The sequence below is a fragment of the Clostridium sp. CM028 genome (assembly GCF_030585565.1).
GTDB lineage: Bacteria > Bacillota > Clostridia > Clostridiales > Clostridiaceae > Clostridium_AD > Clostridium_AD estertheticum_B.
The window spans coordinates 3,194,216-3,251,886 of record NZ_CP077766.1; the positions used below are offsets into that span (position 1 = coordinate 3,194,216).

At 31.4% G+C, this 57,671-nt stretch carries 56 protein-coding genes and 1 riboswitch (1 of these 57 cut by a window edge); of the genes, 45 read left to right on the plus strand and 11 right to left on the minus strand.

All coding sequences use genetic code 11. The features are described from left to right. The 13 genes from KTC94_RS15075 to KTC94_RS15135 form a co-directional block, all read left to right on the plus strand. On the plus strand, window positions 1-398 hold the 3' end of the coding sequence (locus KTC94_RS15075) for a BMP family ABC transporter substrate-binding protein (protein WP_220319607.1). 709 nt of this gene lie to the left of the window's left edge; the window shows 398 of its 1,107 coding nt (coding positions 710-1,107); its start codon lies off the left edge, out of view; it ends in the stop codon at window positions 396-398. A gap of 35 nt (window positions 399-433) precedes the next feature. Next, on the plus strand, window positions 434-1,954 hold the full coding sequence (locus tag KTC94_RS15080) for an ABC transporter ATP-binding protein (RefSeq protein WP_220319608.1): 1,521 nt from the start codon (window positions 434-436) through the stop codon (window positions 1,952-1,954). Continuing rightward, window positions 1,955-3,034: an ABC transporter permease gene (locus KTC94_RS15085; RefSeq protein ID WP_220286062.1), complete on the plus strand. Its 1,080-nt coding sequence runs from the start codon at window positions 1,955-1,957 to the stop codon at window positions 3,032-3,034. Continuing rightward, window positions 3,027-3,965: an ABC transporter permease gene (locus KTC94_RS15090; RefSeq protein ID WP_216301951.1), complete on the plus strand. Its 939-nt coding sequence runs from the start codon at window positions 3,027-3,029 to the stop codon at window positions 3,963-3,965. The genes KTC94_RS15085 and KTC94_RS15090 overlap by 8 nt, the downstream gene beginning before the upstream one ends. A gap of 141 nt (window positions 3,966-4,106) precedes the next feature. Further along, complete coding sequence (gene cbiG / locus KTC94_RS15095; RefSeq protein ID WP_220286200.1) at window positions 4,107-5,096, plus strand: cobalt-precorrin 5A hydrolase; 990 nt, start codon at window positions 4,107-4,109, stop codon at window positions 5,094-5,096. Between the two features lie 55 nt (window positions 5,097-5,151). Continuing rightward, window positions 5,152-6,159 (plus strand): 30S ribosomal protein S1, encoded by a 1,008-nt coding sequence (rpsA, locus tag KTC94_RS15100; protein WP_220319609.1) that lies wholly within the window; start codon window positions 5,152-5,154, stop codon window positions 6,157-6,159. Window positions 6,160-6,388: 229 nt separating this feature from the next. Then, a complete protein-coding gene (pepF, locus tag KTC94_RS15105; RefSeq protein WP_220319610.1) occupies window positions 6,389-8,188 on the plus strand; it encodes an oligoendopeptidase F in 1,800 nt (599 codons plus the stop codon). Window positions 8,189-8,271: 83 nt separating this feature from the next. After that, window positions 8,272-8,601, plus strand: a complete 330-nt coding sequence (locus KTC94_RS15110) for a DUF3784 domain-containing protein (protein ID WP_220319611.1) — start codon at window positions 8,272-8,274, stop codon at window positions 8,599-8,601. 113 nt (window positions 8,602-8,714) lie between these two features. Beyond that, a complete protein-coding gene (locus tag KTC94_RS15115; protein ID WP_220319612.1) occupies window positions 8,715-9,332 on the plus strand; it encodes a class I SAM-dependent methyltransferase in 618 nt (205 codons plus the stop codon). 44 nt (window positions 9,333-9,376) lie between these two features. Continuing rightward, window positions 9,377-10,183, plus strand: a complete 807-nt coding sequence (locus KTC94_RS15120; RefSeq protein ID WP_220319613.1) for an MBL fold metallo-hydrolase — start codon at window positions 9,377-9,379, stop codon at window positions 10,181-10,183. Between the two features lie 57 nt (window positions 10,184-10,240). Further along, window positions 10,241-10,435, plus strand: a complete 195-nt coding sequence (locus tag KTC94_RS15125; protein ID WP_220319614.1) for a DUF2975 domain-containing protein — start codon at window positions 10,241-10,243, stop codon at window positions 10,433-10,435. A gap of 171 nt (window positions 10,436-10,606) precedes the next feature. Further along, window positions 10,607-10,837: a hypothetical protein gene (locus KTC94_RS15130; protein WP_220319615.1), complete on the plus strand. Its 231-nt coding sequence runs from the start codon at window positions 10,607-10,609 to the stop codon at window positions 10,835-10,837. Between the two features lie 204 nt (window positions 10,838-11,041). After that, the gene (locus KTC94_RS15135; RefSeq protein ID WP_258876390.1) at window positions 11,042-11,293 is read left to right on the plus strand and encodes a hypothetical protein; all 252 of its coding nucleotides are present in this window, start codon (window positions 11,042-11,044) and stop codon (window positions 11,291-11,293) included. Window positions 11,294-11,804: 511 nt separating this feature from the next. Here KTC94_RS15135 and KTC94_RS15140 read toward each other — a convergent pair. Next, window positions 11,805-13,142, minus strand: coding sequence for an APC family permease (locus KTC94_RS15140; RefSeq protein ID WP_220319662.1), 1,338 nt, complete (start codon window positions 13,140-13,142; stop codon window positions 11,805-11,807). A gap of 288 nt (window positions 13,143-13,430) precedes the next feature. Continuing rightward, window positions 13,431-14,411 (minus strand): lipoate--protein ligase, encoded by a 981-nt coding sequence (locus KTC94_RS15145; protein ID WP_220286055.1) that lies wholly within the window; start codon window positions 14,409-14,411, stop codon window positions 13,431-13,433. A gap of 170 nt (window positions 14,412-14,581) precedes the next feature. Here KTC94_RS15145 and gcvT point away from each other — a divergent pair, with 170 nt between their 5' ends. The 9 genes from gcvT (at window position 14,582) to KTC94_RS15190 (ending at window position 26,089) form a co-directional block, all read left to right on the plus strand. Beyond that, a complete protein-coding gene (gcvT, locus tag KTC94_RS15150; RefSeq protein ID WP_216301958.1) occupies window positions 14,582-15,688 on the plus strand; it encodes a glycine cleavage system aminomethyltransferase GcvT in 1,107 nt (368 codons plus the stop codon). An 18-nt stretch (window positions 15,689-15,706) separates the two neighbouring features. Then, complete coding sequence (gene gcvH / locus KTC94_RS15155) at window positions 15,707-16,090, plus strand: glycine cleavage system protein GcvH (RefSeq protein WP_216301959.1); 384 nt, start codon at window positions 15,707-15,709, stop codon at window positions 16,088-16,090. A 1-nt stretch (window position 16,091) separates the two neighbouring features. Next, a complete protein-coding gene (gcvPA, locus tag KTC94_RS15160; protein ID WP_220319616.1) occupies window positions 16,092-17,435 on the plus strand; it encodes an aminomethyl-transferring glycine dehydrogenase subunit GcvPA in 1,344 nt (447 codons plus the stop codon). Continuing rightward, window positions 17,432-18,886 carry an aminomethyl-transferring glycine dehydrogenase subunit GcvPB gene (gene gcvPB / locus KTC94_RS15165; RefSeq protein ID WP_216301961.1) on the plus strand — a complete coding sequence of 485 codons (1,455 nt, stop codon included), beginning with the start codon at window positions 17,432-17,434 and terminating at the stop codon, window positions 18,884-18,886. The genes gcvPA and gcvPB overlap by 4 nt, the downstream gene beginning before the upstream one ends. A 210-nt stretch (window positions 18,887-19,096) precedes the next feature. After that, entirely contained in the window at window positions 19,097-20,497 is a 1,401-nt protein-coding gene (gene lpdA, locus KTC94_RS15170; RefSeq protein WP_216301962.1) for a dihydrolipoyl dehydrogenase, read from the plus strand. A 209-nt stretch (window positions 20,498-20,706) separates the two neighbouring features. After that, a complete protein-coding gene (gene surE, locus KTC94_RS15175; protein ID WP_216301963.1) occupies window positions 20,707-21,471 on the plus strand; it encodes a 5'/3'-nucleotidase SurE in 765 nt (254 codons plus the stop codon). 83 nt (window positions 21,472-21,554) lie between these two features. Continuing rightward, a complete protein-coding gene (locus KTC94_RS15180; protein WP_220319617.1) occupies window positions 21,555-23,315 on the plus strand; it encodes a bifunctional homocysteine S-methyltransferase/methylenetetrahydrofolate reductase in 1,761 nt (586 codons plus the stop codon). Between the two features lie 175 nt (window positions 23,316-23,490). Next, window positions 23,491-23,853: a metalloregulator ArsR/SmtB family transcription factor gene (locus tag KTC94_RS15185; RefSeq protein ID WP_220319618.1), complete on the plus strand. Its 363-nt coding sequence runs from the start codon at window positions 23,491-23,493 to the stop codon at window positions 23,851-23,853. A 67-nt stretch (window positions 23,854-23,920) separates the two neighbouring features. Then, the gene (locus KTC94_RS15190; protein WP_220319619.1) at window positions 23,921-26,089 is read left to right on the plus strand and encodes a heavy metal translocating P-type ATPase; all 2,169 of its coding nucleotides are present in this window, start codon (window positions 23,921-23,923) and stop codon (window positions 26,087-26,089) included. A 61-nt stretch (window positions 26,090-26,150) separates the two neighbouring features. Here KTC94_RS15190 and nagE read toward each other — a convergent pair whose 3' ends face one another. After that, a complete protein-coding gene (nagE, locus tag KTC94_RS15195) occupies window positions 26,151-27,551 on the minus strand; it encodes an N-acetylglucosamine-specific PTS transporter subunit IIBC (protein WP_220319620.1) in 1,401 nt (466 codons plus the stop codon). A gap of 406 nt (window positions 27,552-27,957) precedes the next feature. Here nagE and KTC94_RS15200 point away from each other — a divergent pair, with 406 nt between their 5' ends. Genes KTC94_RS15200 through nagB form a run of 4 tightly spaced genes read left to right on the plus strand, consistent with a single transcriptional unit; the run spans window position 27,958 to window position 31,624 of the window. Continuing rightward, complete coding sequence (locus KTC94_RS15200) at window positions 27,958-28,737, plus strand: GntR family transcriptional regulator (protein WP_220319621.1); 780 nt, start codon at window positions 27,958-27,960, stop codon at window positions 28,735-28,737. Window positions 28,738-28,792: 55 nt separating this feature from the next. Further along, complete coding sequence (gene murQ, locus KTC94_RS15205; protein ID WP_220319622.1) at window positions 28,793-29,668, plus strand: N-acetylmuramic acid 6-phosphate etherase; 876 nt, start codon at window positions 28,793-28,795, stop codon at window positions 29,666-29,668. A gap of 34 nt (window positions 29,669-29,702) precedes the next feature. After that, complete coding sequence (gene nagA / locus KTC94_RS15210) at window positions 29,703-30,866, plus strand: N-acetylglucosamine-6-phosphate deacetylase (RefSeq protein WP_220319663.1); 1,164 nt, start codon at window positions 29,703-29,705, stop codon at window positions 30,864-30,866. 32 nt (window positions 30,867-30,898) lie between these two features. Next, window positions 30,899-31,624: a glucosamine-6-phosphate deaminase gene (nagB, locus tag KTC94_RS15215; RefSeq protein ID WP_220286052.1), complete on the plus strand. Its 726-nt coding sequence runs from the start codon at window positions 30,899-30,901 to the stop codon at window positions 31,622-31,624. Window positions 31,625-31,708: 84 nt separating this feature from the next. Here nagB and KTC94_RS15220 read toward each other — a convergent pair whose 3' ends face one another. Then, window positions 31,709-32,137: a CBS domain-containing protein gene (locus KTC94_RS15220; protein WP_165411673.1), complete on the minus strand. Its 429-nt coding sequence runs from the start codon at window positions 32,135-32,137 to the stop codon at window positions 31,709-31,711. A 225-nt stretch (window positions 32,138-32,362) separates the two neighbouring features. On the opposite strand from KTC94_RS15220, the gene KTC94_RS15225 reads away from it, so the two are divergent. Together KTC94_RS15225 and KTC94_RS15230 are read left to right on the plus strand one after the other, a co-directional pair. After that, window positions 32,363-34,276, plus strand: a complete 1,914-nt coding sequence (locus KTC94_RS15225) for a BMP family ABC transporter substrate-binding protein (RefSeq protein ID WP_220319623.1) — start codon at window positions 32,363-32,365, stop codon at window positions 34,274-34,276. Between the two features lie 20 nt (window positions 34,277-34,296). Next, window positions 34,297-34,893: a metallophosphoesterase gene (locus KTC94_RS15230; protein ID WP_258280634.1), complete on the plus strand. Its 597-nt coding sequence runs from the start codon at window positions 34,297-34,299 to the stop codon at window positions 34,891-34,893. A gap of 46 nt (window positions 34,894-34,939) precedes the next feature. Here the strand turns inward: KTC94_RS15230 and KTC94_RS15235 are convergent, their stop codons facing one another. Beyond that, window positions 34,940-35,839 carry a DMT family transporter gene (locus KTC94_RS15235; protein WP_220319624.1) on the minus strand — a complete coding sequence of 300 codons (900 nt, stop codon included), beginning with the start codon at window positions 35,837-35,839 and terminating at the stop codon, window positions 34,940-34,942. A gap of 350 nt (window positions 35,840-36,189) precedes the next feature. On the opposite strand from KTC94_RS15235, the gene KTC94_RS15240 reads away from it, so the two are divergent. The 3 genes from KTC94_RS15240 (at window position 36,190) to ptsG (ending at window position 40,615) form a co-directional block, all read left to right on the plus strand. After that, window positions 36,190-37,332, plus strand: coding sequence for a cysteine desulfurase family protein (locus tag KTC94_RS15240; RefSeq protein ID WP_216301971.1), 1,143 nt, complete (start codon window positions 36,190-36,192; stop codon window positions 37,330-37,332). A gap of 25 nt (window positions 37,333-37,357) precedes the next feature. Then, a complete protein-coding gene (gene thiI, locus KTC94_RS15245; protein WP_216301972.1) occupies window positions 37,358-38,500 on the plus strand; it encodes a tRNA uracil 4-sulfurtransferase ThiI in 1,143 nt (380 codons plus the stop codon). A 579-nt stretch (window positions 38,501-39,079) separates the two neighbouring features. Beyond that, window positions 39,080-40,615 (plus strand): glucose-specific PTS transporter subunit IIBC, encoded by a 1,536-nt coding sequence (ptsG, locus tag KTC94_RS15250; protein WP_220319625.1) that lies wholly within the window; start codon window positions 39,080-39,082, stop codon window positions 40,613-40,615. 383 nt (window positions 40,616-40,998) lie between these two features. On the opposite strand, the gene KTC94_RS15255 is transcribed toward ptsG, so the two are convergent. Next, complete coding sequence (locus KTC94_RS15255; protein WP_216301974.1) at window positions 40,999-41,583, minus strand: phosphatase PAP2 family protein; 585 nt, start codon at window positions 41,581-41,583, stop codon at window positions 40,999-41,001. Window positions 41,584-41,939: 356 nt separating this feature from the next. Here KTC94_RS15255 and KTC94_RS15260 point away from each other — a divergent pair, with 356 nt between their 5' ends. From KTC94_RS15260 to megL, 4 genes are all read left to right on the plus strand, one after another. Beyond that, window positions 41,940-43,040 carry a hypothetical protein gene (locus KTC94_RS15260; protein ID WP_220319626.1) on the plus strand — a complete coding sequence of 367 codons (1,101 nt, stop codon included), beginning with the start codon at window positions 41,940-41,942 and terminating at the stop codon, window positions 43,038-43,040. Continuing rightward, on the plus strand, window positions 42,997-43,911 hold the full coding sequence (locus KTC94_RS15265) for a DUF4173 domain-containing protein (protein ID WP_220319627.1): 915 nt from the start codon (window positions 42,997-42,999) through the stop codon (window positions 43,909-43,911). The genes KTC94_RS15260 and KTC94_RS15265 overlap by 44 nt, the downstream gene beginning before the upstream one ends. A 16-nt stretch (window positions 43,912-43,927) precedes the next feature. After that, window positions 43,928-44,338 carry a hypothetical protein gene (locus KTC94_RS15270; protein WP_258280635.1) on the plus strand — a complete coding sequence of 137 codons (411 nt, stop codon included), beginning with the start codon at window positions 43,928-43,930 and terminating at the stop codon, window positions 44,336-44,338. A gap of 88 nt (window positions 44,339-44,426) precedes the next feature. Then, window positions 44,427-45,629 carry a methionine gamma-lyase gene (gene megL / locus KTC94_RS15275; protein WP_220319628.1) on the plus strand — a complete coding sequence of 401 codons (1,203 nt, stop codon included), beginning with the start codon at window positions 44,427-44,429 and terminating at the stop codon, window positions 45,627-45,629. Between the two features lie 487 nt (window positions 45,630-46,116). Here the strand turns inward: megL and KTC94_RS15280 are convergent, their stop codons facing one another. Genes KTC94_RS15280 through KTC94_RS15290 form a run of 3 tightly spaced genes read right to left on the minus strand, consistent with a single transcriptional unit; the run spans window position 46,117 to window position 48,363 of the window. After that, entirely contained in the window at window positions 46,117-46,857 is a 741-nt protein-coding gene (locus tag KTC94_RS15280; RefSeq protein WP_216301979.1) for an amino acid ABC transporter ATP-binding protein, read from the minus strand. Window positions 46,858-46,890: 33 nt separating this feature from the next. Then, window positions 46,891-47,532, minus strand: coding sequence for an amino acid ABC transporter permease (locus KTC94_RS15285; protein WP_220319629.1), 642 nt, complete (start codon window positions 47,530-47,532; stop codon window positions 46,891-46,893). Window positions 47,533-47,565: 33 nt separating this feature from the next. Beyond that, on the minus strand, window positions 47,566-48,363 hold the full coding sequence (locus KTC94_RS15290) for an amino acid ABC transporter substrate-binding protein (RefSeq protein WP_220319630.1): 798 nt from the start codon (window positions 48,361-48,363) through the stop codon (window positions 47,566-47,568). A gap of 213 nt (window positions 48,364-48,576) precedes the next feature. Between KTC94_RS15290 and KTC94_RS15295 the strand changes: the two genes are divergently transcribed. From KTC94_RS15295 to KTC94_RS15320, 6 genes are all read left to right on the plus strand, one after another. Then, complete coding sequence (locus KTC94_RS15295; protein WP_258280636.1) at window positions 48,577-48,711, plus strand: hypothetical protein; 135 nt, start codon at window positions 48,577-48,579, stop codon at window positions 48,709-48,711. Window positions 48,712-48,816: 105 nt separating this feature from the next. After that, a riboswitch (FMN riboswitch) is annotated at window positions 48,817-48,930 on the plus strand. Window positions 48,931-49,223: 293 nt separating this feature from the next. Beyond that, on the plus strand, window positions 49,224-50,330 hold the full coding sequence (gene ribD, locus KTC94_RS15300; protein WP_220319631.1) for a bifunctional diaminohydroxyphosphoribosylaminopyrimidine deaminase/5-amino-6-(5-phosphoribosylamino)uracil reductase RibD: 1,107 nt from the start codon (window positions 49,224-49,226) through the stop codon (window positions 50,328-50,330). Further along, on the plus strand, window positions 50,315-50,965 hold the full coding sequence (locus KTC94_RS15305; RefSeq protein WP_220319632.1) for a riboflavin synthase: 651 nt from the start codon (window positions 50,315-50,317) through the stop codon (window positions 50,963-50,965). The genes ribD and KTC94_RS15305 overlap by 16 nt, the downstream gene beginning before the upstream one ends. Before the next feature lie 84 nt (window positions 50,966-51,049). Beyond that, complete coding sequence (locus tag KTC94_RS15310) at window positions 51,050-52,258, plus strand: bifunctional 3,4-dihydroxy-2-butanone-4-phosphate synthase/GTP cyclohydrolase II (RefSeq protein WP_220319633.1); 1,209 nt, start codon at window positions 51,050-51,052, stop codon at window positions 52,256-52,258. Window positions 52,259-52,313: 55 nt separating this feature from the next. Further along, on the plus strand, window positions 52,314-52,775 hold the full coding sequence (ribE, locus tag KTC94_RS15315; RefSeq protein WP_216301985.1) for a 6,7-dimethyl-8-ribityllumazine synthase: 462 nt from the start codon (window positions 52,314-52,316) through the stop codon (window positions 52,773-52,775). A gap of 285 nt (window positions 52,776-53,060) precedes the next feature. Continuing rightward, complete coding sequence (locus KTC94_RS15320) at window positions 53,061-53,366, plus strand: hypothetical protein (RefSeq protein WP_216301986.1); 306 nt, start codon at window positions 53,061-53,063, stop codon at window positions 53,364-53,366. A 57-nt stretch (window positions 53,367-53,423) separates the two neighbouring features. On the opposite strand, the gene KTC94_RS15325 is transcribed toward KTC94_RS15320, so the two are convergent. Both KTC94_RS15325 and KTC94_RS15330 read right to left on the minus strand, forming a co-directional pair. After that, window positions 53,424-54,170, minus strand: coding sequence for an HAD-IB family hydrolase (locus KTC94_RS15325; RefSeq protein ID WP_216301987.1), 747 nt, complete (start codon window positions 54,168-54,170; stop codon window positions 53,424-53,426). 46 nt (window positions 54,171-54,216) lie between these two features. Beyond that, on the minus strand, window positions 54,217-54,798 hold the full coding sequence (locus tag KTC94_RS15330; protein ID WP_220319634.1) for a 5-formyltetrahydrofolate cyclo-ligase: 582 nt from the start codon (window positions 54,796-54,798) through the stop codon (window positions 54,217-54,219). Between the two features lie 271 nt (window positions 54,799-55,069). On the opposite strand from KTC94_RS15330, the gene KTC94_RS15335 reads away from it, so the two are divergent. The 4 genes from KTC94_RS15335 (at window position 55,070) to KTC94_RS15350 (ending at window position 57,491) form a co-directional block, all read left to right on the plus strand. Then, window positions 55,070-55,276 carry a hypothetical protein gene (locus KTC94_RS15335; RefSeq protein WP_165411693.1) on the plus strand — a complete coding sequence of 69 codons (207 nt, stop codon included), beginning with the start codon at window positions 55,070-55,072 and terminating at the stop codon, window positions 55,274-55,276. A gap of 391 nt (window positions 55,277-55,667) precedes the next feature. Further along, window positions 55,668-56,597 (plus strand): FAD:protein FMN transferase, encoded by a 930-nt coding sequence (locus tag KTC94_RS15340; RefSeq protein WP_165411694.1) that lies wholly within the window; start codon window positions 55,668-55,670, stop codon window positions 56,595-56,597. Next, complete coding sequence (locus tag KTC94_RS15345; protein WP_165411695.1) at window positions 56,581-56,967, plus strand: NusG domain II-containing protein; 387 nt, start codon at window positions 56,581-56,583, stop codon at window positions 56,965-56,967. Before KTC94_RS15340 ends, KTC94_RS15345 begins: the two co-directional genes overlap by 17 nt. A gap of 23 nt (window positions 56,968-56,990) precedes the next feature. Then, window positions 56,991-57,491, plus strand: a complete 501-nt coding sequence (locus tag KTC94_RS15350; RefSeq protein ID WP_220319635.1) for a Gx transporter family protein — start codon at window positions 56,991-56,993, stop codon at window positions 57,489-57,491. Window positions 57,492-57,671 lie beyond the last annotated feature (180 nt).

A 57,671-nucleotide genomic window follows, 5' to 3' on the forward strand; every position in this document is an offset into this window, starting at 1 on the left:
AAGAAGCAGGAATATCCGCTATTGGATATAATACAGATATGAAAGCTAAAGCACCTAAAGCATATATGACATCGCCAGTTTGGAATTGGACACCATATTATGTTGAGCAAATAAAAGCTATTAAAGCCGGTACGTGGAAATCAGGAAGTTATTGGAAAGGTTTAGAATCTGGAGTAGTGAGTCTTGCGCCGCTCACAGAAAATGCACCAACTGGAGCAAAAGAGGCTGTAGAAAAGGCTAAAACAGAGATTCTTTCAGGTGAAAACAAAATATTTGTAGGACCTTTAAAGGACCAAACGGGAACTACTAAAATTGAAAAAGGTAAAGTCATGACAGATGAGGAATTACTACAATTTAATTGGTTTGTTAAAGGCGTAGAAGGAAAAATAGAGAAATAATATATGATTTTAAAATATGGAGGAGATGATTTAATATGAATGAAATCCCTTATGTATCTATAGAGAATATTAGTAAGACCTTCGGAAAGGTAATAGCTAATAAGAATATGAATTTAACGGTGCATGGTGGGGAAATTCATGCGCTACTAGGTGAAAATGGGGCAGGTAAAAGCACTCTCATGAATATGCTATCAGGGGTATATACTCCTGATAGTGGCTCTATTTTTATTCATGGGAAAAATATGAATTTTACTTCTCCAAAGGATGCTATTAAAGCTGGTATAGGAATGATTTATCAGCATTTTAAATTAGTTGAGGAAATGACTGCGAAGCAAAATATATTACTGGGTCAAAATAGAGGCTTATTTTTTAATGACAAGTTAGAAATTAAAAAGATTAATGATATATGTGTAAAATTTCATTTAGAGATGGATGTAAACAAATATGTTTGTGATATGGCAGTAGGAGAGAGGCAAAATCTTGAAATACTTAAAGTACTTTATAGAGGTGCTGATGTCTTGGTATTAGATGAACCTACTACGGTGTTTACTCAAGGTGAAACTGAAAAATTATTTAAAATAATGAGAAAGATGAAAGAACAAGGCTGTGCAATTATATTTATAAGTCATAAAATGGATGAAGTAATGGAGATATGTGACAAAATTACTGTATTAAGAAAAGGTGAAGCTATAAAAACAGTTGAAAAAGAAAATACCACTCCAAAGCAATTAACAGAACTTATGATGGGTCGCAAAGCGGATTTATCTATAAATAAGGTAAATAAAGGGCCAGGAGATATAATGCTTAAGGTAAAGGACTTGAAAGTGTTAAATGCTGAAAAGGCAGAGATAATTAAAAATATTAGTTTCAGCCTAAGAAGTTCTGAAATTCTTGGCGTGGCTGGAATTGCTGGAAGTGGCCAAAGGGAATTATGTGAGGCCATTGCAGGAATTGAGAAGGTAGCAAGTGGTGAAATAGTTCTTGAGGGGGAGAATCTAGTAGGGAAATCTCCTAGAGATATTATTAATAAAGGCATAAGTATGAGCTTTATACCAGAAGATAGATTAGGAATGGGACTTGTTGCTTCTATGGGAATGGTGGATAACCTTTTGCTAAAGGATTACCACACGCAAAAGGGGATATTTATAGATAGAAAACCAGTCGTAATTAAAGCAAAAAAAATGGTTGAGAAATTTGAAATTAAGACACCGGACATACATCATCCCATAAAATATTTATCAGGTGGGAATATTCAAAAAATATTAGTTGGAAGAGAATTAAGTATGTATCCGAAGATTCTTGTTATGGCATATGCGGTAAGGGGCTTGGATATTAATACGTGTTATACGATTTACGACCTAATAAGTCAAGAGAAGGAAAAAGGAACGGCAGTATTATTCATTGGAGAAGATTTGGATGTGTTAATTAAGTTGTGCGATAGGATTATGGTGCTTTGTGATGGTGAGGTTACTGGCATTGTTGATGCGAAAAAAGCTTCAAGAGAAGAAATTGGTATGATGATGGTGGGAAATACTGCCCAGATGGAGGAGAATTAGATGATGAAGATTGTTAAAAGAGCTGAAACTCGCAAAACTGATAATTTTAAAATTAGAAGCATTGCAATCCTCCTATCATTATTGGTACTAGGTATGTTTTTGTTAGTAATTAAACTTAATCCAATAGACGTATATGCGTCTCTTATAAAGGGAAGCTTTGGCTCGAGTTATAGTATTAAGCAAACACTTATTAAGGCAATACTACTGATTGTAGCTTCTCTTGGAATATCGATAGCCTTCAAGATGCAATTTTGGAATATTGGTGGAGAAGGACAAATAGTAATGGGAGCCTTTGCTGCTACTTTTTTTGCATTGAAATTTCCCTATATGGATAAATTACCATTGTTATTAATAATGTTTTGTGCAGGTATTTTAGGCGGAGGGTTATGGGCATTAATTGCAGCCTTACTTAAGGGGAAATGGAATACTAATGAAACGATTGTAACATTAATGCTAAATTACATAGCCTTAAAGTTTATTACATACCTACAATATGGACCTTGGAAGGATAAGAGAGCAATGGGTTTCCCTAAAATACCTAACTTATCGCCAAATGCAACGCTTCCAGATGTTTTTGGTATACATATGGGATGGATAATCGCAATTATACTTGTGATTATAGTGTATATTTTCATGAAATATACTAAGAAGGGTTATGAAATTTCGGTGCTTGGAGAAAGTGAAAAAACAGCATTGTATGCAGGTATTAAAATTAGAAAAACCATGTACATAGCTATATTTTTAAGTGGAGCACTATGTGGAATTGCAGGTGTAATTCAAGTATCAGCTGTAAGTAGGACACTGTCTGCACAAGTTGCAGGTGGGGCAGGATTTACAGCTATAATTATAGCTTGGCTTTCAGGATTAAGTGCACCCATTATAGTAATAGTATCGATACTATTTGCGGCTCTATTACAAGGAGCGTCATTTATTCAAACAGCATTTGGAATACCTGAAGCGGCTGCACAATTAATACAAGCAATTATACTGTTTTTTGTATTAGGCAGTGAATTCTTCATTAAATATAAAATAAATTTTAACTATCAAGGCATACTAAAGGAGGAAAATAGAAATGAATAGTATAACAACATTTTTAGCCGCTGCGGTTGTAGCAGGTACACCTCTACTTTTTGCCACATTAGGTGAATTATTAACTGAAAAGGTAGGTAACCTTAATTTAGGTGTAGAAGGCATGATGCTTATGGGATCTGTCATTGGATTTATGGCAGGCTTAAGTACGGGAAATCCTGTTATAGCAATGATAGCTGCAGCGATTTCAGGAGCCTTTGGAGCGTTAATTTATGCGTTTTTAACTATAACACTTCGGGCAAATCAAGTTGTATGTGGTCTTACGCTAACTATATTTGGAACAGGGTTCTCAAGTATGATAGGTAAAAAATTGATTGGGCAAGTTACCCCAGATAAGGTTAAATCATTTTTCGTACCTAAAAGAATTCCATTAATTGGAGATATACCTTTTATAGGAGATATATTTTTTAATCAAGATGTGTTTGTATATTTGGGATATATTATAACTTTGCTTTTGTTTATATATTTATATAAAACTACTAAGGGCTTAAACACCATGGCAGTTGGCGAAAATCCTGCAGCTGCCGATGCAGCTAGTATAAACGTTAATTTGTATAAATATGTGAATACATTAGTAGGCGGAGCTCTTTGTGGTCTTGGAGGAGCATATCTATCTCTTGTTTATGTTCCAGCATGGCAGGAGAATGTAACATCTGGCAGAGGATGGATAGCAGTGGCCTTAGTAATTTTTGCAACTTGGAGACCTCATAGAGCGATTATAGGAGCATACCTTTTTGGAGGGCTTGACATAGTAGGTTTTAGACTTCAAGGATTACCTAATTTTTCAGTATCTCAATATCTTATTGATTTGCTACCATATTTAGTTACAATAATTATTTTAGTAATAGTATCAATGAAAAAATCTAGTAAAAACTCACCACCGGCTGGACTCGGAAACCCCTATTTTAGAGAAGAAAGATAGTTAATTTCTCGAATTTTTTTACATGATACATAATAGGGGACATTTAATAATTATTCAAATGCAAATAGTTGTTAACTGTCCACAATTATTTTATGTTTTGTGTATAATAATAGTATGATATATAATAGGAATGGTGACAAAATGAAATATGCAGTTATTACATTTACAGAAAAGGGAGATCAAATAGCTAATATTTTAGCTTCAAGCCTTAACATTGATTTGTATTCAAAGAAAAAGCAAAGTGATTTTAATTTTAAGGAAGTTAGTAGAAATGTAATGGAAAACTATAGAGGTGTAATATTTATAAGTTCTACAGGTATTGCAGTTAGAGCTATAGCGCCATACATAAAAAGTAAGGATGTGGACCCTGCAGTATTAGTTATAGATAATTCTTGTAATTATGTTATAAGTCTTTTAAGCGGTCATTTAGGAGGCGCAAATGAGCTTACATTAAAGGTTAGTAAGCTTCTCGAATCACAAGCGATAATAACTACTGCTACAGATAATTTAGGTATTTATGCTCCAGATATGATAGCAAAAGATAATGGACTTATAATTGAAGATTTGAAAAAAGCAAAAGAAATAGCGGCTCTTTTAGTAGAGGGAAGAAAAATTGGATTTTTTGATGAAAGAGGGATAGTACAAACGCCCGTTGGATATAGTAGTAATTTAGAGGACATTAGTGGGTTACTATACATTTGCAGCTCAGAGAGTACTGATAATCATTTAAAGGGACATATAGTGCCTACGCTTAAATTAATAAGAAGAAATATCGTACTAGGGATAGGATGTAGAAAAGATTTTTCAACCCAGAAAATGAAACAAACTGTATTAAGGGTTCTTAAAGAATATAATATAGATATTAGGTCTATAAAGTCTATAACGACGATTTTGATAAAAAAAGATGAGGTTGCAATAAATGCGCTAGTAGATTATTTTAAATGCCAACTTAAAATATTTACGGCAGAAGATATAAAGCAAGTACAACATAAATTTTACGGTAGTGATTTCGTTGAAAAAACTATTGGAGTTAGAGCTGTTTGTGAGCCTTGTGTAGAACTTAGTGGTGCAAGGATTATAAAAAATAAGATGAAATTAGATGGTATGACGTTATGTATAGGTGAAGTATGATATAATAAAGAAGATATTTTTAGTAACAATTATGCAATAAGAGGAGTGTATTTATATGACAACAGATAATAAAGAAGAAGTTATAATGAAAGATATGACAGTAGATAGTAGTGAAGAAATTACAATGAAAGATGCGATGGATAATACTGATGACGTGCTTTTAGCTAAAAAAAGTGAAGATAGCGTTAAAGTTTGGGAAAAATTACAGGAAATCGTAGATGAGAATAAAACGTTAGAAGTAACAGTTAGTGACATAGTAAAAGGCGGAGCTACGGCTTATATTGATGGAGTTAGAGCATTTATACCTGCGTCACAAATCTCAGATTCATATATAGAAAACCTAGAAGACTTTAAAGGCAAAACTTTAGAAGTTAAAATAATAGAACTTGATAAAGAAAATAAAAACATAGTTCTATCAAGAAGAGTAATAGAAAAAGAAGAGAATGAAGGTAAAAAAGATATAATTTGGAATGAACTCAAAAAGGGCGATAAGAGAAAAGGTGTTATAACTAGACTTGCTAAATTTGGTGCTTTTGTAGATTTAGGCGGCATTGATGGTCTTATTCACGTTTCACAATTATCATGGAAAAGAGTTCAAGATCCAGCAGAGGTAGTGTCAGTTGGAGATGAAGTTGAAGTTACTATTTTAGATTTTGATAAAGAAAAAGGAAGAATATCTTTAGGACTTAAATCAGAAGCAGGAAACCCATGGAAGAATATAGTAAGCAACTACAAGCCTGGTGCTATAGTAGAAGGAACTGTTGTAAAATTAATGGATTTCGGTGCTTTTGTACAACTTGAATCAGGAGTAGAAGGACTAGTTCATTTATCAGAAATATCAGAAGAACGTATAGCAAAAGTTTCTGACGTATTAAAAGTTGGAGAAGTTGTAAAAGTTAAAATCGGTGAAATAAACGAAAAAGATAGAAGAATAAGCCTAAGTATTAGAGAAGCAGCAAGAGGAAATGAAGATTTTTCACAATATAAGCAAGAAGAAGAAGAAGCTGGATTAACTTTAGCTGATATATTAGGAGATAAATTCAAAAACTTTAAATTTGAATAAAGTAAAAATAATTAATAATAGTTTTACTTAATAGAGCTACAAGAAGCATAGATTTTTAAAAAAGTCTATGCTGAATTAAGAAGATGATTTCTGTATTGTAAACAGGAGTCATCTTTTTTAGGTTCCATTGATATCTAAATTTAATATCTACTTTTAATAGATTTTTTTAGAAGCGTATGGTAATATATTTATAAAATGTAATTTAATGATATGAAAGAAGGGGATTTTAGTGAGTGAAGTTAAAAAACTTAAAACAAGAGATGAAATTGACAGCATGTACAAGTGGAACGTCCAAAAGATGTATAAGAGTTCTGCGGCGTGGGAAGAAGATTTTGAAATACTAAGATCTAAAGCACCAGAAATGCAAAGATTTTCAGGGAAACTGGGCACTGCTGAGGAGTTATTATCATTTTTAGAAAGCAATGTAGAGATTCAAAGACTTCTAGAAAAATTGCTTGTATATGCACATTTAAGAGGGGATGAGGATACAGCTAAGGCAGAGTTTCAAGTACTTAAAAATAAGATTGATTCATATGCCGCAGAAGTTTCGAGTGCCACTGCATTTTTTGTCCCTGAACTATTATCATTAAAAGAGGGCTTTATAGATGAGGCAATTTGTAAGATTCCAAAACTTAAAATATATGAATTCTACTTACTAGATATTTTAAGTCAAAAGCCTCATACATTAAGTGTAGAGGGAGAAAAGCTATTAGCATCTGTAAGCGACTGCTTAAATGCCCCGGGAAATATATTTGAAATGCTTACAAATGCAGATATGACGTTTCCAAGTATAAAAGATGAAAAAGGTAATGAAATTGAATTAACAGAAGGAAACTACAGTATTTTTATAAAATCGAAGGATAGAAGGGTAAGAAAAGATGCCTTTGAAACATTATTTGGAACATATAAGGGGTTTAGAAATACGTTAACAACATCTTTAACATCATCAATAAAAAACTTTGTATTTAATGCAAAAACAAGAAATTATGCATCAGCATTAGAAAGCTCATTAAAGCCTAATAATATTCCAGTAGAGGTTTATCATAATGTGGTGGATACTATAAACAACAATCTAGACTCCCTCCATAAATATGTAAGACTTAAAAAGAAACTTTTAGGACTTGATGAAATTCATATGTATGATTTATATGTGCCAATAGTTGATGCGGTGCAAGATAGTATTGAGTATGAAGATGCTGTTAAGTTAGCATTAGATGGTATAAAACCTTTGGGTCAAGAATATTTAAATATATTTAAAGAAGGAATTAGTGAAGGCTGGGTAGATGTATTTGAAAATAAGGGTAAACGTTCTGGGGCATATTCTTCGGGATGCTATGACAGTATGCCATACGTACTCTTGAATTATAATCACCAATTAAATGATGTATCTACGCTTGCTCATGAAATGGGGCACTCTATTCATTCTTATTATTCAAGGAAGAATCAACCGTATATATATTCAGAGTATGAGTTATTCTGTGCGGAAGTAGCATCTACAACTAATGAATGTTTACTAATAGATTATTTAATTAAAAATGAGACAGATAAGAAGAAAAGACTATTCTTAATAAATCAGCAATTGGAAGGAATAAGAACTACAGTATTTAGACAATGTATGTTTGCAGAGTTTGAAAAAACAACCCATGAAAATATTGAGCAGGGTAACCCATTATCTCCAGAGGACTTATGTAAAATTTATCATGATTTAAACCGAAAATATTTTGGAGCTGAAATGGTGGTAGATGAGGGTATTGATATGGAATGGGCAAGAATTCCTCACTTTTACAGCGACTTCTATGTATATCAATATACTACGGGTTTTGCAGCAGCTAATTCTTTCAGTAAAATGATAGTTGAAGAGGACGAAAGCGCTGTAGAAAGATATAAAGGATTCTTAAAGAGCGGTGGAAGTGACTATCCAATAAATATACTTAAAAAAGCAGGGGTAGATATGTCGTCACCAAAACCTTTAGAGGATACTATAAGAAGATTTGATGAATTATTAGAAATGCTCGAAAAAGAGATATAAAAAAGTATTGGATTTCTCCTGGGGGACTTGCAATAAGAACTTGAAACGTAAAATTTTGTTAAGAAATTCTAAATGAAATTTCAATGTTTCTACATTTCTTATTGCAAGTCGCTTTCAGAGAAATCCAATACTTATTATTTAGATCTTATTTTGAACATTTTTATGACATAGTAGAGGCAAAGATTGCAGGATTTAATACAATGTCAAAAAAAGAAAAAGAAGAATATAATGTTGTTTCCTTGTGTAAATACACGGGGAAATTCATGTTTATGATTGATTTTTGCATAATACTTTTTGTTTTAAGTAATGTGTTTGCAATGAAAGTACTATTTAATATTGGACTAATGTTATTTTTTGTTGCACTAATATTTACAATAATTTATTCAAATACAGGCGATCGATTTAAAAGATAGATAATAGTCAACTATTTATAAAGTTAAGTGGTTCTAAAGGATTGAAAGGTTGTAAAAAACAATAGATATTATAAGAATAATGTGTAGTAAAGATTAGTAGTATGGGGGTGGAATTGATAAATATAACAAAATATGTTGCTGAACAATTTGGAAAACCAACTGGCATTGGTGGAATTATATCTACATTTATTATGAATAGGATGAATCAAATGCAATACAAGACTGTTATGGATAATTTGAATTGTTCTCAAAAAGATAGAGTATTGGATATTGGGTTTGGAAACGGGTATCTTATTAAACAGTTGGCAAAGAAAAATGAAGGGGATTTTTATGGTATTGAAATTTCTGATGACATGTTAAAGACTGGTTGTAAACGCAATAGTGAATTAATAAAACGAGGAAAAGTACATCTAACAAAAGGTAATGTAATGGATATTACTTTTGAAAATTCTTTTTTTGATAAAATTTATACAGTTAACACTGTTTATTTTTGGGAAGATTTAGATGAAAGTTTATCGGAAATTAAGCGAGTGTTAAAACCAAATGGAATTTTTATTAATGTTATTTATTCAAAACAGTGGTTAGATAATATAAAATATACACAATATGGTTTTTTTAAATATACACCTAAAGAATTAGAAGAAGCAACTTTACGTAATGGATTAAATGTGTTTCAAGTTATTGAAACAAAGAAAAACATTTCATATTGTATTATTTCGAAAATGAACTGATAAAAAAATAGCCATTATTTTTAATAGGATAAGGAGGTATAAAGGTGAAATTAAAAGTTTTAGTAGATAATAATACATATATTGACCGATATTACTGTGGTGAACCTGCAGTTTCATATTATATTGAAGATGAAGAGGTTCGCATATTATTGGATGTAGGATATTCTAATTTATTTATAACAAACGCAAATGCATTAGGTGTAGATTTACAAAGTATAGATGCTATTATTATTTCCCATGGTCATGATGACCACACAAGAGGATTGAAATATTATTTTGAACAAAACTATAAAAATAGAATATCTATTTTTGCTCATCCAGATGCATTTAAAGAAAAAATAATGAAAAATTTTAAAATATGTTCTCCTATTTTAAAAGAAGAACTGAAGGGAAAGTGTGATTTAGTTCTTTCAAAAGCACCTAAGAAAGTTAGTAAACATATAACTTTCTTAGGTGAAATACCGCAGGTAAACAACTTTGAAAAAAGGAAGTCTATTGGTAAACAAAATGTTGACGAAACTTTTGTTGATGATTATGTAATGGATGATACAGCACTTGTATATCAAAGTGAAAAAGGTATTTATATCATTACTGGATGTTCTCATAGTGGAATTTGTAATATAGTAGAATATGCAAAAAAAGTATGTAAGGATAATAGAGTATTAGGTATTATAGGTGGATTTCATTTATTTGAAGTATCTGAGCAAGTTAGTAGGACTATTGATTATCTGAAACAGAACAATATAAGGGAGTTATATCCTTGTCATTGTACTTCATTTGCTGTTCGTGCAGAAATACATAAGGTTTTGCCTGTGAAAGAAGTAGGCGTAGGATTAGAAATACAATGGTAAAAGTATAAGAAATTAGTATACCCTATAGTTATAAGATTTAAAATAATTGGATATTATATGTCCTCTGTAGCTATTTTTGATGCAATCATGAACTACAAAAGACAAGCTGGTATAGAAATATTTGCTACAAGATATGGGTCACTTAAAGGAAGTTTTTTTATGTATATTGTGTTAGCTTGTATGGCTTTAGCTTTAGCAGAAATATTCAAAAAAGCAATTGAAATAAAAGAAGAAAACGACTCGACTGTCTAAAGGAATATAATATTACAATTATCGTAAATTTGGATTTTCTACACTTGAAGCTATTTATCGTGAATTGCAATGCTAACCTGGTGATTTATTAGAATATAAAGAATAATAATATAAAATAGAAATATAATGATGAGAAGCTATCAAATAATATGAGAAATGAGGCGATTTTGTATGTCAAAAAAATGTGCTATTTGTGGTGTAGAAATTGGGTTTTCCTTAGGTGAGTTTATTTCAGATAAATATGTGTGTAATACTTGTTATGAGTTGAATGAAAAAAAGAAATTAAGCGAACAAAAAGAAGAGAATAAAGAGACTGGGTCCAATATGGGGAGAGGGTTAAGTTATATGGCTGACGCTTTTAAAGATGATGAGGTATTCACTTCGTCGGTAAACAAAAAATAACAAATAATTAAGTATTGTATTATTAAAATAGTGCAGTACTTTTTTAAAAAAAACTCTAAAGTACAATAAAAATCGACTCTTCTTAAATAGATAAGTCGATTTTTATATGCATATAAGATGTGATGTTAAAATGTCGCACGAGATATAGTAAGGAGAGTGATTTAAATAATAATTTTCACCACTATTTTAATAGGTATAATATTTTTGACAGGGATTATTATACTACAAATATTTTTATCAAAACGACAAAATAAGTGGCTTGGTTTAATATTGCCAATAATTAATGTTATTTTTTCCATTAGGGCAGTTTTAGGTATAAATTTCGATGGGGGAGAATCAATTAGTACAATTGTAATGGAAACGATTATGACGTTTTTAGTGTGGAATATTTTAACAGGTGTTTTAAGTGATATATATTTTACTTGCCGTGAAAAATTTAAAAAAAGTAAAATATAATTTTTTATTATATATGAAACAGCTTGCGGAAAACAATGTGGATAACTTTTTTAAAAGTTGAGAATTAATGTTGAGTTTCCGGTTGACAGAGAAAAATTTTAAAATCTCATTTGGAAATTCTTGTTTTGTAAATATTAAATTTAAAGGATATGTACCAAATCTGCAGCCTACCGGCCAAAAGACTTTTGGTGGGAATTATTGCGATTTGATCTTTTTTTATCTGCTATCCATAGTAGATACATCTTAGTGTAAATATGATATAGTATGAAGTCTTTCCGGAAGTGGCACCAAATAAGAAGAGCAGAAACATTGAAATTCCATTTAAAATTCTTCTTTTGCAAATATAAAATTCTCGTGAGACTGACTTGGAAGGAAGGCTAGCGAACCGGCTGTAAGCCGAATGTGAACGTTAGAGAATTTTATATTTGCAAAAGATTAGAATTTCTTAATGGAATTTCACGTTTCAAACTCTTAGTTGGTGCCATGCAGGAGAAACTTCATACGAATCGTATTATTTCTTTTTAGTAATATACCAATATACAGGCAATCCAATTAAGGTTATTGCAAGTCCTATAAGTGCTTTTGAAGTATCAGTTAAAAGTGTACTTACTAGGATATATATACCTCCAGTAATTCCGATGAGTGGAACTATTGGGTAGAAGGGTACTTTATAAGGTCTCTCTAAATCTTTATGTTTTGTTCTTAATATAAAGATACCAGCTACTGCCATTGTGAAGAAAATCCATAAAACAAATATAACAAGATCAGTTAAGGTATCAAAAGAACCGCTAAATACATATAAAGAGGCGAGTACTGCCTCGAAAATAAAAGCGTTTAATGGAGTTTGATATTTTTGATTAACTTTTCCGAGGATCTTATCAAAAGGTAAAAGTTTATCTCGAGCCATGGCAAAGGGTATTCTAACTCCTGTCATTAGGTAACCATTTAATGTTCCAAAGATTGAAATTAATATGCCAGCAGTTATAAACAATGAACCAAATTTTCCAAATAAAACTGTTGCAACATCAGAAGCCACTTTATTAGAACTAATAACAGCTGTTATAGGAATTATGTTTATAATTGCTAAATTAAATAAAACATACACTGTTATAATAACGATTAGTCCTAAAATTATGGACTTTGGTATGTCTTTTTTAGGATTTTTAAGTTCTCCTGCTATATTACCTACGCCTACCCAGCCATCATAAGCCCAAAGTGTTCCAAGCATAGCAGCTCCAAAACCAGCTCCGGCTGCAGTAGTCCCTAGTGGCAAGGAAAAACTGTGAGCTGTTCCTTTTATAAGGCCTAAAGCAATAATAATAAAAATTGGAATTAGTTTTGCAACAGTTGCAATGAACTGAATTTTACTAGCAAGTTTTGTTGATAACACGTTTGCAGTGGTGATAACAAATATCATTAATATTGCAAATAGTTTTTGCTGGATTGGACTCATAGGTACAAAATTAGTAGCTTGAGTTGCTAAAACTATTGCGAGTGCTGCGGCGGCACCAGGTACATAAATAACCGTCTGTACCCAACCAAATAGAAATGCCCATTTTTCTCCATAAAGTTCTTTAAGATATATAAATATACCACCAGTTTTTGGAATAGCTGCTGCTATTTCAGCTATAGTAAGACCAGAAGCCATAGTTATAATGCCACCGGCGACCCAAGCAAGTATTCCCATGGTTGGAGATCCTGCGTTTTTAAATACAATAGAAGGTTTAAAGAAAATTCCTGAACCTATAACCATACCTATAACTAGGGTAATGGATTCTAGTAAGCCGATTTCTTTCTTTAGTGTTTTTGGTGAATTATTGATAGAATCTAATTCTTTTGATGCTTCCAGAATAAATCATCCTCTCTTTTGTTAGTCTTAAAATAATAGAAAACTCATTTAAGTGGGTCAAATCATCTCCTGCGGAGCTGAAATGTCGCTAAAATATATAAAGACATGAAGTAAAAAAGCGGCAAAAGCACTGCATTTTTACTACATGTCCTCTTATCTGAAAGTTTCATTAGATAATAATCTAAGTTGCTCCAATAAAAATATTTTAAATAACTATAATCCCAAATGTAAATTTTATTATTTCTTTATATTTTATTAGCAAATTCAAATATAGTCAAGAAGAATTTTTTAAAACATACAACTTAAAATATCTTCTATATTTGCATTTGAAAAATAATCAGATATATTAAAGGCTGAAAGCGCTTTTTTTACATCAGATTCCACATGATTTATGCCTATAAGGGCAGCATCTATGTCCGAGATATCAAGTTTGCTAAAAAAATCACCATATATCGTAATATCTTTTATTATTCCATGTTGTACTTCCATATTACATTCAACAGTTCCAAATGAAAACTTCTTTTCATTTGTGAAATTATATTTTGGTGAATGGCCAAAATTCCATTCCCAAGTAGAATATTTTTCAGTGGCAAGCTTATTTATACTATTTAAATCATATGGAGTGAATTCATACAAATAATCTGAATTATTTTTTGTAATAATATAGTTCATAATTAACTCTTTAAATTCCATGATAGATAGAGACCGTGTTAAGTGCGAACTTATATTAGTTACCCTGCTTAATACGGATTTAATACTTTTGTCTTGAAATTTTAAAGGTTTAGCTTGTAATGCTTTTGATAAATCCGAAATATTTGATGAAAAAAGCAAGGTGCCATGATGAAGAACTCTGTTTTTGTAATTATATTGTGCATTGCCTGAGAATTTTTTACCTTCAATGGTTAGATCATTTCTTCCACTAAATTCTGCATTTATGTTAAGTAAGTTTAAAACATTTAAAATTGGCAAGGTGAATTTTCTGAAATTATTAAAATTTTCTTCACTACTATTTTTGATAAAAGTGAAATTCAAATTGCCTAAATCGTGAAAAACAGTGCCTCCACCAGACAATCTCCTTACCACAGGAATATTATTTGTTTTTATATAGTCTAGGTTAATTTCTGATAAGGTATTTTGGTTTTTTCCGACGATGATACAAGGCTCATCACTCCAGAGCATAAAACAGTCTTCTTTAAATTTTTTTAGCAAATATTCTTCCGCTGCTAAGTTAAAATAGGGACTTGTATTTGTGTTATTTATATAAATCATTATATTTCCTCCTTGCATTAACTTTAGATTTGAAATTATAAACCAACATATATATTTAATTGAATTATATACCAAAAGGCAGTATAATGAAACATGAAGGAGAATAAAAAAACAATCATTTTTTTTTTATATTTCAATGCATATATTTTACAAAAATGGGGGGAATTATGTTGAAAAATTTAAAAAAAACGCCGCTATATAGTGTTTATAAAGAATATGGTGGGAAAATAGTTGATTTTGCTGGGTGGCAAATGCCAATACAGTTTGAAGGGATAATTTCTGAACATGAAGCTGTAAGGTCCGCTGCTGGACTTTTCGATGTATCACACATGGGAGAAGTGGAAGTAAAAGGAGCCGAGGCTTTCGAATTTGTACAAAATTTAGTTACAAATGATTTAGCAGTACTTGAAGATAATCAAATACTATATACTTTTATGTGCTATGAAAACGGAGGAGTAGTTGATGATCTTTTAATATATAAATTTGGTAAGGAACATTTCTATCTTGTTATAAATGCAGGGAACATAGAGAAAGATTTTCAATGGATGATTGACAATAAGGGCGCCTATGATATGGAACTCACTAATATTTCAAATGAGGTAGCAGAGGTTGCGATTCAAGGACCAAAGGCACAAAAGATACTTCAAAAAATAGCTGATATAGATTTAGATGAAATTAAATTTTTCTATTGTAAACGAGATGTTCTTGTAGATGGTGTAAAATGTCTTATTTCAAGAACAGGGTATACAGGTGAGGATGGGTTTGAAATATACACTTCCCCAGAGGAAATAGAAAAGTTATGGCATAAACTATTTAATATAGGTGAGGAAGAAGGACTTAAGCCCACAGGGCTCGGCTGCAGAGACACTTTAAGATTCGAAGCTTGCCTCCCTTTATATGGAAACGAATTATCTCAAGATATTACACCGCTTGAAGCAGGACTTGGATTTTTTGTAAAGCTTAAAAAAAATGAATTTATAGGAAAAGAAGCTCTTTTAAAGCAAAAAGAACAAGGTCTTAAGAGGAAATCAGTAGGGTTTGAAATGAAGGATAGGGGAATTCCAAGACATGGTTATGAAGTTACTGCATTCGGAGAAAAAATCGGAGTGGTAACAACGGGATATTTCTCGCCTACATTAAAGAAAAATATAGGTCTTGCTTTAATAGATTCTAAATACTCAGAATTAGGTACAGAAATTGAAATTGGGATTAGAGGTAAAGCATTAAAAGCTGAGGTAATAAGTAAAAAATTTTATAAGAAAAATTATAACAAATAAAATTTAGGGGGATTTTAAATGAAAACATTAAAGGAATTATTTTATAGTAAAGATCATGAATGGATAAAAATTAAAGGTAATAAGGCATACGTTGGAATTTCTGATTATGCACAACATGCTTTAGGAGATATTGTTTTTGTTGAGCTACCAGAGGTAGATGCAGAAATTACTAGTGGGGATGTTTTTGGGGTCATTGAGTCTGTTAAAGCAGCTTCTGACATGTATATTCCATTTAGTGGAAAGATTTTAGAGGTAAATGATGATGTAGTAGATAACCCAGTATTAGTAAACGAAGACTGCTATGAAAATTGGATGTTTCTTATAGAAATTACAAATAAGGAAGAATTAAAAGAACTTATGAACGAAGAGCAATATAATGAATATTGCAGTAAGGAGAAATAAGATGTTTCCTTATATACCTAATACTTTAGAAGACGAAAAGGTAATGTTAAAAAGTGTGGGTGCGGAGTCTGTACAGGAACTGTTTAAAGACATACCAGAGGACCTTAAATTAAATAGAGATCTAAATATAAATTCACCCATGTCAGAACTGGAAGTACAAAAACACGTAAAATCACTTTGTAATAAAAATAAAAGCGCTGAAGAGTTAGTTTGTTTTTTAGGAGCTGGAGTTTACGATCATTATATACCTTCTATAATAAAGCATATAGTTTCAAGATCAGAATTTTATACATCATATACACCTTATCAACCAGAGATAAGCCAAGGTAATCTTCAGGCTATTTTTGAATATCAAACATTAATATGCAGTTTGACCGGACTAGATGTTGCGAATGCATCTATGTATGATGGTGCTACGAGTTGCGCTGAAGCTGCTTTTATGGCTGCTGAGCATACAAAAAGAAAATCTATAATTGTATCTAAAACAGTACATCCAGAAATTAGAAAAGTCGTTCATACCTATGCAAAATTTAAGGGATTAGAACTAATAGAAGTAGATGAGAAGGAAGGAGTTACTGATACTCTAAAATTAAAAGAACTTGTAGATAGCAGTGTGGCAGGAGTTATAGTTCAAAACCCTAATTTCTTTGGAATAATTGAAGATATGAGGTCGGTTGAAAAAATTACTCATGATAATAAAGCTATTCTAATAATGAGCGTAGATCCTATATCTCTTGCCATATTAAAAACTCCAGGAGAAATAGGAGCAGATATTGTGGTAGGGGAAGGCCAATCACTTGGAAATGCAATGAACTTTGGAGGACCTTATTTGGGATTCATGGCAACGACGAAAAAACTTATGAGAAAAATGCCAGGAAGGATTGTAGGTCAGACCATCGACGTAGATGGAAAAAGAGCCTTTGTATTAACGCTTCAAGCTAGGGAACAACATATAAGACGCGAAAAAGCGACTTCTAATATATGTTCAAATCAAGCTTTAAATGCATTAACTGCTGCAATTTATCTTACAACTATGGGAAAACAGGGATTAAAAGAAGTGGCATATCAAAGCACTCAAAAGGCGCACTATGCTTTTAATGAAATAATTAAATTAGAAAAATACGAGCCAGTATTTAATAAACCTTTCTTTAAGGAGTTCGTAATTCAGGGACAGGAAAGGGCTAGTATTATTAACGATAAATTATTAGAAAATAATATAATTGGTGGATATGATATAGAGAAAAATTACCCTGACCATAAAAATGCTCTACTATTCTGTGTAACAGAAAAAAGAACAAAACCAGAAATTTGTGAGCTAATAACTGCAATGGAGGGGATAAAATGAAACAGTATAATAAATTAATATTTGAAATCTCAAAAGAAGGAAGACGAGGATATACGTTACCTTGTTGTGATGTAGAGAGTATCGATATTAGCGAAATGATACCTGAGCATTTGCTAAGCAAAAAAGACATATCCCTTCCGGAAGTAAGTGAAGTAGATGTTATAAGACATTTCACTCTATTGTCTAATAAGAATTACGGGGTAGATACTGGCTTTTATCCTTTAGGTTCGTGTACTATGAAATATAATCCGAAAATTAACGAAGATATGGCGTCTATGACCTCATTTACTCAGATCCATCCATATCAAAGTGTAAAAACGGTACAAGGTTCCTTACAATTAATGTATGAACTTAGTGAAAAATTAGCTGAGATATCCGGAATGGATCAGGTTTCACTTCAACCTGCAGCAGGGGCCCATGGAGAGCTTACTGGACTTATGATTATAAAAGCCTTCCATGAAAATAAAGGGGATTTTAAAAGAAAAAAGATTATAGTTCCAGATTCAGCTCACGGAACTAACCCAGCCAGTGCAAGTGTGGCAGGCTTTGAAATTGTAGAAGTTAAATCTAATGAAAAAGGTAGTGTAGACTTAGATAGTTTGAAATCTGTATTAAACGATGAAATAGCGGGATTAATGCTAACAAATCCAAACACTTTAGGTTTATTTGATGAGAATATTAAAGAAATAACAAATCTAGTACATGAAGCTGGTGGGCTCGTATATTATGATGGAGCAAATTTAAATGCCATTATGGGTATAGCAAGACCAGGAGATATGGGATTTGACGTTGTCCATATGAATCTTCATAAAACATTTTCTACCCCACATGGTGGTGGTGGACCGGGAAGCGGACCAGTAGGAGTTAAAAAAGAACTTATACAATATTTGCCTGTCCCAATAATAGAAAAAATAGAAGAAAAATTTGTTCTTAATTATGATAAACCACTATCTATTGGAAAGGTAAAGAGTTTCTATGGGAACTTCGGAGTACTTGTTAAAGCATATTCTTATATACTTTCAATGGGCGCTGAGGGACTAAAGAAGGCAAGTGAAATGGCAGTGCTTAATGCAAATTATATGAAAAGCAAACTAAAGAACTATTATTATTTACCAATTGATAGAGTTTGCAAGCATGAATTTGTTTTAGGAGGTTTAAAGCAGGGACCAAGTGAGGTAACTACATTAGATATTGCCAAGAGACTTCTAGATTATGGATATCATCCGCCTACAATATATTTTCCAACAATTGTAGAAAATGCAATTATGATAGAACCTACGGAAACGGAAAGTCTTGAAACTATGGATGATTTTATTGAAGCTATGATAAATATTTCAGAAGAAGCAATAGAAGATCCACAGCTACTAAAGGATGCTCCATATGATACTCTTGTTAGAAGGCTTGATGAAGTTCGAGCTGCTAGATATCCAGTTTTAAAATATACTAATTAATATAACTTCGGGATAGTTAAATCATCTCCTGCGGAGCTGTAACATCTTCGTAGAAGATGTATTAACGACTTCAGAAGGAGATTTATACTCCCGCTGAAGTTTTCTATTTGTTGGGGCAAGTAACCCCACTTATAGAAGTGGGAGACTTTCCTTCTGAAATGTCGTTAAGATATTCCGAAGTTATACTGATTTATAGGAGGAGGAGCAGTGATGGAGAAGGATATAGTTATAATTGGGGGAGGCCCTGGGGGATATGTTGCTGCTATTCGTGCAGCTCAGCTGGGTGCTAAGGTTTGTATTGTAGAAAAAGGTGAGCTTGGTGGAACATGTTTAAATAGAGGATGTATTCCTACAAAGGCGCTATATAGAAATGCTGAAATTTTAAATACTTTAAAGAATATTAATGAATTTGGAATCGTGGTAGATAGTTACAGTTTTAGCGTAGAAGAAATTCAAAATAGAAAAGACAAAATAGTTAATCAACTAGTGAACGGGGTAGAACAATTATTAAAGTCAAATAATATAGATGTAATTTTAGGGACAGCTTGTTTGAAAGATAAAAATACAGTTTCTATCTCTCTTAAGAATGGAGAATTAAGAGAAATAATAACGAAAAATATAATTATAGCAACTGGGTCTATTCCATTAATACCTAATATACCGGGTATAGATCTACCAGGAGTATTTACTAGTGAAAATATATTAGAATTTAAAGAAGTGCCTAATAAATTAGCAATTATAGGCGGCGGTGTTATAGGTGTGGAGTTTGCAGGTATATTTAATGCATTAGGATCAAAGGTAACTGTTATAGAGTTCTTGCCAAGTATTCTTGCTCAAGTGGATACTGATTTAACAAAGAGATTGAGTGTTTCACTTAAAAGAAAAGGTATAGATATGAGTATCAACACAAAGGTAATTAGTATTGAAAAATCTAATGAACAGCTAATTGTAACTGCCGATGGGAAAAAAGGAGAAATTGTGTTTACGGCAGATAATGTATTGGTATCCGTTGGTAGAACGCCTATGACTGAAGGGCTTAATATTGAGAATTTGGGTATATCGCTTAATAGAAGAGCTATTGTGGTAGATGAAAATTATGAAACTAACATTCCAGGTATTTATGCTATTGGTGATGTGAATGGAATAAGTATGCTTGCTCATGCAGCAACGCATCAAGGTAAAAAAGTGGTTGAGAGAATTATGGGTTATATTGCTCCTTATTCTAGTGAAATAATACCAAGTTGTATTTTTGCATTTCCAGAGATAGCTTGCGTAGGCATAACAGAAAACGAAGCCAAAAAAAAGGGAATGGAGTATAAAACAAGTAAATTTTTATTTGGAGCTAATGGCAAGGCATTAGCACTAGGTGAAGGAGAAGGATTAGTAAAGGTTATAGCAACGCTTGAGGATATAATCATTGGAGTGCATATAATGGGACCTCATGCATCGGATTTAATTCATGAAGGGGCTATGGCTATAAATAATAATATGAATGTTTCAAACATCGCTAGCATGATACATGCTCATCCAACACTATCTGAAGCTTTTGAAGAAGCAGTGTTAGGGTTAAAAGGTGAAGCTATTCATATGGTACCTGCTAAAAAAAGATAGAAGAAACATAAAGATAGTTCAAGAGAGTAATTTTAATTACTCCCTTGGACTATCTTTGTATTTTAAAGCTTTCTTACAAATAATATTTAAATGCTATGCAATTAGAATTATATTTGGACGGTTTGTATCCTGTTGAACCATATTTTGCTATAATATATATACATATACTATTTGAAATTTTAAAATAGTGAATAATGGGAGGGATGAAAATGAGATTATTGCTTACAAACGATGATGGTATAAATGCAAAGGGGTTATATGCTTTAGCTAAAGAACTCGAAAAAAATCATGAAGTAATTATTGTAGCACCATATAATGAAAAAAGCGCTTGCGGACATTCCATAACCCTTACAAGGCCACTTATTGTTAGAGAAACAAAAATTGAAGGGTTAAAATCAAAAGCTTATAGCGTAGATGGAACACCAGCAGATTGTGTAAAAATAGCAATTAATAAGCTCATTGATAGTAAAAGTGATTGTAAAATAGATATGGTAGTATCCGGAATCAATAAAGGATTAAATTTAGGTACTGATGTCTTATATTCCGGTACAGTTTCTGCAGCTATAGAAGCAACTATTTATAAAATACCAGCTATGGCGGTTTCTATGGAAATTAAGCGAAATATTGAAAATTATGAAATGGCAGCTAAATATGCTGGAAAGATATTGCTTAAGGCTATTGAGAATAACATTAAGAATGATATTGTATTAAATGTGAATATTCCTATGCTAAGGGATAATGAAATAAAAGGAATTAAAGTATGTAAAATTGGAAGTAGATTGTATAACAACCGTTATATAGAAACTATTGGAGAAAATAATGAAACTCAATATGAAATTAAGGGTGAGGTAATAGATATTCATGAGGATGATTCTGACACAATATATTTTAAAGAGGGGTATGTTACTGTAACTCCACTTCATTATGATTTAACTAATTTTAAAATGTTAGATGAAACACGCAAATGGTTTTAACGACATTTCAGAAGGAAAGTCTCCAACTTATATAAGTGAGAGTTCTATACTGTAACAAAGAGAAAACTTCAGTGGGGGAATTTATGAATATTAAAGAAAAACCATTAATTTTTGATGGCGCAATGGGGACATATTACGCAAGCGTTTGTGAAAATCCATTATCCAAATGTGAACTTGCAAATATTTATGATAAAAATACCATACTAAATATACATAAGGAATATATAAATGCTGGTTGCAAGGCAATTAAAACCAATACATTTGGAGCAAATAAAATTAGCCTTGAAAGTAATTTCGATACGGTTAAAGAGGTTATTGTAAAAGGTTATGAGATAGCAAGGGAAGCCACAAAGGGTACTGAGGTTTTAGTTTTTGCCGATATTGGGCCAATACCATTTTTAGAAATGATGGATTTATGGGAGGCATACAAAGAAATAGTAGATTTGTTTTTAGATCTCGGTGCAACATATTTTATATTTGAAACTTTTAGCAGTGATGAATATCTTGCTGAGATTTCAAGGTATATTAAGGAGAAAAATCCAAATACATATATTTTGATGGAACTTGCGGTTTCACCAGAAGGGTTTACAAGACTTGGAATAAATGGTGAAAAATTTATAGAGAAAGTTTCGCAAATACCAACTATTGATGCCTGTGGATTCAACTGCTTTTCTGGGCCATATCACTTACTTCAATATATTAAAACTCTTAATATAGAAAATAAAACTATTTCTGTTATGCCAAACTCAGGGTATCCAACAATAATAAATAATCGTACGTTTTTTAATAATACTAAAGAATATTTTGCTGTGCAAATGCTAGAAATAGCAAAGCAAGGTGTGGCTATTATTGGTGGTTGTTGCGGTACAACTCCAGAATTTATAAGGGAAACTGTTGCAAAAATAAAAGGTTTATCAACACGCGAAATTGTTCCGAGTAAAATTGGAAAAGTTAAAATTGAGAAATTAATTGTTAAAAACCTTCTCCTGGAAAAAATCAGAATTGGGAAAAAAATTATTGCGGTAGAATTAGACCCACCACTTGATACAGGAATTGAATTTTTTATGAATAGTGCTAAGAGTCTTAAAGAGAATGGAGTTGATGCAATAACCATTGCAGATTGTCCTATTGCAAGAGTAAGGGTAGATAGTAGTCTACTCGCTTGTAAGTTGAAAAGAGAACTCGACATCACAACAATTCCACATATGACATGTCGCGATAGAAATATTAATGCTACAAAGGCATTACTTCTAGGCTTAAATATTGAGGGGGTAAATAACGTTTTAGTGGTAACAGGTGACCCTATACCCTCAGCCCAGCGTGACGAGGTTAAGGGGATGTTTAGTTTTAATTCTGCAATACTTGCTAACTATATAACCAATCTAAATGATATAACATTTTCATCACCTTTTAATATTTGTGGTGCTTTAAACGTAAATGCTATTAATTTTAGTAGCCAACTATTACACGCAAAAAAGAAAATTGAAAGTGGAGTAACTATGTTTTTAACACAGCCAATTTTAACAAAGCAGGCAGTAGAAAATTTAAAACGGGCACGTAGTGAATTACCTGCTAAGATATTAGGTGGAATTATTCCGATTGTAAGCTATAAGAATGCTTGCTTTATGAACAATGAAATTTCTGGAATAAGCGTTTCTGAGGAAATTATAGAACTATATAAGGACATTTCAAAAGAAGAAGCTAGGGTTCTTGCAATTAAAATATCTACTGAAATAGCGGAAGAAATCTACCCTTATGTAGATGGATATTATCTTATTACACCGTTTAAAAGAATTGATATTATTACTGATATTATTAAGAATATAAGCACTATTAATAATTAATAAATTAAAACTCCAATCATGAATAAATACATGATTAGGGTTTTAATTTTTTGATTACAAATTTTATAAAACTAATGAACTATTATTTCCCAGGAATGTTGACAAGTATTAATTGGTAACATATAATAAACATATGAACAATGATTCATGTGTTCATATGAAAGGGGTGGAATAAATGGGAAAAAACATAGAGGTTTGTACATGTTCTAATATGCATGAAGATGTAGTAGAAAAAGTAAGAAAATCAATACCACGTGAGGAAACGTTATATGACTTAGCAGAGCTTTTCAAAGTTTTTGGAGATGGTACGAGAATTAAAATTCTTTGTGTGTTATTTGAAACTGAAATGTGTGTTTGTGATATAGCTGCTCTTCTTAATATGACTCAATCAGCTATTTCTCATCAACTTCGTGTGCTTAAAAATGCTAGACTTGTTAAGTATAGACGTGAGGGAAAGGTTGTCTACTATTCTTTAGATGATCAGCATGTTAAACAAATTTTTGACCAAGGACTTATACACATAAAGGAACTTAGATAATACTCTATTACATAAAGAAAAATTTATAATATAAAAGCAAATAAAAACTTTGAAAGTGGGGGAGAAAATGAGTACTATAATAAAAAGAGAATTCATTTTAGAAGGTCTAGGTTGTGCTAATTGTGCAAACAAAATTGAAGCTCAATGTAAAAAGATAGATGGAGTATTAGATGCAAATATAAATTTTGTCACTAAAAGCTTAGTAATTCAATTTCAAAGTGAAGAAAAAATAATAAGTGTTATAGATGATGCAAAAAAAATAGTTAAAAGAATAGAACCTGGTGTTAAATTTATAGTAAAACAAGTAAAAACATTTAAGCATGAGGAAAAGGGTCATAGCCATAACCATGATCATAACCATGATCATAACCATGATCACGGGGAAGAAGGAACTAATAAAAATAAAATTATACGGTTCTCTGTAGGTGTAGTAATTTTCATCGTAGCAGTTTTGTTTAAATTAGATTATTTAATTGAATTTGCGTTATTCCTCATAAGTTATTTATTAATTGGTGGAGACGTCCTAATAGTTGCAGTGAAAAATATATTAAGAGGACAATTATTTGATGAGAATTTCTTAATGGCACTCGCTACAGTAGGAGCATTTTCTATTGGACAATTTTCAGAAGGCGTTGGGGTTATGCTTTTTTATCAAGTAGGAGAATTTTTCCAAGATATCGCTGTAAATAAATCAAGAAAATCTATATCTGCGCTTATGGATATAAGGCCAGATTATGCAAATAAAAAAATTAAAGATGAAATTGTAAAGGTAGATCCAGAGGAAGTACACATTGGGGATATTATAATAGTAAAGCCCGGAGAAAAAGTGCCATTAGATGGTTTTGTTATAGAAGGAAAATCATTAGTAGATACAGCGGCATTAACTGGTGAATCAGTTCCAAGAGAAGTTAAAAGCGGCGATGAAATTTTGGCAGGGTGCATAAATAAAAATGGATTATTAACTATAGAGGTTGCGAAAGAATTTGGAGAATCAACCCTTGCAAAAATTTTGGATTTAGTGCAAAATGCTAGCAGCAAAAAAGCACCAACTGAAAATTTTATAACTAAATTTGCAAGATATTACACACCGATTGTAGTTATAAGTGCAACAGCACTAGCAATACTTCCACCCCTTTTAATACCTGGTGCTACTTTCTCACAATGGATATATAAAGCATTGGTATTTTTAGTAGTATCTTGCCCTTGTGCACTCGTAATATCTATTCCACTTGGATTTTTTGGAGGAATAGGTGGTGCATCTAAAAATGGTATTTTGGTTAAAGGTGGAAATTACTTGGAGGCATTAAATAGCGTTGAAGTAGTAATTTTTGATAAGACAGGAACACTAACTAAAGGAGTATTTGTGGTTACGCAGATGCATACAGAAGGTGAGATAAGTAGGGATGAATTATTAGAGTATGCAGCTCATGCAGAAAGCAATTCTAATCATCCTATTGCTACATCTATAATAAAAGCTTATGGCAAAGATATACGTAGTGAAGATATTGAAGGCGTCGAAGAAATAGCTGGAAAAGGTATTAGGGCTAAAGTTAAAGGGAAACATGTGTTAGCTGGTAATTCAAAGTTAATGGATAGTGAGAAAATTTCCTATAATAAAGCTGGAAATGTAGGCACAATAATATATGTAGCTATAGACAAGAAATATGCAGGTAGTATTATAATTTCAGATGAGATAAAAGAAGACTCTATTCAAGCAATAGTCGATTTGAAATCTATGGGTGTTAAAAAAATAGTAATGCTTACTGGTGACAATAAAGATATAGCGACGAGTATTGGAAAAATACTTGGTGTAGATGAAGTTTACTCAGAACTTCTCCCACACGAGAAGGTAGAAAAGTTAGAATTGCTTCAAAAAGAAAAATCGCCTAAAGGGAAGATAGTATTTGTAGGAGATGGAATTAATGATGCGCCGGTGCTCGCAAGAGCAGATATTGGGATTGCAATGGGTGGTGTAGGTTCTGATGCTGCAATAGAGGCGGCAGATATAGTAATAATGACAGATGAACCATCAAAAATTGCTGAAGCTATAAAAATTTCTAAAAGAACAAAAACAATTGTTATGCAAAATATTATCTTTGCACTAAGTGTAAAAGCAGTTATTTTAAAATTGGCAGTTTTCGGAATTTCAACTATGTGGGAAGCTGTTTTTGGTGATGTAGGAGTCGCTTTAATTGCAGTGTTAAATTCAATGAGAGCAATGAAGGTTAATAGCTAAAAATAGTAAAAGGTTAACAAGAACGAAAAGTTCTTGTTAACCTTTTTTATGTGATTAAGGACTATCGTGTCATAGCAATTTTCATTTGAGTTACTAGTGGATCAGCAATGGTACCAACAATAATCTGGTAGTTATTGTTTCCGATCTTCATAACAGCAGTAGCACCAAGATCTTTTAATCTAGTTTCATTGATAAGAGCATTGTTTTTAATAGTTAATCTTACTCTTGTAATACAAGCATCTATAGTCTCTATATTTGCTTTGCCTCCAATAGCTTCTAAGATACTAATAGCTCTAAGACCTAACTCAGAAGTATTTAGTTTAGCGAGTGCAGGAGAGGTTTCATCATCTCCTCTACCTGGAGTCTTTAAGTCGAACTTCTTAATAGAGAAGAAGAAAACAAAGAAATAAATAACACCGAATATTAAACCTATTATTATTAAAAGTATTGGCTTGCTTGCGATTCCAAAGCTTAGAACATAGTCAAGTATACCTGCAGAGAAAGTGAAACCAGATTTAATTCCTAAAGCAGAGGTTAAAGCAAAAGCTGCTCCCGTTAATAGAGCATGAATTAAATATAGTGCTGGTGCAATGAACATGAATAAGAATTCAATTGGTTCTGTAATACCAGTTAGGAAAGCAGTAAAAGCAATACCAAGAAGCATTCCAGTTACAGCTTTTCTATTTTCTTTTTTAGCTGTAGCTATCATTGCAAGACATGCAGCAGGAAGACCAAACATCATAATTGGGAAAAAGCCTGTCATAAATGTTCCAGCAGTTGGGTCCAGTGCGAAAAATCTAGTCATATCTCCTGTAATGACCTTACCAGCAGCATCCGTAAAGGTACCAAACTGTACCCAAACAAGTGTGTTCATAACATGGTGTAATCCAAAAGGAATAAGCAATCTATTTAGGACTCCATAAAAGAAGGCGCCTATAGAACCAGAGTGAGCAATAACATTCCCTGCATTATTAATAATATCTTGAATATGAGGCCAAATATAGCCAGCGCCCACACCTATAATTAAAGTGTAAAAGGATGTTATAATTGGAACGAAACGTTTACCACCGAAGAAACCTAAGAAATCTGGAACCCTTATACTCTTATACTTGTTGTATAGGTAACCAGATAATATACCAACGATAATACCTGCTAGTACACCCATATCTATCTTAGAATTAAAAGTGACAGCAACTTCAGTTAATACAAAGTAGCCAACTGCAGCTGCAAGACCTGCAACTCCATTGTTATCATCTGCAAGACCTATAGCTATACCAATTGCAAAAATTATAGGAAGATGGCCAAAAATAGCATTTCCGGCAGCGAACATCCATGCAATATTAAATATATCTGGAGCCCCCAATCTTAATAGTAATCCAGCTGCAGGCATAACTGCAATTGGCATCATCATAGCTTTTCCAAGTTTTTGAAGATTTGATGAAAATTTGTTGTTTTTAGACATTTTAGTACCTCCTCGTTTTTGGATTAGATAAAAATTATTAATTCTTATCTTCCCTGTGGTTTTCATGGCATGTTACATGATTAAATTATAGGAATAAATGCAGTGATATTTATTAATATAGGTGAAAAGATATTATTAAGTATTACTCAGTACTAAGAATATTTAAGAAATCTAACACCATGATATACATGATAAAAAAATCGTTAAAGGTTTACAATAGAGGAATAAAAGAGAATATGCCTTATAAATCTAAACTATTTTCTATGGACTCTATAATCGAATCAGATAGCTATTAATACTAAATTGTAATTTGTTGTTTCAAATAGGTTGTAAAAAAAACAAATTTGAAATATAATTGGTATATACAACATAACAACATAACAATATAATAACATATAAATTGCATATGTGCACTAATTTACCAAAAAATATTATTGATCAAGGAGGGAAAAATTTGAGAAAAATTTCGAAGGATAACCCTATACCACTTCATTATCAAATAAAAGAAATATTACAGGAAATGATAGAAAATGAAGTTTTAAAGCCAGGGGAATCAATTCCAACAGAAAGAGAACTGTGTGAAATTCAAGGGGTCAGCAGAATGACCGTAAATAAGGCTATTATGTCCTTAGTAAATGAGGGGTTAATTTATAGAGAACAGGGAAAAGGGACGTTTGTGTCTACTGCAAAGGTTAATAGTGAAATATCACGGCTCAAAGGATTTACTGAGCAAATGCAAGAAAATGGAGTGGTATCAAAAACTAAAATATTATCTTTTAAGGTAATAGACGCAACAAAGAAATGCAAGCTTGAGCTGAAAATGCCTGAAGATGAAAATAAGATTATTGAGATTAAAAGACTGAGATTTAGTGATCAGCAACCAGTAGCAATTGAAACAGCATGGCTTCCATATTATTTATTTAATGGAATGACTAAAGAAATTATTGAAGATAAATCACTATATGAAATTTTTCGTCAAAAGTATGGTCATCATCCGGATAAAGCGAAACAAACAATTGAACCTACAATGTTAAATCAATATGAAAGTACCCTTCTTAACCAAGAAAATGATGCTTTGGCACTAATATTTAGGCGAACCACCTATTTAGAAAATGAAACTCCAATTGAATATACCAAAGCCATATATAGAAGTGATAAGTATAAATATCAAATAAACTTAAAATAATAGGAAAATAATCCAGAATTATCATATACCCCATAGATAAATAAGGAGGTTTTTTATGAAGGGAAATAATGAAAATAAATTTAATTTAGATACAATGAACACCTTTGAAATTCTTAAGAAAGTGAATGATGAGGATAAAAAAGTAGCTATAGCTATTGAAAATGAGCTAAGTAATATAGAGAAAGCCGTGGAACTAATAGTTGAAAGCTTTGAAGATGGTGGGAGGCTTTTTTATATTGGTAGTGGCACAAGTGGAAAATTAGGAGTAATGGATGCATCAGAATGTCCTCCTACATTTGGTACCGCGGATTCTATGGTTCAAGGAATTATTTCTGGTGGAAAAGAGGCAATAAGTGGATGGCTTGAACATACGGAGGATGATCCAGAACTGGCGATTCTAGATTTAGAAAAGGTAAATATAAATAAAAAAGATGTAATAGTCGGCGTAACAGCTAGTGGTAATACCCCTTATGTTGTACGCGCTATGGAATACGCTAAAGAAATGGGTTGCAAAACTATAGCACTTATATGTAATTCAAAGGGCAAAATCAAAGATATTTGCGAAGTTACTATAGCTATAGAGGTTGGATCAGAATTAATACTAGGATCAACTAGAATGAAAGCAGGTACTGCACAAAAAATGGTTTTAAATATGTTAAGCACTGTGGCCATGATAAAACTTGGCAAAACTTATACTAACTTGATGGTTAATGTACGACCTATTAATAAAAAGTTACAACAACGTGTACGCGAAATAGTAAAGCTTGCCACAGGTGTGGATGATGCCCTAGTGAATAAAAATCTAGAAATCTGCGAATATGACCCTAAAGTGTGTATTGTTAAAATTAAAAAAGATGTAACCCTTAAAAAAGCAAAAGAAGCCTTGGAAAAGACCAAGGGAAATGTAGCTAAGGCATTAGCAACATTATAATAATTATATTCAAATATTTGATGAGGTGATTAATATTAAAGCTATAGTTAATGGAAAACTTATTATGAGAGATAGAATAATTTATGATAGTGTAATAATTTTCGATACAAAAATTATAGACATTATAAATAATGATAACTTCCTTCAGTATAAAAAAGAGTATAAGGAAGAAATACTAGTGATAGATGCTAAGGGTAAATATGTATCACCTGGCTTTATTGATATTCATATTCACGGCTCCGGAGGCTATGATACCATGGATGCAACGGCTACGGCATTGAGGGTTATAAGTACTACAATAGCTGAAAATGGAGTAACGTCTTATCTACCTACTACAATGACTATGGACTCAATTAGTATATATAGTGCGTTAGATGCTATTAGACAGGCAATGTCATTAGAAAATGAAGGGGCAAAGATTCTAGGGGCACATATGGAGGGACCTTTCATAAATGAGAAGTACAAAGGGGCTCAGAAGGCGGATAATATTATAAAGCCCAATTATGATATTATAAAGGATTATTTAGATATTATTAAAATTATAACCCTTGCGCCAGAAAAGGATGAAAATCATAGTTTTATAAAAAAAGTAAAAAGTAATTCTAAAATTACATTATCAGTAGGTCATTCAGATGCAAGTTATGAAGAGGCTGTACGTGCTATTGAGGATGGCATAACACATGCGACTCATACATTCAATGCTATGACTCCCTTAAATCATAGAAAACCAGGAATTGTAGGTGCAATTTTCACAAATGATATAACATGCGAGCTAATAGCGGATCTAATACATGTTCATCCAGCAATTTTTAAGATGCTCATAAATATCAAACATAAAGATAAAATGGTACTTATAACAGATTCTATGAGAGCTGGATGTATGAAGAGTGGCAATTATGAGCTTGGTGGACAGAAGGTAACAGTTGAAAATGGAGCTGCAAGACTTCAGGATGGAACACTCGCAGGTAGTGTTTTAACCTTAAATAAGGCTGTTAAAAACATGTTAAATCATAGTGATTTAGAAATCTATGAGGTAGTGGCAATGGCATCGCATGTTCCGGCAAAGGTTATTAATATGGATAATAAAAAGGGCAGGTTAGAGGCTGGATTCGATGCAGATATAGTTGTTTTTGATGATGATATAGATGTATTTTTAACAATAGTAGAAGGCAAAATAGTTTACGAAACTCAAAAGTAAAATTTTGAGTATTATTATAAGGTGGTGCGAATATGAGAATATTAGTTTTAGATAATTATGAAGAAATGAGTAAAAAAGCTGCTTTGATGATTGCAAGCCAAGTTATGTTAAAGCCTGATAGTGTATTGGGCCTAGCTACTGGAGATACTCCACTTGGCATGTATAAGGAATTAATTGCGTTGTATAACAAAAAAGAAGTAGATTTTAATGAGGTCAGAACTTTTAACCTGGACGAATATTATGGAATTAATAGAGAAGATCCTCAAAGCTACTATAATTATATGATTAATAATTTGTTTAATAGTATAAATGTAAACGTAAAAAATATTAACGTGCCTGATGGTATGGCAATGGATATTGAGGCTTCATGCAGAGGCTATGAAAATAAAATAAAAGAAGTTGGCGGCATAGATATGCAGATCCTTGGTATAGGTGGAAATGGGCATATTGGATTCAATGAACCAGATGTAACCTTTGAGGCAGAAACGCATTTAGTTAATCTTAATGAACAAACAATAGAAGCTAATTCTAGGTTTTTTAAATCAAGAAAGGATGTACCAGTAAAAGCGATAAGTATGGGAATAAAGACAATAATGAATTCTAAGAAAATTATTTTACTTGCTAACGGCTTAAATAAGGCTGAAGCTATAGAAAGAGCTGTTAAAGGTAAAATAAATCCTAATATGCCTGCTTCAATTCTGCAGCTTCATAATGATGTAACAATAATTTTAGATAAAAAGGCTGCTAGTAATTTATAAAAGTAAAACACCTATACTAGATATTAAGCTAGTATAGGTGTTTTATTTAAATTATATATTTATTCTAGTATGCTTATGCTTTAATTAAATTAAAGCTTTCAATTCATTATGTTCGTATAATAAATTATAACAATAAGTTATTATATCACTTCTTTTAATTATTCCTATAAAAACGCCATTATCATCTACAACGGGGACAAAGTTTTGATCCTTCGCTAGTGATATTAAGCTCTCTATATCTGCACTAATTAATACTGCTTTGTTAGAGATATGCCTTGGGATATCTTCAATTAAAATTTTATTTGTATCATTAAAACTTAAATTTGGAGTATTCTTTAGTTTCCATAATAAATCACCTTCTGTTAAAGTACCTACATAATTACCTGTTTCATTTATTAAGGGCACAGATGTGTATCTGTGGTACTCCATCCGTTCTAATGCTTGCCTCATTGTAGAACTTGGTTTTTCATAAACAAGTTCACTTTTAGGTGTAAGAAAAAATGCTATGTTCATACTTTACCATCCTTTAAAGATTTATATTTTGGGTTGTTAGATATCTTACAATATTATTATAACATGTTTAATAGAGTTATTTATTAATAATCTATTAAACATATCAGTATCTATCAAAATGTTGTTAAATACATTTTGGTATATTATAATATATAAAAGAATATTTACCATAATAGGCTGTTGTGGTAATGGTATGGATAGCTGGAAAAATTAAGGAGTGAGTGTATGATCAGTTTTTCATCTGTTGAAGAATATAAAAAGGCTAGCAAATTGGCTAAAGTTAAATATCACATGGACATATCAAGAGGGGCTTCTGGCCATATATTATCCTTAGATAGTATTTTAAAAAAAATAGATATAGTAGCGGAAGTCCCTTTAGGAATAAAAAGCATTCCATTAAAAAAAATAATAGGATCCTATTTTTATACAAGGAGTAGGGATTTTGCAACGAACTTTCTTCCTCTAGCTAGTATTGATAGCGAATTCTCTATGAAATGGCAAGCGGTCTATGCTCATCACATTAAAGATGGAATAATTGACCCTGTAAAAATTTATGAGTATATGAATGAATTTTATGTTATGGAGGGAAATAAGCGTGTAAGTGTATTAAAATACGTGGATGCCTATGCGATAGAGGGCGATGTTACTAGGCTAGTTCCTAAAAAGGATGAGAATGATTTAAATAACATAATATATTATGAATTTTTGAACTTTAATAATGAGACTGGGATAAATGCTATTTGGTTTTCCAGGGAGGGTAGCTTTACCGAGCTTTTGAAGTATTTGGATGGATATAATCCGAAGCTTAGCTTATTTTCAAATAAATACGAGCATTTTTTAAAAAATGTTTATTCACCTTTTAGAAATACCTTTTACGAATTAGGTGGAGATAAATTAAATACTACCACTGGAGATGCGTTTTTAAAATATATAAAAATTTATGGAATCTCAGACGAATTCATAGAAACAAAGAGAAAATCAAGGGTTCGTAAGTTCTTAGGAGAACTTAAAATACTTTCAAGAAACAATGCAGTAGAAATCCAAACGGAACCTTTTGATGTGCGTAGGAAAAATGTTATTACTTCATTTACAAATTTAGTAGGCCCACATAAAAAATTAAGAGTAGGTTTTATTTTTGAAAAGACTATTGATACATCAGGTTGGAGTTATGTTCATAATCTAGGAAGACTGTATGCACAAAATGAATTAGAAGGTGAAATAGAAACTTTTGTTATAGATAATTTTCAAACTGAGGGTGATAGTTATGAAAGATTAAGGGAGTTATGTGAAAAAGATTATGACATTATATTTACTACATGTCCATCTTATCTTAATATAACGTTGAGGGCGGCTTTAAAGTATGACAATATTAAATTTTTTAACTGCTCTCCCGTAAAGGCTTTTAGAAATGTAAGTACTTATTTTGGGCGTTCTCATGAACCAAGGTTTTTACTAGGGCTTATTGCCGGGGCTATTACAAAATCAAATATTATAGGATATATAGATATTTATAATGAAACAGAAGTTATAACGGGGATTAATGCTTTTGCATTAGGCGTTAAAACTGTAAATCCGAATGCGAAAGTTACGATTTCTTGGCTTAATGAAACAGGGGATATCAATCATTCAAAGGAATTAATTCAAGGGCTTCAAAGGCTCGGTGCAGATCTCATAATGCAAAATGACCTAACAGCTTTAGGTAAGGGGTCAAGAGATTTTGGACTATATTCACTAAAGTATAGTGAAAAAGAGAGTAAATGGATACCGGAAGTGAACTATGCTTTAATTACATGGGATTGGGGACAGTTTTATGAGAAAATACTTAGAAATATAGTAAATGGTAGTTTTAAAGGTATTTTTAGTACTGAATCTAAACGAGTAAGTTTTTGGTGGGGGATGGACTCGGGACTTGTGGATATTATATATTCAAAACATAATGTACCAATTCAAACTCAAAAATTAGTAGTTATAATGCGCGAATTAATTATTGAAAACAGATTCCACACTTTTACTGGTCCGGTGCACGATACAAAAGGTCAACTTAGGATAAATGATGGTGATATAGGAAACTACGAGGATATGTTATATATGGACTGGTTTGTAGACAATGTTGTAGGAAAACTTCCGGTGGAGGAGTAGAATAATCAGAAGATAAGTAGGTGATTAAAGTTAAAGTTCTATTAGTTTCAGATATAGAAGATAGTTACATTTGGGATCATTTTGATTGTGAAAGGTTTAAAGAAATTCAGATGGTAATTTCATGTGGAGATTTAAAGGCAGATTATTTAGAATATCTAGCGAATATGATTAAAGCACCTGTATTTTATGTTAACGGTAATCATGATATATCATATTTAGAAAAACCACCAGCTGGATGTATCCCTATTGATGATAAGATAATAGTATATAAAAATATTAGAATACTAGGCCTTGGAGGATCTATTGACTATAATAAAGGCCCTTTTCAATATTCTCAAAAGGAAATGCAAAAAAGAGTTTCGAAATTAAAATTGTGTTTATGGAAGAATAAAGGGTTTGATATATTAGTCACCCATTCACCTGCAAAAGGTATGGGGGATGGAAAGGATCTTTGTCATCAGGGATTTGAAGTATTTATCGATATTTTAAATAAATACTCTCCGAAATATTTCTTTTACGCTCATCAGCATTTGGTCTATGGGAAAGGTGATAGAAAAATGATTTATAACACCACCACTCTTATAAATGCATTTAAATATCATATTATTGAAATATAAAGAGCTCATGGGCAATGGTTTTGCCCGTGAGCTCTTTATATTTGTTTTATGGAGTAGCGGATATTTTCTTGATTTTTAAGAAATTTAATTTAGTTTCTGTTGTTATAATTGCAACAAATATAATTAAACATCCTAAAATCATTTTTGATGTAAATATCTCATTAAGCATTACAACAGATAAAATAGAACCGAAAACAGATTCTAAACATAAGATAATAGCAGCATGAGTAGAAGTGGTATATTTCTGAGCTACATTTTGTATAATAAATGCAATCATTGTGCTAAAAATTGCTAAATAACTAATTGCAAATATTGTATCTGAATTTAATGATTGTGGCATTGGTTCATAAATTAAAGCGGCTATAATTGAAAATACTGCAGCGGCACCTAACTGTATTATTACAAGTGATATAGCATCAACTTTTTCAGTGAAAAATCCAACAGAAACTATATGAGCTGCAAAAAATACTGCACATAATAGAGTTAAACCATCACCCAGTCCAATACGTATACCTCCATCTAAGGTTAGCATTCCTATTCCAACAAAACACAAAAATGCAGATATTAATGAATATGTATCTGGCTTTTTTTTGCTAATTATCCAATAAAGGAAGGGCACAATAACTACATTAGTTCCAGTTAAAAAAGCATTTTTACCAGCAGTTGTATATTTCATACCAATAGTTTGAGCAGCAAAGCCTAAAAACAAGAGAAGTCCAACCAAAGTACCAACCTTAAGTTCATTTTTAGTAATAAGTTTAACCTTCTTTCTGAAAATTAAAAGCATAATAATCGCAGAAATACTAAAACGCATTGCCATAATATAAAAGGGTGTAAGACTATCTAAAGCACCTTTTACAGCTATAAAACCACCGCCCCAAAAAATTGCAACTAAAAGCAAAGACATATCGGCAAGGATACTCTTTTTTTTGTCAGTAATTTTCATGGTTATCACTCCTTCAATTTGTATGTGTAATACTAAGGTTAAGCGATTTAAATTTTGTGAAATTACTCAAATGTCAGTTTATAAATTATATGTTCCAATAAATTTATTTTACCATAAAAGTAAGCATTAACCTATAAATTATATCGTAATAAGTGATAATTCAATTTTTTTCTTAAACCATTCTATAATCATCAGCTCCATATCAGGTTCACCCTTTCTAGGATATTTTTTTATTTATTGACATTAATAATTAACATATTTATAATTAAATAAAACAGAGCGAAATAGTAAGAATTAATATATACAGTTAGTGGATTCTTTAACGATATTTAGAGGAGAGAGATAAAAGCATGGAAATATATTTAGATAACAGTGCAACTACTAAGCCTTATGAAGCAGTTATTGAGGATGTATGTAGTACTATGAGAAATTATTATGGTAATCCATCTTCAGCACATAGTTTGGGGTTTAAGGCAGAGCAAAAACTTAGAGAGATAAGGGTAAATATTGCGAGTAGCATAAATGCTAGCAGTGAGGAAATAATATTTACATCAGGAGGAAGTGAAAGTAATAATTTTCTTATAAAGGGGTTTGCTAAAACATCTTCAAATATAATAACTACTAAAATAGAGCATCCAAGTGTATTAGACACATTTAAGGCGTTAGAAGATTTAGGAATAAAGGTTACTTATATTGATGTAGATGAAAGTGGTAGAATTGATATAGAAAATCTTATAGACAGTATAGATAAGAATACTCAAATTGTTAGCGTAATGCACGTTAATAACGAAGTAGGTGTAGTGCAGGATATTGAGCTTATAGGAAAACGAATTAAAGAGAAAAGTAGTAGGGCTAAATTTCATGTGGATGCAGTACAAAGTTACGGAAAGATTCCTATTGATGTACAAAAGTGTAATATTGATTTACTATCGACTAGTGCACATAAAATACATGGACCACGCGGAATTGGATTTGCATATATACGGAAAGGACTTATACCGGGTAGCTTAATAAATGGGGGAGGACAAGAAAGAAATTTAAGATCTGGTACAGAAAATCTTGCTGGAATTGTGGGATTTGGAACTGCAGTAGAGACTAGCTGCAAAAATCAACATGAGAATTTTAACAGTGTTTTAGAGGTAAAGAAATATTTTATAGAAAAACTGTCTAAGTTAGATGATGTTATAATTAATAGCAAACTAGAAGATCATTTTATACCGTATATATTAAGTGTTTCATTTAAAGGGATTAAAGGAGAAGTATTACTTCATGCATTAGAAGCAAAAGGGATATATGTGTCTACAGGTTCAGCATGTTCTTCTAAAAATCATAAAAGTAGTGAAATATTAAAGGCACTTGGAAGAAGTTTAGAGGAGCAAGGTGGAACTATACGGTTTAGTTTTTCAGAGTGCAATAATAAGGATGAAATAGACTATGTTATAATCGAATTAAATAAATCACTAAAGTTTTTAAGAAAGATGAACAAAAGATAATGCATTACAGAAGGAGTGTCAAAAGATGAGAAAATTAATTTTAGTAAAATTTGCACCAGAAATCTTTTTAAAAGGGCTCAACAGAGGTAAATTCGAAAAAAAACTTAAAGACAATATAAAAAATGCTATAAGAGACTTAAATTACGAATTTGTTGAAGATCAAGGAAGATGGTTTATATACTCAGAAATGATGGAGGGAATTATAGAGAAGGTTAAAAATGTTTTTGGAGTAATGGAGGTTTGCGTAGTTACACAGGTTGAAGCTTCTATGGAGAGTATTGAAAAGCAAGCACTTTTAGACATGATAGAAAGCGCCGCTAAAACTTTTAAAGTAGAAACTAATAGAGCAAACAAAAAATTTAGCCCAGGGTCTATGGACGTAAGTCGAAAAGTAGGGGGTTATATATTACAAAATAACGAAGACGTAAGTGTAGATGTACATAATCCAGAGTGTACAATAAATGTTGAAATAAGAAATATGGCATACATTTATGCTAAAAGAATAAAGGCAGTGGGTGGATTACCTTATGGAATGAATGGTAGTACTATGCTTATGTTATCAGGAGGTATAGACTCACCTGTTGCAGGCTACATGATGGCAAGACGTGGGGTAGAACTTCATGCAGTTTATTATCATAGCCATCCGTATACTAGTGAAAGAGCAAAGGATAAGGTAAAGCAATTAACTAGTATTTTAAAAGAATACACCGGTAAATTGACTTTGTATGTTGTACCTTTTACTGAAATCCAGATGCAAATTATAGAAAAGTGTAGAGAAGACGAATTAACAATAATTATGAGAAGATTTATGATGAGGCTTGCGTGTGCTCTAGCCGAAAAATATGGCATAAATTCAGTAACTACAGGAGAAAGCATAGGGCAGGTAGCTAGTCAAACTATGGAGGGACTTGTAGTAAGTGATGATGTTTCTGATAGACCAGTGTTTAGACCACTGATCGCTATGGATAAAATAGATATTATAGATGTGTCAAGAAAAATAGAAACTTACGAAACCTCTATTTTACCTTATGAGGATTGTTGTACAATTTTTGTTCCTAAACATCCAAAAACAAAACCAAGGTTAATTGAGATAATTAAATCTGAATCAGTTTTAGATATTGATAGTCTAGTTGAGAAGGCTATTTTGGATATGGAAATTTATAAATAAATATATTTATGTTAGTTAATCAATCATGTGTATTAAATTAAATAAAGTGTTAATAATAATATAATAAACACATATTGAAGGGGTGATTAACATAGCTAAAAAAGGTACAGAGAAAAAATCAGGTTCTAAGGATACTAAAGATAAAACTCAGAAAAAGAATCAAAATGGTAACACAGTTAAATAAGAAGTAATATAAAAAACTAAAGATGTAATTGCAAAAAATAAGCTAACAAAATGATTTATCACTTTGTTAGCTTATTTTTAGTTTATAGAAAATTAATATAACTTGATCAGAGGACATTAAAAGCTGATTTTTATTAAAAATGTTAAAAAAATGTTGAAAAAATTAATAATGCATGATATCATGTATATATAAGACGATAATGAGTGTGAATCATCGTGTAAAAGTTTACACTGAAAACTAATTTAATAATTAAAATTGCGTGTTACTGATACAATCAGGCATGAGCAAAAGTTGTTATAATATTATGGCTACATTTAGGTGAAGCTATAATATTATAATGACTTTGCTCATGTTTTTTGTTTTTGATACATGCCACAAAAGAGAGGGGAATATAAATGAAAAAAGCTTTTGGTGTTTTACAAAAGGTAGGAAAAGCTTTAATGCTACCAGTAGCGCTATTACCAGCTGCAGGGTTACTGCTTGGATTCGGTAATATGTTTCAAAGTGAACAATTTTTAGCAAATGCACCGATATTTAATGCTGATTGGTTCCAATTAGTAGCTAAAATTATGGAACAGTCTGGCGATGTTATTTTTGGTAATCTTGCATTATTATTTGCAGTAGGGGTTGCGGTAGGTCTAGCCGAGGGCGAAGGAGTTGCAGGACTTGCAGCAATAGTTGGGTTCTTAATAATGAATAAAACTTTAGGTATTGTCTCAGGAGTCACTCTAGATTTAACAGTGGGTCATGCACATCCAGAGTTTGCAAACGTATTAGGAATTCCAACACTTTCAACAGGAGTATTTGGCGGTATTATAATAGGTATTGTAGCGGCACAATTATATAAAAAATATTACAACATTGAGTTACCTTCTTACCTCGGATTCTTTGCAGGTAAGAGATTTGTACCTATAGCTACAGCAGTAGCTGCAATTGGAATAGGTATTGCAATGAGTTTTGTATGGCCTCCAATTCAACATGGTTTAAATGTCTTCTCAAAAAGTATGATTGAGGCTAATCCAACAGTATCAGCCTTCGTATTTGGAGTAATAGAAAGATCATTAATTCCATTTGGATTACATCACATTTTCTATAATCCATTTTGGTATCAATTTGGTGAGTATATAAACAAAGCTGGTCAAGTAGTTAACGGAGATCAAGCTATTTTTATGGCTCAGTTAAAAGATGGAGTATCATTTACAGCAGGAACCTTTATGGCCGGTAAATTCCCATTTATGATGTTTGGGCTTCCAGCAGCAGCACTTGCAATGATTCATGAAGCAAAACCTGAAAAAAGGGTGTTAATAGCTGGTATTATGGGGTCAGCAGCTCTAACTTCTTTCTTAACAGGTATTACAGAACCAATTGAATTTTCATTCTTATTCGTAGCACCAGTATTGTTCGGAATTCACTGCGTATTTGCAGGATTATCATTTATGACAATGCAGCTTTTAAATGTTAAAATAGGAATGACATTTTCAGGTGGACTTATAGATTACTTGTTATTTGGTGTAATTCCAAATAGAACAGCTTGGTGGTTAGTAATTCCTGTAGGATTAGCATTAGCAGTGATTTACTACTTCGGCTTCCGTTTTGTTATAAGAAAATGGAATCTTAAAACTCCAGGTCGTGAAGTAGATGAAGAAGAAGGCACAAGTACTACAAAAACTAATCTTAAAGGTCAAGAACATGCAATATTAGTATTAAAAGCATTAGGTGGAAAAGAAAATATAACAAATTTAGATGCTTGCATTACTCGCTTACGTGTAAGTGTTGTAGATGCTAAAAATGTTGATAAGGCAGAACTTAAGAAATTAGGAGCTGCGGGAGTTCTTGAAGTTGGTGACAGCATTCAAGCAATATTTGGAACAAGAGCAGAGCATATAAAAACAGAGGTTAAAGAGGTTATAGCTAAGGGTTTAGATAAATAATATTATAACTTCAATTAAAAATAAATTTTAACACAAAAAACATTAGATAAGTAATATACTTATCTAATGTTTTTTTATGCTTATACTGAACTGTATTGCTTTCTAGTGTTTATTAATAGATAATATATTAATATTAAGGCTAGTATCATTAAGCTCAAATTAATGGAAAATATAGTTTTATTATAGATTAAGCATTCACCAATAAATCTTGAATATAAAACCACATATGAGATCCATGCACTAGAGCCTGCGAGAATACTAATTTGAAGATTTTTATTTATAAAAAAATATGGTAAAGTTGTAAAGAATAATAAAAAAAATATTTAAAGGTAAAGCCCTAATTATTCAATTATGAATAATTAGGGCTTTATAGTATAGTAAAACTATTTAGATTTTGGTTTATGTTTAAAAATATTAAGTTTAATAGTGAAATGTTTATCTAAATACTCGTTTAGTCCTTTGTTCATACAAAACCTATAAGCTGCAAGACTAATGAAAGACCATAGTATAGCGATAACCCATCCACCAAGCACATCTGTTGGATAGTGAACACCCACATAAACCCTACTAACTCCTACAAGAATTAAATATGCGAATATAAAACAGCTAAGTAGATAGGCAATTTTTTTATTCTTCATTCGCTTAAGTATAAAGTAAATAAGAACAATACCAATAGCTGTAGAAATCGAAGAATGGCCGCTAGGGAAACTATAGCCATCAGCTTCAACTAATCTTACTCCCAGGGGTCTAGATCGTTGTACAGTGTTTTTAAGCATCAAATTGGTAAAGCCAGTAATTCCAATATTAAATACACAGCAAATGGCTTCCAATTTGTTGTTCCAAAGATATAATATAATAAAAACCAATAGGGTTATTAAAATCTGTAATTCAGGGTCAGAAGATTTTGAAACAGCAATATAAAATTGATTCCATCCCAAATTCATAGAAGTTGCTAAATAATAAAGCATGTTAATTTAATCATCCTTTCTATATTACATTGAACATTAATATTCATTCGATAGTTAATGTATAAAATTCCAATTAAGTCATAAGCATCAGCTAATATTATATCAAAATTTACAATTAAAAGCTACATTTATATTATTTGTTAACACAGGAGTAAGATATTATTCATATTTTACAATTATAGAATTGTAAAATTGAATATAAACGCAAATCAATATATTTTTATTGAAAATCAATAAAAATATATTGATAAATAACTCGTATAGTAGTAATATAGAATTTGTAGAGAGTTGAAATGCATATCAGGGAATATGTTTGAATGCAGGATAGAACATTAAAATTGCGGGGGGTACTTATAATGGAGAAGAGGTTTGTGCAAGCTATTATTATAAAAGATAATAGGGTTCTTATGGCATATGGTCATAAAGAAAATAAAGAAGATATTAATTTTTTTGTAAAAGGAGAAATTAATGGATGGGAAAGTGCTGATAATGCAATTGGACGCGTGATTACAGAGGAAATAAATATGCCTTATAAAGTTGTTTTTAAACTTAATACACAGTCTTGTTTATATACAGAAACTTATTTAGTTAATATAGAAAGTGTAAGTGATAATTTTGATTTTTCAACAAAAAAAATTGAAAAATCTGTAGGTAATTTAGATATGGATGGTCTAAAATGGATTTCTTTATCTGAAAAAGAAGAATTTCGTAGAAGTGATATAAATTATTTGAGAATTTTATTGGAAGAATGTATAGAGCAAGATTATAGTGAAAGTTGGTTAAAATCAGTGGAAGACTTGTTGTTTTCTTATCCAGATTATAAGTATAATAATATGCAACTATTAAAGAAAAAACGTATGAAGGAAATAAAAAACATAGATTCCCAAATTGGTATACATGAAAAAATATATACTATGGGCATTGCACTTATTTTATCAATAATTTGTGAAAGATTTTTTAATGGTAAACAAATTGGTGTTTCTATTCCTATTTTTTATATTATGTTCATGGGATTTTTTTTATGGAGTGTAAGAGAAAAGATTAGGATTAAAAATAGTATTGGATATATTACCATTATTCCTACATTGCTAATAGCATTAAATTATTCTATTCACTCTAATAATGTTTTGAACTTGTTTAACGGGATTATGATATTGGTACTTGCTGGAGTAAGTACAGTATTAATTAGGTATGAGAATATAAAATGGGATAGTGCAGATGTAATAAAGAAAGTGATTAGCATAGGCATTAAAGCTATTGTAGAGAATGCTTGTAAGCCTTTTACATTTAGTAAATGTAGTATAACTACGAGAAATAAAAAAGAAATAAGTTCTACGAAGAAAAATATATTAAGAGGAGTAATTATTTCTATTATTATTAATTGTTATTTTAGTTTTATTAACATCAGCAGATATGGTATTCAAGGACTATGTAACCAATTTTTCAATTGGAATTAAGGATATAGACGTAGGTAAAATCATAGGCAGTTTATTAGTTATTATCATAACTTTCATAATTATATTTTCATATATATGGAGCTTTAAATATAGCTGTGATGGGGGCAGAACTAAAAATAAGGATATACAATGGGAGCCAGTTACTGTTTTAACAATCATTTTTATGATAAATATAGTATATCTTTTATTTTCAATAGTACAGTTTTCTTATCTTTATGGTGGAGGGGATAATTTTCTTCCTCACGAATTTACTTATTCAGAATATGCAAGAAAAGGGTTCTTTGAGCTTGTGGCTGTTACAATAATTAATTTTACAATATTACTAAGCAGTATGAAATTTATTAAAAAGGACAATAAGACAATAAATATAATATCCAATGTATTTTTAACCGTGCTTGTTGCATTTACATTAAACATGCTATTTTCAGCTCATTATAAGATGTCTTTATATGAGCAAACTTATGGATTTACCTATTTAAGGATTTTCGTTCATATATTTATGCTGATGTTATTTATGTTATTTATAGTAGCGGTAGTTGGCATTTGGAATAGAAGAATACCACTTAATAAGATTTTAATAGTAATTGTTTTGAGTATGTTTATATTAGTGAACTATATTAATGTTGATAGAATAATTGCCGAAAAAAATATAGACATATATTATAAAACTCAGAAAATTGATGTACAATATCTAAAAACTTTATCATATGATGCTATTCCACAGATATTAAGACTAAAAGATGATTCTAACGCTTTCATTTCTAGTGAGATAAATACTTATATAAACAATATGAAGAAAGAGTTATTAGAAGGCGATTCCTGGTATGAATTTAATTATTCTAAATATAGAGCTAGAAAGGTTATAGAGTAAAAGGTGGTAATGTAAATTGAAAAAAATAAGAGAAAATTTATTAGGGGTTTACGACTTGATGTTAGCAGTGGGCGCTATTTGCATTGGAGTAATGATGGTAAGTTCAAGTGATGGAATATTTATTGAGTATCCAAAAGAATGGCTATCAAAAGTTCCATTTGATAGCTGGGTTACTCCTGGTATTATTGCAATCCTAGTATTTGGACTCGGAAATATTATAGCAGCAATCTTTAGTTTTAGAAAAGGAAATAGTAGGTCATGGGTTGTGTCTGCTGTAATGGGTGGGATATTAATTATGAGCCTTATTGCTCAAGTATTAATTTTAGGAGAGACGTACTTGGCAACTGTTGGATTTATGCTTTTTAGTATAATTCAGTTATGTTTATGTTGGTATGTTTTTGATGGCTATAGTAAAAATTTAATATAATAATTAAAAGAATATTTTAGTAATAAATAGCAGGATAGTTGCTTATATATTTATAAACCAAGAAAAAATTACTTTGGGGGGAATTGTAATGGATAGAGAACATTTACGTAATAGTGGATTTGCAACTAAAGCTATACATGGAGGAAATAAGAAAGATCAATATGGTGCATTGGCTACTCCAATACATCAAACAGCTACTTTTGTTTTTGATTCAGCACAGCAAGGTGGAAATAGATTTGCAGGAACGGAAGATGGCTATATTTATACAAGACTTGGGAACCCTACTAATACAGTTTTAGAAGAAAAATTGGCCATGCTTGAAGGTGGAGAAGCTTGTATGTCTATGGCATCAGGCATAGGAGCTATATCTTCAACTATGTGGACAGCGTTAAAGGCTGGAGATCATATAATTGCAGCACAAACGCTTTATGGCTGTACTCATGCATTTTTGGCTCATGGTATTTCTAGATATGGTGTTGAAGTTACTTTTGTTGATGTTTCAAATCCAGAAAATGTTAGAAATGCTATGAAAGAAAATACAAAAGTTATTTTCTTAGAAACACCTGCAAATCCAACATTGCTTATAACAGATATTGAGGAAATATCAAAGATTGCCCACGCACAAGAAAATTGTATGGTTATAGTGGATAATACATTTAGCACTCCATACATACAAAGACCATTAGAACTAGGTGCAGACGTTGTAGTACACTCTGGAACTAAATTTATAAATGGGCATGGAGACGTAATTTCTGGTTTTGCTGTTGGATCTAAAGAATTTATTGACGGAGTTAGATTATTTGGTGTTAAGGATATGACTGGAGCTAGTTTAAGTCCTTTTGATGCATTTTTGATTATAAGAGGAATGAAAACACTAGAAATAAGAATGGAAAGACATTGCAAAAATGCAATGGCTGTAGCTGAATTTTTAGAAGCCCATCCAGCAGTAGAAAACGTATATTACCCAGGACTTAAAAGTTTTCCTCAATATGAATTAGCAAAAAAACAAATGGATCTTCCAGGCGGGATTATTGCTTTTGTAATAAAGGGTGGAATTGAAGAAGGTAAAAAGGTTATAAATTCCACTAAGCTTTGTAGTATAGCTGTTAGTTTAGGAGATGCTGAAACTTTAATTGAACATCCTGCTTCAATGACTCATTCACCATATTCACCAGAGGAAAGATTAGAAGCTGGTATAAGTGATGGTTTAATAAGATTGGCAGTAGGTCTTGAAAATGTTGAGGATATTATTGCCGATCTAGACCAAGCTCTTAATTTAATTATTAAATAGTAATTAGTATAGTAAATAAGTGAAAATAGGAATTATTATCTCACATGTTACCACGTAGATAATAATTCCTGTTTTTTTATTTTCTATTATCTGTTATTGTTAATCCATTCCATATAACATCAGTATCTTCATTTCTATCTTATATTAATTAAACCCTCTAATCATGCTTATATCGGATATTTTGATTGGGTGTTTTTGTTTGTTATTGTGGTTATTAATTTCCTTAAATGTTGATTTTCTTGAAGTTAGGGGGCCATAAAAATTTATTATTCCCCAAGATGCCAAAAATTTATTGTATTTAGATTTAATTGAAATTGTGATCAGTAATGCTCCTTTTTATATATTAATTCTAAATATTATATAATACATGTTAGAAAAATGTGATTTAATAATTAATTGATTTGTGAATTAAGACATAGAAGCCATGGAAAAAGTGTCATTCCTATAGTTGATTTTTTATAATTTTTATAAAGGTTTGATTTCATAGCTATGCAAGGTTTAAAAATTGTTTTACCCTGGCATGGTTAGAATTAGAAAATAGTAATTCAGGAGTGGAGTTCGCTAGTATTTCTCCATTTTCCATGAAAATAATTCTATCTGATATTTCTCTTGCAAATTGCATTTCATGGGTAACTACTATGAGTGATATTTTATCAATGGCAAGAGATTTAATGACCTTCAACACTTCGCTGACTAGTTCAGGGTCTAATGCAGAAGTTGGTTCATCAAAAAGAATTAATTCTGGATTCATTGCAAGACATCTAGCAATTGCAATTCTTTGCTTTTGTCCACCAGAGAGAGTACAAGGATAAGAATTTATTTTATCTATTAAATCCACTTTTAAAAGTAATTTTTCTGCAATGTCTATAGCATCTTTCTTATCTATATTATTTACTATAATAGGAGCTTCAATTATATTCTCAAGAACGGTTTTATGAGGGAATAGATTGAAGTTTTGAAAAACCATACCTATTTTTTTAGCAGCATTAATTGATTCAATATTATTAATTTTCTTTTTAGATTCTGCAATAGTTACGCCATTAAATTCAATGAGTCCATTATCCATATGCTCAAGACCACTTATGCACCTAAGCAGAGTGCTTTTCCCAGAGCCAGAAGGACCGATAATTGATATTACCTCGCCTTTTTTCAAACTTAAAGATACATTCTTTAAAACCTGGGTTTTATCATAACTTTTATTTATTTTACATATCTTGAGTAAATCCATAGTAGCACCATCCTTTATTTATCACATTGTTCTTTATTCGTAAATTGAATATTTTTTTTCAAGCTTTTTAAAAGCCAACACAATAAGAGAAGTAAAGATTAAATATATTATTGCGGCAATAAAAAAAGGAGCGATTGTAAAATCTCTAGTTACAATTTCCCTAGCAGCTCTTAGTAAATCTTGTAATCCAATTGCAGCTACTAAAGCGGTATCTTTTATTAGAGTAATCGCCTCATTACAAGTTGGTGGAATTATCCGTTTAAAGGCTTGGGGTAGTATTATTTTTGACATAGTTTGTCTATAATTCATGCCTAAGACTTTAGCGGCCTCGTATTGGCCTTTATCTATAGATTGAATACCGGATCTGAATATTTCTGTAAAATAAGCTCCGTAATTCAAAGAAAAGGTAAGAGCGGCTGCAGTAAAAGGAGAAAATTTAATGCCTATAATAGGTAACCCGAAATATGTAAAAAACAGTTGGAGAAGTAAGGGTGTTCCGCGAAATAACCAAGTATAGAGGTCCACAATCTTACTAAGTATTTTTAAATTTGAGACTTTAATTAGTGCGCCTATTATTCCAAGTGGTATGCAAAAGATTATTGTCGCAAAATACAATTCAATAGTAAAGAGGCTCCCTTTTAAAATATAAGTTGTAATGTCTATAAAATTAGCCAAATCTAACACTCCTTCAGAAAAAATTCATAATTATTATTTGATTATATCTTTGCCGAACCATTTCTTTGATATAGTATTGGCAGTTCCATCATTTTGTATTTCACCTAGTTGTTTATTTATTTCTGCAGTAAGGCTTGTATCAGTTTTTCTTATACCTACGCCATAATCTTCTACTCCTAGATTTTCATTAATAACTTTATAATCACCAGGTTTTTTACTAGCATAGCATCTTCCAACTACCTCATCCACTATAACAGCATCAATACGACCAGCGTTTAAATCGAGTAGCGCTTCTGTATTGTTTGAATATTTCTTGGCCTCCTTTAGTGAGTTAGTAAGTAGTGAATCTTTAGCAAGTGCAGCTTCACTGCTGCTACCCATTTGCAAACCTACAATTTTATCAGTTAAATCACTTTTTTTAGAAATAGTTGACTTGTTTTTTACAATAATTGTTTGCTTATTTTGAAGGTATACTTTAGAAAAAGCAATTTGTTCTTTTCTCTTATCTGTTATTGTTAATCCATTCCATATGGCATCAATATCTTTATTGTTTAGACTTAATATAATTCCGTCCCATTCTACTGGTTTAAAGGTTACTTTTACGCCCATTCGCTTGCCTACTTCTTTTGCCATATCAATGTCAAAGCCTACAATTTCACCACTTTTATCTCTAAATCCCATTGGTGGAAAGTTATCATCAAGACCAACTATTAGTTCTTTTTTGTCTTGTATATCTTTTAAAGAATTATCAGCTGTGGGGGTGTTTCCGCAGCCAGATAAAATAGCGGTTGAAAGTATTGCCACAATTAGTAAGTTAAATTTAATTTTCATTATTAACACTCCTTTATGCATTCTATAAATACAATATTACTTTATTACGTTAGTTATGTAAAGTGGTAAATTAAAGATTAATTAACTTATATATAAATATAAAATTATTACAAGATAAAAATTTATAAATTTTTTAGAATAGATGGGAAAATCATAGTAGTATAAATCTCTCTTCCAGTGGAAAATATAAATGAAGAAAGGGGAGTGTTTTAAATGAGTATAAAGCAGAAACTTACTAATGAGCAATTATCTTCAGTAGGAATTAAGAGAACTGATAATGACAAAGATATGCATACGAATGATGTAAATATTAAAAATAATGAAACAAGAAATAAAAAAAACAAATAAATCATCTAAAAGTGTTTATAGCTAATATTTTGATTAATTGTTTATATTTATAGGATTCGCTTGACATTAAAATAACAAAGTGGTATTCTTAAGTTGAAAATTTAATAGATCCTTCAGGGTAGGGTTAAATTCCCAACCGGCGGTATAGCCCGCGAGCCGAAAGGTAGATCTGGTTTAATTCCAGAGCCGACAGTAAAGTCTGGATGAGAGAAGGAGAATAATGATAAATATAGGAGATTTTCATTTATTAACTATGAAAAATAGTCAATACTGCTTTTATATTTTATTGTGAATATATTTAGTGAACAGCACCGATAGGTGATGATTTAACAGCACCGATAGGTGATGATTTGACTAGATATATAATTAGCTTATTAAGCCCTGAAAACTTTGTTTTCAGGGCTTTTATTATTTTAGCCACATATATGATTTTATTTGATCAAAGTTATGCATACTAAGAGAGAAATATTTATGAAGATTGGCACCAGAATTATAGAATTAGGGGTGATAAATTGGATAATTATTATATGAGAAGAGCACTTGAATTATCTAAAAAAGCAGTGGGGTTTGTAAATCCTAATCCATTGGTGGGTGCTGTTATTGTAAAAGATAATAGGATAATCGGTGAGGGGTATCATGAATATTTTGGTGGACCACATGCAGAAGTAAATGCTTTTAAAAATGCCAAAGAAAATGTAGAAGGCGCAACAATGTATGTAACTTTAGAGCCTTGCGCACACTATGGTAAAACGCCACCTTGCGCTGATGCTATAGTGCAAAATAAAATATCTAAAGTGGTAATTGGAATGATAGACCCTAACCCATTAGTTGCAGGGAAGGGAATAGAAATTCTAAGAAGTAGTGGCATAGAAGTAACTACGGGCATAATGGAAACTGAAATAAAGAAAACAAATGAAATATTTATAAAATACATAACTCACAAAAAACCATTTTGCATCATGAAAACTGCTATGACAATAGACGGAAAAATAGCAACTTCTATTGGTGAGTCAAAGTGGATAAGTAATGAAAAATCTAGAGCGTATGTGCATGAATTAAGGCATATGGTAACTGGAATTATGGTGGGAATTGGAACTGTCCTAAGTGATGATCCAGAACTTACTACAAGAAGAGAATGCATAATTAGCAAAAACCCAATAAGGATAATTATAGATAGCACAGCAAAAATACCAATAGATGCAAAGGTGTTAAAATGTGATGAAAAAACAAAAACTATTGTCGTTACAACAAAATTTGCGAAAGAGACAAAAATTGAAGCTATTAAACAAAAAGGCGCACAAGTTATTATAACGCCAAGTAAAAATAACCGAGTGAATTTAAACTATTTAATGAGAGTACTAGGTGATATGGGGATAGATAGTATTTTGATTGAGGGTGGCAGTACTCTAAATTATGCTGCATTAGAAGAAGGCATCGTTGATAAGGTTATTACTTTTATTTCCCCGAAAATATTCGGCGGAACAACAGGTAAGACTCCAGTAGGAGGACAGGGAATAGAACATGTAAGTGATGCTATATTGCTTACGGATACTGAAGTAACTAGATTTAACGAGGACATTATGATAGAAGGGTACGTGAATAGATGTTTACAGGGTTAATTGAGGAAATTGGAGAAATAAAGTCTATAGAAAAAGGTGCGAGGTCTGCGAGAATTACCATAAAAGCTACAAAGGTTATATGTGGAATAAAGATTGGTGACAGTATTAGCACAAATGGAGTGTGCCTTACCGTAACAGAATTTAATAAAAATAGCTTCAGTGTAGATGTAATGGCGGAGACTATAAGAAGTAGTAATTTAGGGAAATTGAAATCTGGTTCTCATGTCAATTTGGAAAGGGCATTAATGGCTAGTGATAGGTTAGGAGGCCATATAGTAAGTGGACATATTGACGGAATAGGAACTATTGTAGATTTTTGCATCGAAGAAAATGCCACTTGGGTGTCTGTAGAAACTACAGTGGATATATTAAAGTATATTGTACATAAAGGATCGATAGCAATTGACGGTATTAGTTTAACTGTAGCATATGTTGATGAAAACATTTTCAAAGTATCAATTATACCTCATACAAAAGGTGAAACTACTTTAATTAATAAAAAGGTAGGTGACGAGGTTAACCTTGAAAGTGATATGATGGCGAAGTATATTGAAAAACTGCTTAAACATGGTGAAGCTCCAGAAAAAAAGAAATGTATTGGTATGGATTTTCTCGAAAAAAATGGATTTGTATAAGCAATCAGTTGTAGACACAGCAAATAATATTACATCACCAAAAGTGATGATTACAGCACAAAGTGATAATTAAGGGGTGGAAAAATGTATAAATTTAATACTATTGAAGAAGCTTTAGAAGATATTAAAAATGGAAAAATGGTTGTTGTGGTAGATGATGAAGATAGGGAAAATGAAGGAGATTTAATTATAGCAGCCGAGAAAGCTACTCAGGAAAACATAAATTTTATGGCTAAGTATGCACGTGGACTTATATGCATGCCTATAGTTAAAGATAGATTAGATAAGTTAAATATAAATCAGATGGTGGTAAATAATACTGATGTGCATGGAACAGCATTTTCTGTTTCTATTGATGCTGTAACTACCACTACAGGAATATCAGCTGCAGAGAGGGCAACTACTATATTAAAGGTGATAGATTCGGAGGCTTCATCAAAAGATTTCAATAGACCAGGCCATGTATTTCCTCTAGCAGCAAGAGAGGGTGGCGTATTAAATAGGGGCGGTCATACAGAGGCTGCTGTTGATTTAGCAAGACTTGCAGGGTTATATCCTGCAGGTGTGATTTGTGAAATTATGAATGAAGATGGATCAATGGCTAGGGTACCAGAGCTTATGGATTATGTGAAAAAACATGATTTAAAAATGATTACCATAGTAGATTTAATTGCTTACAGGAGAAAAACTGAATGCCTTGTAGAAATGGTTACGGAGGCACAAATGCCAACTAGATATGGTGAATTTACTATCTATGGATTTGTTAATAAGATAAATGGAGAGCATCATGTAGCATTAGTCAAAGGTGATGTAAGAAGTAGTGAATCTGTACTTGTTAGGGTGCACTCAGAGTGTCTTACTGGAGATGCACTAGGCTCTATGAGATGTGATTGTGGAGAACAATATGATGCGGCCATGAAAGCAATAGCAAAAGAGAAAAATGGAATATTGCTTTATATGAGGCAGGAAGGACGTGGAATAGGGTTAATTAATAAGCTAAAGGCATACAATCTTCAAGATAAAGGAATGGATACCGCAGAAGCAAATGTAGCTTTAGGTTTCCCTGTAGACATGAGAGATTATGGCATTGGAGCTCAGATATTGGAACTATTAGGTGCTACAAAAATAAGACTCATGACTAACAATCCTAAAAAAATAACAGGAATTTCAGGCTATGGTATTGACATAGTTGAAAGAGTAGCAATAGTGATGAATCATAATGAAAAAGATAAGTTCTATTTGCAAACTAAAAGAGAAAAAATGGGACATTTACTTGACCCTGAACGAGTATAAGTGTTAAGCACATTCAAGTAAACAATATGATATTAAATTAATAGGAGGAATAGAAATGATAACGTATGAAGGTAAATTAATAGCAGAAGGTTTAAAATTTGGGATTATAGTAGCAAGATTTAATGAATTTATAGGTGGAAAATTATTAACGGGAGCACTAGATGGTTTAAAACGTCACGGAGTTACAGAAGAAAATGTTGAAATTGCATGGGTTCCTGGTGCATTTGAGATACCTCTAGTTGCAAAAAAGATGGCTAAGTCCGGTAAGTATGATGGTGTGATATGTTTAGGAGCAGTAATAAGAGGCGCTACATCTCATTATGAATATGTATCTGGTGAGGTAACTAAGGGAATTGCATCTGTATCACTCGAAACAGGAGTTCCAATTATTTTTGGAATTCTTACTACTGAGAATATCGAGCAAGCTATTGAAAGAGCGGGTACAAAAGCAGGTAATAAAGGGTATGATGCTGCAGTAACTGCAATAGAAATGGCAAATTTATTAAAAGAAATTTAAAATAATAGAAGAAAAAAATTCTCCTGCGTGCATTGCAAACGAACTTAAAACTGGAAATTCGATTAAGAAATTCTAAATCAAATTTAATAGTTTATACGTTTCTTATTGCAAGTCACTTCGGAGAAATTCCAAAGTTGCTATTCAGCTGATTTTTAAGTACTACTTTGGGTATTCATTAGGGGTGCATAACAATTATTAACTGTTATGCACCCCTAGACTTTTTTCGCTTTCATCTATACTTATGATATACTATTCTTAAAGATAAGTAGAATGGGGGTAGTCCAAATGGGTATAGGCGATAGTGTATTTACTATTATATTTATTATGATGGGTGCATCGGCTGTTGTTTCTGGTTTGAATTTTGAGAAGAAGCAGGGGAAAAAATATAAGGGCGAAAATTTAGATGAATATATAAAACTAAATAAGCTTGTTTTAATTTCAATGGGAGGAATGATTCTAATTGGTACTTTCCTCGGACAAGGGTTACCTTTATTAAAAAATGTAATAACAAATATAACAATTGGAAGTTTATTTCTCATATGGATTGTTTATTCGGTAGTATCCAAAAAGAAATTTTCAACCAAAAAATAATAAACAGAATGGAAGGTTGCGGACTTCCATTCTGTTTTTAATTTTTTAGATAAAATATTATATTTCAATGTGCTCTGGTTTTAGCTTGTAAACCACATCTTTTCTTTCTAGCATTATATTAATTTTTTCTTTTAATGCATCATCGTCTAGAATTTTTAGGAGTAGTTCTTTAGTAGGGTTTATTACTGTAGGGTTACTAATTAACTTTAACATAGAGTAATCTCCGGAAGTATCTCCATAAGCATAACTTTGATCCAAATCAATATTATATTTACAAACAAAATGTTCTATGGCGGCATGCTTACTAACACTATCCCACATAGGAATAATAGCACCAGTGTAAATATTATCTTTATTCAATTGATACTTTGTTCCTATATAATCATCAAACCCGTATTTTATAGACATTTCGCGTACAAGTTCTATTGGACTGCCTGATACAGTGATAATGATATGACCCTGGCTCTTATGCCATTTAATTCTATCACGGGTGTAGGTATAAACCCTATCCCCTTTTTGCTTTACAATTTGCTTAGCAATAAACTCGATTTGACACTTATGAAGTCCAATTATGGCCTCGGTATAAATATCAGCCATTTTAAGCAGGTAATTATCATAATTTCCTATTCGCTTATCCCATTTAACATAATAGGGTTTTACTTCTTTGTACCATTTATCATTTTCTATTATTTCGCTTTTAATCAATTTTTTGAATACCTCACTAATTAAACTATCTCTATAGAGAGTACCATCAATATCAAAGAAAGCAGCTATTCTTTTTTTCAAAGTGATCACCTCCAACATCGGTATAATATAATTATTTTAAGAAATTTAAGAAATTTATAATTAGCTATTCGGGAAATATTATTCTTTTTTCAGTGATTATGAAACCCAATGGCACATCATACTCACCAGTGGGCACTTTATCAACTATTTGATAGTCATAGGCTATGCCTATAGTAGGAGTAAGTTTCGTCTTTTTAGGTAAAAATCTATCATAATAACCAGCACCAAAACCTATCCTATTGCAATGTTTATCAAATACTACGCCGGGAACTATTATTAAATCTATATCCTCAATATTAACTTTATCTAATGAGTCATGTTTTGGCTCCATAACACCAATACTAGATTTAGAAAGATCAGTAGTAAGATTATTTATTTTAAAAGGTATTATTTCTCGCTTAGATTGTATGCAATAGGGTGCAATTACTGTTTTACCGTTATCCAAACACCACTTGGCAAGAGGATATGTATCAACTTCTTTATTGAAACTTAGGTATAACATGATATTTTTGCAATTTGTAAATTCAGGTAACTCCATAATTGTGCCTATAATTTTATTGCTAAAATTACTTACATCTTGAATCTTCATACTTTTTCTTTGATGTAGCATATTTTTTCTTAAAGTATCTTTAAGATTATCTTCCATAAGTACCCTCCCCTAGAAATTATTTAAATATTATACTATAAAATTTAAATTAGTATAACATATGTTTATCATATATGCAATTTATAGAATTATATATAAGTTTATATTATTTTAGATAACCAATCTTAAGCAAAATAACACTTCCATAAGTCTCAAGTAATGCATTAATACATTAAAAATTATAAATTGGGAAGTCTATAATTATAATATTAAAGATGCAGGAGTATTAAAAAATACTAGGTATCTTTAAGAAATATAAGGAGGAATATTCATGGACAATTCAAAAATAAGAGAAGTTAATGGAATAGACCACGTTGGAGATGTGCCAAGTGCAAAGAAAGGAATCGTAGATTTTCTTTCAGGTGAGGACAGATATAAAGACTCTATCCCACAGGATAGGCTTAATTCTTACAAAAAAGGTCGTGAAATAGCAGTAGAAATAGAGAATATTTTAAATGGGGATCAAAGGGATTATTAGAATTAAATAAATTTAATATTATTCAAAAATGGGTATAGAGTTTTAATTCTATACCTTTATTCTTTTAAATGCAGTTTAAATTGATAAAGTTGAAAAATGATTGTAGCTTTCTGAAAAGTCTGATATTGTTATATCTGTAATAGTGTTTATAAAATTACGAAGACATAAAGAACTTTTTACGTGTTTTTATGGATATTTCAAGTAATATAGGGAGGTTATTTTAAATACATATATGCTATAATATATATTGTATTTAAAAACAATCTAGGGGTGGTGATGTACCATAAAAGGTTCACGTAAAACATGTCGTATACTGTTATTATTGTCTATTTCAATACTTTTAACATCTTGCAAAGGTAATACAAAACCTGTTGAAAAAGAGACCTACCTAATGGGCACAATTGTTCAATTAAAGGTATATGGTGGAAACGCAGAAAAAGCAACCGAGAAAGCATTAAAGAGGGTAAATGATATAGAAGATAAAATGTCTGTTAATATTGAAACTTCTGAAATCACAAAATTAAATGCTAAATCTGGAATTTCAGGTGAGAAACTTAGCGCCGATACATATTACGTAATAAAAGAAGCTGTTAAATATGGTAAATTAACTGGAGGTGCTCTTGATGTAACTATAGAACCAATTGTAAAGCTATGGGGTATAGGTACTGACAAGGAGAGAGTTCCAACAAAAAATGAAATTGATGAAAAATTAAAGCTAGTTGATTATAATGATATTATTCTGGATGAAAAAAATTCAACTATCAAGTTAAGGCGAGCGAGCCAAGCTATAGATTTGGGCGCTATAGCAAAGGGATATACGGCTGATGAAATAAAGAAGGTTTTAATAGATAATAAGATTAGCAGTGCGCTTATAAATTTAGGTGGTAATGTTTATGCTGTAGGAAGCAAACCAGACGGAACTAGCTGGAATATAGGAATACAAAATCCATTAGATACGCGTGGAGAATACTTAGGAACTGTTAGTTTTACTGATAAATCCGTGGTTACATCAGGCAATTATGAGAGATATTTTATAAAGGATGGTGTGCGGTATCATCATATATTTGATCCTAAAACTGGGTATCCAGCAGATAAAGGTATCATAAGTACAACTATAGTATCGGATAAATCAATTGATGGAGATGCACTATCTACAAGTACTTATATCATGGGACTTGAAAAAGGGATTAAATTGATAGAGTCTATTAAAGGTGTAGATGCTATTTTTGTTACCTCGGATAAAAAAATATATGTTACATCGGGCCTTAAAGATAGTTTTAACCTAACGAACAAGGAGTTTATTTATGAAAAAGGGCGATAAAATAGTTTTCATAATACTTTTAATTATTGTAGTAATATCTTTTAGTGTAGCTTTAATATACAAAATCGCAATCAAGGGGTCAGAAAATATTGCAGTTATTAAAAGCGCCGGTACAGTGATTAGAACTATTGATTTAAATAAGGTAAAAGAGCCACAAGAGTTTACTATAAAAACAAAAGATGGCCATTATAATACCATACTAGTTACTCATGATGGTGTTAAGGTAAAAGATTCTGATTGTGCACATAAAGAGTGTGTTAAAAGTGGAAGTATATCAGAGCCAGGTGGGATGATTGTATGTTTACCTAATAAACTTATGATTAGTATTGAAGGCGAAGCAAATAAAGGTATTGATGGTGGGACTTTTTAAATTAAAAAAATGTAGGTGAAAATATGGGAAAGACTAAAAGAATGGTTTTACTCAGTATGTTAGTTGCAATAGCATTAGTTGTTTATTTAATTGAGGCTCAGATTCCAGTGCTATTTCCAGGAATAAAATTAGGGCTTGCTAATTCTATATCGTTAGTTGCATTAATATTACTAGGGTGGAAAGAAGCATTTTTAATAATGATTTTAAGAACCTTATTAGGTTCTATTTTTGGTGGAAGCATGTCAGCATTTATGTTTAGCATTGCAGGTGGAGTGCTAAGTAATATAGTAATGGTATTGCTTTACAAGTATCTTAAGAATCACTTAAGTATACCTTCAATAAGTGTTTGTGGATCTGTTTTTCACAATGTAGGTCAGCTACTTGTGGCCGCTTTTATAATTAATGATTTAAGAATATACGTGTATTTACCGGTATTATTAATTTCAGCGATTGTTACAGGGTATTTTATTGGAATTCTATCTAGTATTTTAAAAAGCAGATTAGAAAAAATATTATTGGGATAGAAAAATTTCTCCTGCGTGCATTGAAATAAGAGTTTGAAACGTGAAATTCCATTAAGAAATTCTAAGCTTTTGCCAATATTAAATTTTCTAACACTCACATTCGGCTTTTAGCCGGTTCGATAGCCTTCCTTCTAGTCAGGCTCACGAGAATTTAATATTGGCAAAACAAGAATTTCTAAA

Coding starts and splice junctions, on each gene's coding strand:
- KTC94_RS15080 (WP_220319608.1), top strand. CDS start 434: ATGAATGAAATCCCTTATGTATCTATAGAGAATATTAGTAAGACCTTC.
- KTC94_RS15085 (WP_220286062.1), top strand. CDS start 1,955: ATGATGAAGATTGTTAAAAGAGCTGAAACTCGCAAAACTGATAATTTT.
- KTC94_RS15090 (WP_216301951.1), top strand. CDS start 3,027: ATGAATAGTATAACAACATTTTTAGCCGCTGCGGTTGTAGCAGGTACA.
- cbiG (WP_220286200.1), top strand. CDS start 4,107: ATGAAATATGCAGTTATTACATTTACAGAAAAGGGAGATCAAATAGCT.
- rpsA (WP_220319609.1), top strand. CDS start 5,152: ATGACAACAGATAATAAAGAAGAAGTTATAATGAAAGATATGACAGTA.
- KTC94_RS15110 (WP_220319611.1), top strand. CDS start 8,272: ATGTTTCTACATTTCTTATTGCAAGTCGCTTTCAGAGAAATCCAATAC.
- KTC94_RS15125 (WP_220319614.1), top strand. CDS start 10,241: ATGTCCTCTGTAGCTATTTTTGATGCAATCATGAACTACAAAAGACAA.
- KTC94_RS15130 (WP_220319615.1), top strand. CDS start 10,607: ATGTCAAAAAAATGTGCTATTTGTGGTGTAGAAATTGGGTTTTCCTTA.
- KTC94_RS15145 (WP_220286055.1), bottom strand. CDS start 14,411: ATGATTTATATAAATAACACAAATACAAGTCCCTATTTTAACTTAGCA.
- gcvH (WP_216301959.1), top strand. CDS start 15,707: ATGAAAACATTAAAGGAATTATTTTATAGTAAAGATCATGAATGGATA.
- gcvPA (WP_220319616.1), top strand. CDS start 16,092: ATGTTTCCTTATATACCTAATACTTTAGAAGACGAAAAGGTAATGTTA.
- gcvPB (WP_216301961.1), top strand. CDS start 17,432: ATGAAACAGTATAATAAATTAATATTTGAAATCTCAAAAGAAGGAAGA.
- lpdA (WP_216301962.1), top strand. CDS start 19,097: ATGGAGAAGGATATAGTTATAATTGGGGGAGGCCCTGGGGGATATGTT.
- surE (WP_216301963.1), top strand. CDS start 20,707: ATGAGATTATTGCTTACAAACGATGATGGTATAAATGCAAAGGGGTTA.
- KTC94_RS15180 (WP_220319617.1), top strand. CDS start 21,555: ATGAATATTAAAGAAAAACCATTAATTTTTGATGGCGCAATGGGGACA.
- KTC94_RS15185 (WP_220319618.1), top strand. CDS start 23,491: ATGGGAAAAAACATAGAGGTTTGTACATGTTCTAATATGCATGAAGAT.
- KTC94_RS15190 (WP_220319619.1), top strand. CDS start 23,921: ATGAGTACTATAATAAAAAGAGAATTCATTTTAGAAGGTCTAGGTTGT.
- nagE (WP_220319620.1), bottom strand. CDS start 27,551: ATGTCTAAAAACAACAAATTTTCATCAAATCTTCAAAAACTTGGAAAA.
- KTC94_RS15200 (WP_220319621.1), top strand. CDS start 27,958: ATGTGCACTAATTTACCAAAAAATATTATTGATCAAGGAGGGAAAAAT.
- murQ (WP_220319622.1), top strand. CDS start 28,793: ATGAAGGGAAATAATGAAAATAAATTTAATTTAGATACAATGAACACC.
- nagB (WP_220286052.1), top strand. CDS start 30,899: ATGAGAATATTAGTTTTAGATAATTATGAAGAAATGAGTAAAAAAGCT.
- KTC94_RS15220 (WP_165411673.1), bottom strand. CDS start 32,137: ATGAACATAGCATTTTTTCTTACACCTAAAAGTGAACTTGTTTATGAA.
- KTC94_RS15225 (WP_220319623.1), top strand. CDS start 32,363: ATGATCAGTTTTTCATCTGTTGAAGAATATAAAAAGGCTAGCAAATTG.
- KTC94_RS15235 (WP_220319624.1), bottom strand. CDS start 35,839: ATGAAAATTACTGACAAAAAAAAGAGTATCCTTGCCGATATGTCTTTG.
- KTC94_RS15240 (WP_216301971.1), top strand. CDS start 36,190: ATGGAAATATATTTAGATAACAGTGCAACTACTAAGCCTTATGAAGCA.
- thiI (WP_216301972.1), top strand. CDS start 37,358: ATGAGAAAATTAATTTTAGTAAAATTTGCACCAGAAATCTTTTTAAAA.
- ptsG (WP_220319625.1), top strand. CDS start 39,080: ATGAAAAAAGCTTTTGGTGTTTTACAAAAGGTAGGAAAAGCTTTAATG.
- KTC94_RS15255 (WP_216301974.1), bottom strand. CDS start 41,583: ATGCTTTATTATTTAGCAACTTCTATGAATTTGGGATGGAATCAATTT.
- KTC94_RS15260 (WP_220319626.1), top strand. CDS start 41,940: ATGGAGAAGAGGTTTGTGCAAGCTATTATTATAAAAGATAATAGGGTT.
- KTC94_RS15265 (WP_220319627.1), top strand. CDS start 42,997: ATGGTATTCAAGGACTATGTAACCAATTTTTCAATTGGAATTAAGGAT.
- megL (WP_220319628.1), top strand. CDS start 44,427: ATGGATAGAGAACATTTACGTAATAGTGGATTTGCAACTAAAGCTATA.
- KTC94_RS15280 (WP_216301979.1), bottom strand. CDS start 46,857: ATGGATTTACTCAAGATATGTAAAATAAATAAAAGTTATGATAAAACC.
- KTC94_RS15290 (WP_220319630.1), bottom strand. CDS start 48,363: ATGAAAATTAAATTTAACTTACTAATTGTGGCAATACTTTCAACCGCT.
- KTC94_RS15295 (WP_258280636.1), top strand. CDS start 48,577: ATGAGTATAAAGCAGAAACTTACTAATGAGCAATTATCTTCAGTAGGA.
- KTC94_RS15305 (WP_220319632.1), top strand. CDS start 50,315: ATGTTTACAGGGTTAATTGAGGAAATTGGAGAAATAAAGTCTATAGAA.
- KTC94_RS15310 (WP_220319633.1), top strand. CDS start 51,050: ATGTATAAATTTAATACTATTGAAGAAGCTTTAGAAGATATTAAAAAT.
- ribE (WP_216301985.1), top strand. CDS start 52,314: ATGATAACGTATGAAGGTAAATTAATAGCAGAAGGTTTAAAATTTGGG.
- KTC94_RS15320 (WP_216301986.1), top strand. CDS start 53,061: ATGGGTATAGGCGATAGTGTATTTACTATTATATTTATTATGATGGGT.
- KTC94_RS15325 (WP_216301987.1), bottom strand. CDS start 54,170: ATGTTGGAGGTGATCACTTTGAAAAAAAGAATAGCTGCTTTCTTTGAT.
- KTC94_RS15330 (WP_220319634.1), bottom strand. CDS start 54,798: ATGGAAGATAATCTTAAAGATACTTTAAGAAAAAATATGCTACATCAA.
- KTC94_RS15335 (WP_165411693.1), top strand. CDS start 55,070: ATGGACAATTCAAAAATAAGAGAAGTTAATGGAATAGACCACGTTGGA.
- KTC94_RS15340 (WP_165411694.1), top strand. CDS start 55,668: ATGGGCACAATTGTTCAATTAAAGGTATATGGTGGAAACGCAGAAAAA.
- KTC94_RS15345 (WP_165411695.1), top strand. CDS start 56,581: ATGAAAAAGGGCGATAAAATAGTTTTCATAATACTTTTAATTATTGTA.
- KTC94_RS15350 (WP_220319635.1), top strand. CDS start 56,991: ATGGGAAAGACTAAAAGAATGGTTTTACTCAGTATGTTAGTTGCAATA.